Source organism: Amycolatopsis sp. La24 (assembly GCF_029087445.1).
Classification (GTDB): domain Bacteria; phylum Actinomycetota; class Actinomycetes; order Mycobacteriales; family Pseudonocardiaceae; genus Amycolatopsis; species Amycolatopsis nivea.
The window spans coordinates 57,534-115,204 of the sequence record NZ_JARACH010000010.1; the positions used below are offsets into that span (position 1 = coordinate 57,534).

41 protein-coding genes and 1 tRNA gene (1 of these 42 only partly in view) are annotated in these 57,671 nt (G+C 68.9%); 17 read left to right on the forward strand and 25 right to left on the reverse strand.

The window, feature by feature from the left end:
* The first annotated feature begins 802 nt into the window (after positions 1-802).
* Complete coding sequence (locus PUT80_RS13205) at positions 803-1,336, forward strand: hypothetical protein (protein WP_275292112.1); 534 nt, start codon at positions 803-805, stop codon at positions 1,334-1,336.
* A 176-nt stretch (positions 1,337-1,512) separates the two neighbouring features.
* Positions 1,513-2,679, forward strand: coding sequence for a macrolide family glycosyltransferase (locus PUT80_RS13210; RefSeq protein WP_275292113.1), 1,167 nt, complete (start codon positions 1,513-1,515; stop codon positions 2,677-2,679).
* On the opposite strand, the gene PUT80_RS13215 is transcribed toward PUT80_RS13210, so the two are convergent.
* Genes PUT80_RS13215 through PUT80_RS13235 form a run of 5 tightly spaced genes read right to left on the reverse strand, consistent with a single transcriptional unit; the run spans position 2,639 to position 7,834 of the window.
* Positions 2,639-3,529 carry an aminoglycoside phosphotransferase family protein gene (locus PUT80_RS13215; protein WP_275292114.1) on the reverse strand — a complete coding sequence of 297 codons (891 nt, stop codon included), beginning with the start codon at positions 3,527-3,529 and terminating at the stop codon, positions 2,639-2,641. The genes PUT80_RS13210 and PUT80_RS13215 overlap by 41 nt on opposite strands.
* Positions 3,526-5,250: an aminotransferase class V-fold PLP-dependent enzyme gene (locus tag PUT80_RS13220; protein ID WP_275292115.1), complete on the reverse strand. Its 1,725-nt coding sequence runs from the start codon at positions 5,248-5,250 to the stop codon at positions 3,526-3,528. Before PUT80_RS13220 ends, PUT80_RS13215 begins: the two co-directional genes overlap by 4 nt.
* Positions 5,247-6,014, reverse strand: a complete 768-nt coding sequence (locus PUT80_RS13225) for an amino acid ABC transporter ATP-binding protein (protein ID WP_037812163.1) — start codon at positions 6,012-6,014, stop codon at positions 5,247-5,249. The genes PUT80_RS13220 and PUT80_RS13225 overlap by 4 nt, the downstream gene beginning before the upstream one ends.
* Complete coding sequence (locus PUT80_RS13230; RefSeq protein WP_275292116.1) at positions 6,007-6,900, reverse strand: amino acid ABC transporter permease; 894 nt, start codon at positions 6,898-6,900, stop codon at positions 6,007-6,009. The genes PUT80_RS13225 and PUT80_RS13230 overlap by 8 nt, the downstream gene beginning before the upstream one ends.
* Positions 6,887-7,834 carry an ABC transporter substrate-binding protein gene (locus PUT80_RS13235; protein ID WP_275292117.1) on the reverse strand — a complete coding sequence of 316 codons (948 nt, stop codon included), beginning with the start codon at positions 7,832-7,834 and terminating at the stop codon, positions 6,887-6,889. Before PUT80_RS13235 ends, PUT80_RS13230 begins: the two co-directional genes overlap by 14 nt.
* Before the next feature lie 99 nt (positions 7,835-7,933).
* Here PUT80_RS13235 and PUT80_RS13240 point away from each other — a divergent pair, with 99 nt between their 5' ends.
* Entirely contained in the window at positions 7,934-8,320 is a 387-nt protein-coding gene (locus tag PUT80_RS13240) for a pyridoxamine 5'-phosphate oxidase family protein (RefSeq protein ID WP_275292118.1), read from the forward strand.
* Between the two features lie 460 nt (positions 8,321-8,780).
* On the opposite strand, the gene PUT80_RS13245 is transcribed toward PUT80_RS13240, so the two are convergent.
* From PUT80_RS13245 to PUT80_RS13255, 3 genes are all read right to left on the reverse strand, one after another.
* Positions 8,781-9,980 carry a GTPase gene (locus tag PUT80_RS13245; protein WP_275292119.1) on the reverse strand — a complete coding sequence of 400 codons (1,200 nt, stop codon included), beginning with the start codon at positions 9,978-9,980 and terminating at the stop codon, positions 8,781-8,783.
* Positions 9,981-10,693: 713 nt separating this feature from the next.
* Positions 10,694-12,466, reverse strand: coding sequence for a dynamin family protein (locus PUT80_RS13250; protein ID WP_275292120.1), 1,773 nt, complete (start codon positions 12,464-12,466; stop codon positions 10,694-10,696).
* 97 nt (positions 12,467-12,563) lie between these two features.
* A complete protein-coding gene (locus tag PUT80_RS13255) occupies positions 12,564-13,937 on the reverse strand; it encodes an IniB N-terminal domain-containing protein (RefSeq protein ID WP_275292121.1) in 1,374 nt (457 codons plus the stop codon).
* Positions 13,938-14,239: 302 nt separating this feature from the next.
* On the opposite strand from PUT80_RS13255, the gene PUT80_RS13260 reads away from it, so the two are divergent.
* Both PUT80_RS13260 and PUT80_RS13265 read left to right on the forward strand, forming a co-directional pair.
* Positions 14,240-15,382, forward strand: coding sequence for a molecular chaperone DnaK (locus PUT80_RS13260; protein WP_275292122.1), 1,143 nt, complete (start codon positions 14,240-14,242; stop codon positions 15,380-15,382).
* The gene (locus PUT80_RS13265) at positions 15,379-18,033 is read left to right on the forward strand and encodes a helix-turn-helix transcriptional regulator (protein ID WP_205669933.1); all 2,655 of its coding nucleotides are present in this window, start codon (positions 15,379-15,381) and stop codon (positions 18,031-18,033) included. Before PUT80_RS13260 ends, PUT80_RS13265 begins: the two co-directional genes overlap by 4 nt.
* Positions 18,034-18,046: 13 nt before the next feature.
* Here PUT80_RS13265 and PUT80_RS13270 read toward each other — a convergent pair whose 3' ends face one another.
* From PUT80_RS13270 to PUT80_RS13280, 3 genes are read right to left on the reverse strand one after another with little or no spacing between them, the layout of a single operon-like run.
* Complete coding sequence (locus PUT80_RS13270; protein WP_275292123.1) at positions 18,047-18,790, reverse strand: ferredoxin reductase; 744 nt, start codon at positions 18,788-18,790, stop codon at positions 18,047-18,049.
* Positions 18,760-19,359, reverse strand: a complete 600-nt coding sequence (locus PUT80_RS13275) for a sulfite oxidase-like oxidoreductase (protein ID WP_037811997.1) — start codon at positions 19,357-19,359, stop codon at positions 18,760-18,762. The genes PUT80_RS13270 and PUT80_RS13275 overlap by 31 nt, the downstream gene beginning before the upstream one ends.
* Before the next feature lie 47 nt (positions 19,360-19,406).
* On the reverse strand, positions 19,407-20,030 hold the full coding sequence (locus PUT80_RS13280; protein ID WP_037811999.1) for a pentapeptide repeat-containing protein: 624 nt from the start codon (positions 20,028-20,030) through the stop codon (positions 19,407-19,409).
* 705 nt (positions 20,031-20,735) lie between these two features.
* Between PUT80_RS13280 and PUT80_RS13285 the strand changes: the two genes are divergently transcribed.
* Both PUT80_RS13285 and PUT80_RS13290 read left to right on the forward strand, forming a co-directional pair.
* Positions 20,736-21,068 carry a hypothetical protein gene (locus tag PUT80_RS13285; protein ID WP_037812001.1) on the forward strand — a complete coding sequence of 111 codons (333 nt, stop codon included), beginning with the start codon at positions 20,736-20,738 and terminating at the stop codon, positions 21,066-21,068.
* Complete coding sequence (locus PUT80_RS13290) at positions 21,065-21,568, forward strand: DUF2993 domain-containing protein (RefSeq protein ID WP_275292124.1); 504 nt, start codon at positions 21,065-21,067, stop codon at positions 21,566-21,568. The genes PUT80_RS13285 and PUT80_RS13290 overlap by 4 nt, the downstream gene beginning before the upstream one ends.
* Positions 21,569-21,868: 300 nt before the next feature.
* Here the strand turns inward: PUT80_RS13290 and PUT80_RS13295 are convergent, their stop codons facing one another.
* The 3 genes from PUT80_RS13295 to PUT80_RS13305 all read right to left on the reverse strand — a co-directional run bounded on the left by PUT80_RS13295 (position 21,869) and on the right by PUT80_RS13305 (position 26,661).
* Positions 21,869-23,296: an ATP-binding protein gene (locus PUT80_RS13295; RefSeq protein WP_037812003.1), complete on the reverse strand. Its 1,428-nt coding sequence runs from the start codon at positions 23,294-23,296 to the stop codon at positions 21,869-21,871.
* The gene (locus PUT80_RS13300; protein WP_275292125.1) at positions 23,293-24,945 is read right to left on the reverse strand and encodes an FAD-dependent oxidoreductase; all 1,653 of its coding nucleotides are present in this window, start codon (positions 24,943-24,945) and stop codon (positions 23,293-23,295) included. Before PUT80_RS13300 ends, PUT80_RS13295 begins: the two co-directional genes overlap by 4 nt.
* 108 nt (positions 24,946-25,053) lie before the next feature.
* Positions 25,054-26,661, reverse strand: a complete 1,608-nt coding sequence (locus PUT80_RS13305; RefSeq protein ID WP_275292165.1) for a coagulation factor 5/8 type domain-containing protein — start codon at positions 26,659-26,661, stop codon at positions 25,054-25,056.
* A gap of 910 nt (positions 26,662-27,571) precedes the next feature.
* On the opposite strand from PUT80_RS13305, the gene PUT80_RS13310 reads away from it, so the two are divergent.
* From PUT80_RS13310 to PUT80_RS13355, 10 genes are all read left to right on the forward strand, one after another.
* Positions 27,572-27,644: transfer RNA gene (locus PUT80_RS13310), tRNA-Ala, on the forward strand.
* Positions 27,645-29,261: 1,617 nt separating this feature from the next.
* A complete protein-coding gene (locus PUT80_RS13315; RefSeq protein ID WP_078870423.1) occupies positions 29,262-30,014 on the forward strand; it encodes an AfsR/SARP family transcriptional regulator in 753 nt (250 codons plus the stop codon).
* Positions 30,015-30,185: 171 nt separating this feature from the next.
* Positions 30,186-30,437: an acyl carrier protein gene (locus PUT80_RS13320; protein WP_037812007.1), complete on the forward strand. Its 252-nt coding sequence runs from the start codon at positions 30,186-30,188 to the stop codon at positions 30,435-30,437.
* Positions 30,438-30,442: 5 nt separating this feature from the next.
* Positions 30,443-31,696 carry a beta-ketoacyl-[acyl-carrier-protein] synthase family protein gene (locus PUT80_RS13325; protein ID WP_037812008.1) on the forward strand — a complete coding sequence of 418 codons (1,254 nt, stop codon included), beginning with the start codon at positions 30,443-30,445 and terminating at the stop codon, positions 31,694-31,696.
* Positions 31,693-32,769, forward strand: coding sequence for a beta-ketoacyl synthase N-terminal-like domain-containing protein (locus PUT80_RS13330; RefSeq protein ID WP_275292126.1), 1,077 nt, complete (start codon positions 31,693-31,695; stop codon positions 32,767-32,769). The genes PUT80_RS13325 and PUT80_RS13330 overlap by 4 nt, the downstream gene beginning before the upstream one ends.
* Complete coding sequence (fabG, locus tag PUT80_RS13335; protein WP_134663250.1) at positions 32,766-33,500, forward strand: 3-oxoacyl-[acyl-carrier-protein] reductase; 735 nt, start codon at positions 32,766-32,768, stop codon at positions 33,498-33,500. Before PUT80_RS13330 ends, fabG begins: the two co-directional genes overlap by 4 nt.
* Positions 33,501-33,569: 69 nt before the next feature.
* Entirely contained in the window at positions 33,570-34,940 is a 1,371-nt protein-coding gene (locus PUT80_RS13340) for an ATP-grasp domain-containing protein (RefSeq protein ID WP_238608016.1), read from the forward strand.
* A gap of 106 nt (positions 34,941-35,046) precedes the next feature.
* Entirely contained in the window at positions 35,047-36,084 is a 1,038-nt protein-coding gene (gene sbnB, locus PUT80_RS13345; RefSeq protein WP_037812013.1) for a 2,3-diaminopropionate biosynthesis protein SbnB, read from the forward strand.
* On the forward strand, positions 36,084-37,061 hold the full coding sequence (sbnA, locus tag PUT80_RS13350; protein ID WP_275292127.1) for a 2,3-diaminopropionate biosynthesis protein SbnA: 978 nt from the start codon (positions 36,084-36,086) through the stop codon (positions 37,059-37,061). The genes sbnB and sbnA (PUT80_RS13350) overlap by 1 nt, the downstream gene beginning before the upstream one ends.
* Positions 37,062-37,180: 119 nt before the next feature.
* Positions 37,181-38,467 carry an MMPL family transporter gene (locus PUT80_RS13355; RefSeq protein ID WP_275292128.1) on the forward strand — a complete coding sequence of 429 codons (1,287 nt, stop codon included), beginning with the start codon at positions 37,181-37,183 and terminating at the stop codon, positions 38,465-38,467.
* 9 nt (positions 38,468-38,476) lie between these two features.
* Here PUT80_RS13355 and PUT80_RS13360 read toward each other — a convergent pair whose 3' ends face one another.
* The 11 genes from PUT80_RS13360 to PUT80_RS13410 all read right to left on the reverse strand — a co-directional run.
* On the reverse strand, positions 38,477-39,433 hold the full coding sequence (locus tag PUT80_RS13360) for a daunorubicin resistance protein DrrA family ABC transporter ATP-binding protein (protein ID WP_037812017.1): 957 nt from the start codon (positions 39,431-39,433) through the stop codon (positions 38,477-38,479).
* A gap of 1 nt (position 39,434) precedes the next feature.
* Positions 39,435-39,638 carry an MbtH family protein gene (locus PUT80_RS13365; protein ID WP_037812019.1) on the reverse strand — a complete coding sequence of 68 codons (204 nt, stop codon included), beginning with the start codon at positions 39,636-39,638 and terminating at the stop codon, positions 39,435-39,437.
* A gap of 17 nt (positions 39,639-39,655) precedes the next feature.
* Positions 39,656-40,459 (reverse strand): ABC transporter permease, encoded by an 804-nt coding sequence (locus tag PUT80_RS13370; protein ID WP_043839323.1) that lies wholly within the window; start codon positions 40,457-40,459, stop codon positions 39,656-39,658.
* Positions 40,460-40,464: 5 nt separating this feature from the next.
* Positions 40,465-50,145 carry a non-ribosomal peptide synthetase gene (locus PUT80_RS13375; RefSeq protein WP_275292129.1) on the reverse strand — a complete coding sequence of 3,227 codons (9,681 nt, stop codon included), beginning with the start codon at positions 50,143-50,145 and terminating at the stop codon, positions 40,465-40,467.
* Positions 50,142-51,122, reverse strand: coding sequence for a 2,3-diaminopropionate biosynthesis protein SbnA (gene sbnA, locus PUT80_RS13380; RefSeq protein WP_051728886.1), 981 nt, complete (start codon positions 51,120-51,122; stop codon positions 50,142-50,144). The genes PUT80_RS13375 and sbnA (PUT80_RS13380) overlap by 4 nt, the downstream gene beginning before the upstream one ends.
* Positions 51,113-52,321: an acyl-CoA dehydrogenase family protein gene (locus tag PUT80_RS13385; RefSeq protein WP_275292130.1), complete on the reverse strand. Its 1,209-nt coding sequence runs from the start codon at positions 52,319-52,321 to the stop codon at positions 51,113-51,115. Before PUT80_RS13385 ends, sbnA (PUT80_RS13380) begins: the two co-directional genes overlap by 10 nt.
* Complete coding sequence (locus tag PUT80_RS13390; protein ID WP_275292131.1) at positions 52,318-52,887, reverse strand: DUF2786 domain-containing protein; 570 nt, start codon at positions 52,885-52,887, stop codon at positions 52,318-52,320. The genes PUT80_RS13385 and PUT80_RS13390 overlap by 4 nt, the downstream gene beginning before the upstream one ends.
* The gene (locus PUT80_RS13395; protein ID WP_134663258.1) at positions 52,880-53,158 is read right to left on the reverse strand and encodes a phosphopantetheine-binding protein; all 279 of its coding nucleotides are present in this window, start codon (positions 53,156-53,158) and stop codon (positions 52,880-52,882) included. The genes PUT80_RS13390 and PUT80_RS13395 overlap by 8 nt, the downstream gene beginning before the upstream one ends.
* Before the next feature lie 25 nt (positions 53,159-53,183).
* Positions 53,184-54,860 carry an NAD(P)/FAD-dependent oxidoreductase gene (locus PUT80_RS13400; RefSeq protein WP_275292132.1) on the reverse strand — a complete coding sequence of 559 codons (1,677 nt, stop codon included), beginning with the start codon at positions 54,858-54,860 and terminating at the stop codon, positions 53,184-53,186.
* A gap of 91 nt (positions 54,861-54,951) precedes the next feature.
* Positions 54,952-57,525, reverse strand: a complete 2,574-nt coding sequence (locus tag PUT80_RS13405; protein ID WP_275292133.1) for an ABC transporter permease — start codon at positions 57,523-57,525, stop codon at positions 54,952-54,954.
* On the reverse strand, positions 57,525-57,671 hold the 3' portion of the coding sequence (locus PUT80_RS13410; protein WP_037812034.1) for an ABC transporter ATP-binding protein. The gene runs 651 nt beyond the window's last position; 147 of the gene's 798 nt are visible here — the last part of the coding sequence; the start codon falls outside the window, past its right edge; the stop codon is at positions 57,525-57,527. The genes PUT80_RS13405 and PUT80_RS13410 overlap by 1 nt, the downstream gene beginning before the upstream one ends.

Below are 57,671 nucleotides of genomic sequence, written 5' to 3' on the forward strand. Positions count from 1 at the left end.
ACACAAAGTCGACTGTGTTGAAAAGTGGTGGGCAACACCGAGTCGTTCACGACGGCAAGCACACACCTCGCCCGAGCAACCCTCCCGCTCAGCCAGTCGCGGGCCACGGACGGGCGAACGAGGGCCTCTCCAGTGCGGACGCAACGCCCGACCGCACTCACTCACATGAACTACGGGATCACTGAAATGCAGGAGCATTCCGGCTTGCGTTCCATTTCGCAGCACCGTGTGCAATTCGCCGAACCAGCGGTAGGGAAATTTCCCATCATCCCGGAACAATCGAGGATTACCGCGAATCCGAGGGGGATCGGTGAAACACTGGGCTAGCTGCGAGCGCGCGGGAAGCCAGCGCTGTGCATGCAAGGCGTGTGCGGGTGCCAAACACGGTTGGACCGGCGCTGTCTCGCTGGCACGGGACAAAACCCCAAGCAGACGCGACGACTTGCGCGACAGTGCCGACGAGAGATGGCGGGCCGCTTGGGTCGGACACCGGCCGAAGAACCGTCGGATCAGCTACCCCAAGAAAAGCGCCGCCATAAGCTCCACAGTCGCTGATATCGTCGACTGGCTTGCCGCCGACTACGAAAATCACCGGCACTCGGCTGATTCTCGAAGTACATCAGGAAGGAAGGCCGTCGAGTGCGTCGAAACCGCGGTACCCGACTCCTCAGCAGGTCAGCCAGAACCGAGTGGTCAGTCTCCGTCGCAAGCTTCGGAACCGGGCGACGCAGCGGACCGACCGCCAGCAGCCGCGGAGAGCGGCGATGTCGCAGCAGGCCCGGATGAGCCGCCGGTACTCAGCATGGTCGACCAGGTCGAGCGACTCGGCGACGCACTCACCACTGTGGTCCTCCGTGACATCGAACGAGCTCACCGCGGTCCGATCCCGGATACGACGAGAGTTGCCCTGGCCGACCACTTCTGGTGCGACTTGCTCGCGCAACTGGCGCATGTGCTCTCCGAGGGCCTCACCACGGTCGAGAAACTGACCGGCAAAGTTCCGGAGCTCGTGACTCGGCTCGTCCTGGAGTCCAGGGGGGAGAGCGATCGGCTTCCGCTCGAGGAATTCGTGGTGCGGACTGCGGTGAACAGCATCTGGAAGCACCTGAAGGTGCTGATGCCGTTCGGCTGGCTGGTGCTGGTCAAGCGGATGGTGCCGATCATCCGGGTTCTGGCGGTGCTGATGTGCAAGTCTCCGGAACGGCACGAGGCGGTGGTGCGCTACTGCGTGGACCCGCTCACCGGGCAGCTCCGCGATGAGACCAAACGGCGTCTGCGCAAGGTCCTCGACGACTGGCTGCCGGGCTTGGAAGCGCCCGACGACGAGGCAGCCTGAAACCGGTTAATCCGGTTGCTCCCCGCGATCACCCGCACTACCGTCCGGATTCATGACGATCTTCGCCCGCTGCCGCCTGTCCTGATCCCGGCACGACTTTCCGGGCCGCCCGCCACCGGGCGGCCCCCGCTCTGCGTGCCGGACCGCATCTCGTCCGGAAAGGACACTTTCGCCTTATGGGCAAGCACATCGTCATGGTCGGCTGCTCCGCGCCGAGCCACGTCTACCCGTCGCTAGGGATCATTCGCGAGCTGGTGCGGCGCGGGCACCGGGTCAGCTACGTCGTCGGCGAACCGCTCGCCGAACTCGTCGAAGCGACCGGCGCGGACGTCGTCGCGCATCCCACGATCTTCCCGCTCGGCCCGGACGCGGAATGGCCGGAAGACCCGGCCGAAGCGATGCGCGTCTTCCTCGACGAGGCCGTCGCGATCCATCCGCAACTGATCGAAACCTTCGACCACGACCGCCCGGACCTGCTGCTCTACGACATCGGCGGACTCGGCGCACCGCTGCTCGGCCTCCGCTACGACGTGCCCGCGGTACAGCTCTCCCCCACCTACGTCGCCTGGGACGGCTACGAGGAAGAACTCGCCGACGTCCTCAAACCGATCCGCACCTCACCGTCCGGAGTGGACTACCACCGGGCCTTTACCGAGTGGCTGACGGAAAACGGAGTAACCGAAGACGCCTGGACGTGGGTCGCCCGACCGGTGCCGATCCTGTCGCTGATCCCGCGCGCGATGCAGCCGAACGCCGACCGCGTGCCGGAAGACCGGGTCCAGTTCGTCGGCCCGTGCCTCGACCCAGCGCGCGCCTCGGAGCACTGGACGCCACCGTCCGACGGCAAACCCGTGCTGCTCGTGTCTTTCGGCACCGCATACAACGACCAACTGGACGTCTACCGGCACTGCATCACCGAGTTCGAAGACTGGCACGTCGTGCTCTCCATCGGCAAGCACGTCTCAAAGGAGGATCTAGGCCCGCTGCCGGAGTCGGCCGAGGTGCACGAAACAGTGCCACAGCTGGCAATTCTCGACGTCGCGTCCGCCTTCATCACGCACGCCGGCATGGGCGGCTGCACGGAATCCCTCTGGTACGGCGTCCCGACGGTCGCCATCCCGCAAGCCGTCGACCAGTTCGGCAACGCCGCGCAGCTGGAAGCGTTGGGAGTCGGCAAGCATCTGCCCGCGGATCAGGTGACCGCCAAGTCCCTGCGCGAAGCGGTCGATGAGGTCAGCAGTTCGCCGGACGTCGCCGCGCGGTTGGCTGAGCTGCGCGCGGAAATCCGTGCCAACGGCGGGATTACCGCGGCCACGGACGCGGTGGAGAGGTTCCTGAAATAAGCGCGAGGAGCACGTCGCGGTCGAACCATTCACCGCCGACGTGCTCCTGGTGCAGATAAGCAGTGACCGCCCGGGCCTGGCAACATCGCTCCGCCAGGCCTGGATCCACTTGTGCAGCATTGGAAAACCGCGTGATCAACCTTGCCAGGTCGCGCGTCGGCGTTGTTTTCGCAACCACGGTGAACGCGTCGAAAGCCGCTGTCCCACGCCACCCGATCAGATCGATCGCCAGCCACGGCTCCCGTTCCGCCCGCAGCACATTCCCGAAATGCAGATCGGCGTGCAGCATCGTGGCAGTCCGGTCGTCGGCGAGCTGGGCGATCAGTTCGCGTGCCCGGTCCACCTCGCGCGTCGGCAACAACCCTGGTGCTGCCAGTTGTTCCAGCTGCGCGAGCCACGGCCCAGCCGTCGAGGCGAGAGACCGCGTTCCGGCCGGCGCGGGCACCGCGAGCCGGCGGGCCAGCTCGCCAGCGATCTCGGTCGCCTCCTCCGCGCGCACCGTTTCCAGCGTCGCGGGGCCGACGCGTTCGAGCAAAAGGGCGGCACGATCCTCGGAAACCGCCAGCAGCCGCACGACTCCGGCACCGTCGAAGTGCTCCAACGCCGCCGCTTCCTCAGCACAACGCGGATGGGGAAACGAAACCTTGAGCGCGGCGGCCTGCCCGCCGCGTTCGACGGGCAGCACCAGCGCGGTCTCCCCATGCAGCGGAGCCCCCGCGATCCGACACCCCCACCGCGCGCAAGCCGCCGCGGCCAGCTCGGGCAGCTCCCGCAGCCAAGCCTCGCCCGCGCTGCCCTCCCGCCGCCGCACCGCCACAGCCAATCCGGGCGGCACGGCGAACCTCGTCATCCCCGGATCTCGTTGAGGTAGTTGTAGATCGTGTACCGCGTCACCTCGAGCTGCCCGGCCAGGTGGTCCACCGCGTCCTTGATCAGGAAATACCCAGCCTCGTCCAGCTCCCGGACCACCGCCGACTTGTGCCGCTTCTTCATCAGCTCGACCGGGATCCCGGACTTCCCGATCGCGCGTCCGACGAGGAACCGCTGCAGGCTGTCGACGTCCGGCAGGAACGTCTCGTCCCGCCGTTCCTCCGACGTCTGCGCCGCTGCGGGCAGTTCGCTGTTCACGCACAGGCACCCGATCGCCGTCCCGTCGGCGTCGCGCAGAAACAACGTGGACGAACGGATCTCGCGCCCGTCCGGGCTGTGCGTGCGGTAGTTGGTCAGGTCCTGCGTCGTGCCGCGCCGGACGAGTCCGAGCAGCAGATCCGTCATCGGCCCGCCGACCGAGCGGCCGGTGAGCTTCCCCGCGATCGCGACGATCGAATCCGGCAGCCGCGACAGGTCGTGCAGCAGCACCTCGTTGCCCGGCCCGAGCATCGCCGCCAGCCCGTCCACCGCCGGGATCAGCGCGGTGAGCAGCTCATGCGTCGCCGTGCCCGCAGCCGACGCGACCGGCACGACCCGGCGCGGGCGCAGCAGTGTTTCCAGCGCATCCCGTACCAGCTCGGCAGCCGCGGCGGGGGTCGACGCGTGCGGCGACAATCGGACATGTTCCGGACGCACCGTTGCCGCGATCCCCGCTGCCGTCAACGCCGCCCCGACCTGCTCCGCCGGCTTGTCCGGCAACGAAAACGCGAGAATCCCGGCGCGCCGTTCAGTCGCCGAGACGATCTCCGCGCCGAGTGAGCGCAGCACGTCCTCAAGCTCGCCGACGCGTTCGCCGATCCGGCCCGCGATCGCCGCGACGCCGGTTTCCTCGACCAGTTCGAGCGCCGCCGCGAACGCGCCGGACGTGACCGGACTGAGGTTCGAGATCGACCAGCTCGCCGCGGTCGGGTCGGCCGGGTGGATCTCGTTGTCGAACAAACCAGGGTCGCGCGCGCCGGTCCAGCCGGACAGGATCGGGTCCATCCGCGCCAGCGCCCGGTCGGACAGCACCGCGAACCCGGTGCCCCAGCCCGCCCGCAGCCACTTCTGCCCGCCGACCACGAGCACGTCGGCGACCTCCCACGGCGCGTCGACGACCCCGAAGCCCTGGATCCCGTCGACCACCAGCAGCCGATCGCCCACCACCTCGCGCAACGCGGCGAGATCAGCCCGGTAACCAGTGCGGAAATCGACCGCGCTCACCGAAACGACAGTGGTTTCCGGCGTAAGAGCTTCCGCGAGCCGATCGGGAGTGACGTAACCGCCTTCCAGCCGCCGCATCCGCACCCGTCCGGCCTGCTCGGCGCGTGCCCACGGGTACGTGTTGGCCGGGAACTCCGCGGCCGAAACGAGCACTTCGCCGTGGCTGTTGAACGCCGCCTGGAACAGGCCGAGGCTGGTGTGCGGAAGCAGGACGGTGTGGTCGGTGTCGCTGCCGCAGAGCCGCGCGGCCGCTGCCTTCGCGCGGATCTCCTGCCGCATCACTTCGTCCACAGTGGACGGACCGGCCTTGGTCGTGGCCTCCAGCAGCCGCGCGGTGGTGTCGAGCACGGCGTGCGACGGCGGCCCGAACCGCGCGAAGTCCAGGTAGCCCGCGGGCTCGTCGAACTGGAGCAGGTACCGGGGCGGGATCCGGGTCACGACAGGACCCGCGCGAGGAACTGCCGCGTCCGCTCGTGTTCCGGGGACTTCAGCACGCGCTCCGGCGGCCCGGTTTCGACCACCGTGCCGTCGGCGAGGAACACCACCTCGTCGGCGGCCTCCGCGGCGAAAGCCATTTCGTGCGTCACGACCACCATCGTCATCCCCTCCCGAGCCAACGTACCCATCACCGCGAGCACCTCCCCGACCAGCTCCGGGTCCAGCGCGGACGTCGGCTCGTCGAACAGCATGAGCTTCGGCTTCATCGCCAGCGACCGGGCGATCGCGACGCGCTGCTGCTGCCCGCCGGACAGTTGCCCTGGGTAAGCGCCCGCTCGGTCCGCGAGCCCGACCCGGTCGAGCAGGTCCAGCGCCTCTTTCCGGGCCTTCGCCGGGTCGACGCCGAGCACCCGCACCGGTCCCTCGACCACGTTCTCCAGCGCTGTGCGGTGCCCGAACAGGTTGAACCGCTGGAAGACCATGCCGATGTCCCGGCGCTGCCGGGCGACGTCCTTCTCCCGCAGCTCGTACAGCTTGCCGCCGCGCAGTTTGAACCCGATCGGCTCGCCGTCCACCCAGACCTGGCCGCCGTCGATCGTCTCGAGATGGTTGAGGCAGCGGAGAAACGTGCTCTTCCCCGCTCCCGACGGCCCGAGCAGGCACACCACCTGTCCTTTGCGGACCTCCAGGTCGATGCCCTTGAGCACCTCGGTGTGCCCGTAGTTCTTGCGGACCCCGACAGCTTTCAGCAGCGGTTCAGACACGCGCACCCCTCACCAGCGGCATCCCCTTGAACGCCTTCCCGACCCGCACGACGGGACTCCGGTCAGCCGCCCCGAACGACCGTTCGAGGTAATGCTGGCCGACCCCGGCGACGGTCACCACGACCATGTACCAGATCGCCGCCGCGATCAGCGTCTCCATCACCAGCAGGTTGTTGGACGAGATGTTGTTGGCCGCGTGGATCAGCTCGGTCACGCCGATCACCGACGCCATCGACGTGCCCTTGAGCATGTTGATGAAGTCGTTGCCGGTCGGCGGGATGATCACGCGCATCGCCTGCGGCAGCACGACCCGGCGCAGCGTCGCGCCAGGCGTCATGCCGATGGATTTCGCGGCCTCGGTCTGCCCGGCGTCGACGCTCGTCAGCCCGGCGCGGACGATCTCCGCCATGTACGCGCTCTCGTTCAGCGCCAGCCCGAGCAGCGCCGCGGTGAACGCGCTGATCAGCACGTTCGTCGGCTCGTGCACGAGGTAGCCGCCGAAGGGCAGCGGGATCGAGACGGTCGGGAAGATCAGCGCCAGGTTGTACCAAATCAGGATCTGCAACAACACCGGAAGCCCGCGGAACAGCCAGATGTAGGCCGCCGCGAACCACTTCGCGACCGGGTTGGCGCTGAGCCGCAGCAACGCGATCAGGATGCCGAGCACGATCGCGACCGCCTGCGCGATCACCGCCAGCACAACGGTGTTGAGCAGGCCGAGCGCCATCACTCGGTAGAACACGAAGTCGGGTACCGAACCCCAGTCGATTTGCGCCTGCGCGAGCGCGAAACCCAGCAGTACCAAGAGCGCGACGATCACCACCGCGCTGACCCAGCGACCCCAATGCCGCAGCCGGACGATCGGCAGCGGTTCAGCTTCCGCCATTGACGGCCGCCTCCTTGATCGCGCCCTGCTCGACGCCCCAGGACTGCAGGATCTTGCCGTACGTGCCGTCGGCGACGAGCGACTGCAACGCCTGCTTGACGGCGTCGCGCAGCTTCGAGTTGTTCTTCGCGAAGCCCATCCCGTACGGCCCGCCTTCGATCGGCTGGCCAGGCACGACCTCGAAGAACTTGCCGTCCCCCGCGGTGCGCGAGATGTAGACCGCGCTCGGCAGGTCGTTCAGGATCGCCGCGACGCGACCGGTGCGCAGCTGATTCTGGTTCTGGTTGTCGCTGTCAGTCGCGGTGACCGTGATGGCAGGCTTGCCCGCCTGAGTGCATTTCGCGCTCTGCGCCGTGGCGAACTTCTGGTGACTGGTGCCCTGCACGACTGCCACGTTCTTGCCGCACAACGTGTCCGGCCCGGTGATGCCGTCCGGGTTGCCCTTGCGGATCATGATCGTGATGCCGGACGAGAAGTAGTCGACGAAGTCGATCTGCTGCTGGCGTTCCTTGGTGTCGTTCATCGCCGCCATGGTCAGATCGACGCGCCCGGACTGCAGGCTCGTGATCAGCGAACCGAACGCCAGGTCCTGGTACGCGACGGTCACCCCGAGCTTCGCCCCCACCGCCTTGGCCAGGTCGACCTCGTAGCCGATCGGCGTCTTGCCGTCCGCGGCGTAGAAGTTGTTCGGCGCCGACTGGATATTGGACGCCAGCCGCAACGTCTTGGCCTGCACAACAGCCGGCGGCAACCCCGCGGCGAGCTGCGGGTCGGCCTTGATCGCCCCGAGCAACGCGGTGTTGTCCGGAACAGCGCTCGGCTTCTGCTGCTGCCCGCCGCCGGCCCCGTCAGGACCTCCTCCGCAGGCGGTGGCGAACACGAGCAGACCGCCCAGCAAAGCGGCTTGCCAGGCACGGGAACGAAGCGACGACATGCGGATCCTCCAGGACGTCGTTGGTTCCGCGGAACGCTACAACTGGTTGTTAAAGAGGTCAACAAGCAGTTGAATTTCTGTCTCGTCTAGCGTGCGGACATGCCCCTCGACGAGAGCTTCCGCCAGTTCTGGACCGAACGACGGCTCGCGTCGCTCACGACGGTCCGCCCCAACGGAACGCCACACGTCGTAGCGGTCGGCGTGACGGTCGACTTCGACCAAGGCATCGCCCGCGTGATCGCCTCCGGGACCTCATACAAGGCCCGCCTCATCCGCGCCGCCGGCGACACCGGATTGGCCGCCGCGGTATGCCAGTTCGAAGGCCGGACCTGGTCCACGTTGGAGGGCCGAATCCGCCTTCTCGACGACGCCGCTTCCGTCCACGACGCCGAAGAGCGCTACGCCGAGCGGTACCGGAAGCCGCGGGAAAACCCGCAGCGAGTAGTCCTGGAACTCACCATCGGACGGGTGCTGGGCAACGCCTGAGGTTCCGAGATCCGGCCGACCGCCCCGGTCAGTCGCCCCGGTCAGTCGCCCTGGTCAGTCGCCCCGGTCAGTTGTCCCGGTCAGTTGTCCCGGTCGGTCACCCTGGTCGGCTGCCCCGGTCGGCCATCCTGGTCGGTCGTCCCGGCCGGTCACCCTGACCGGTTGCCCTGTTCGATCGCCCTGGCCAGCCACACCATCGGCCGCATCAGCCCGTTGCTTCAGCCGGTCGGTCGTCCCGGGCGATCGCCCTGATCGACCGCCCAGTCAAGTCGCGTAGGTCGGTCGCCTTGACCAAACGTCCTAGGCGTCCACCCCGGTCAGTCGCCCCGGGCGACCGTCCCAGTCGTCCGCCTGGGTCAGTCATCCCGGGCGACCGCCCTAGCCGCCCACTCCGACCAGTCGCCTCGGCCAATCGTCCAGGCCAACTGTCCTGGGCGATCGTCCAGGACGACTGACCCGGTCAAACGAACTGCGCCAACAACCCTTCCGCACTGCGCACCACAACCTGCGCCGCCGCGCGCTCCGCCAACGCCCGGTCCGGCCGCTCCGCCTCATGCCGCCACCGCATCACCGCGTCAAGACCGGCCTCATACATCTCGCGCGGATCCGTACCCGCCGCAAGTCCCAGCCGTTCCTCCGACGCCGTCCCCTCTGCGCCCAGCAACCGCACAGCCTCTTCCGCCGACTCCCCCGCCAAGGCCGTACGCCCGCCACGAATGTCCGCGATCAGCCGCAACTCGCGGAAGTCATGCGCACCAGCCGAAAACCGCTCAACCCGCGCCGCAAGCCGATCACTGTGCGGTCGGGGCTCCGCGTTCAACACCGTCTCCAACCGAATCAACGCAGTCCGCGCGCGCAACGCGTCCGCACGCGCAGCGAAACAACCCGCGATAGTGTCGCGAAGCTCGCCAAGACCGCTGCGCCGCACCAGTTCCGTCGACAGCTTCACCCGGTCATCACAGCCCGTACGGATCAGCGTCAGCGCAAGCTTCACCCCGCACAGCCCGAAACGAACCACCAACGACCGTCGCGTCTCGACGGACACCGGCCCCGGAAACGCCGGATCAGTAAATGAATCCACCGAGAGCAGATACCGCTCCAACTCCTCACGAGGCACAGCCGCGAAGGCCGCGAGAAGCTCGAACTCGTCATCAGTGAACGCGCGCGCCCCGTACGCAAGCTGCGCCGCCACCGCGATCACGCCTTGGAACCCGCTGCACAGTGGATCTTCGCGCCACGCGCGCCGCGCAATCTGCTTCGCGGTAAGCAGTGCGTCAATCCGCCCCGCGCCAGTCTCGTCCGCGCGCGCAAGCACGAGGATCGTGTCAACGGCCGTCTGCCGCGCGAACGCTGAAGGCGTTGTCGGACGCAACGTCGCCAACTGGTCGGGCTCAAGGTGGCGAAGCAGCCGTACGGAGGCATCAGTGAGCGTCGACGGCGGCGGCGCATCGAGAAACTCGAGATCGCGCAACGCCCGCGTCGGCCAATCGCCCAACGCCGCAGCCAACGTGGACTTCCCCGTCCCCGCGGGCCCACCGATGCTCACCCGAAGCGGCTCGTCGAGATGGTCAAGCGCTTCGCCCAGCAACGCCGAAGCCCTCGGACTGTCGCGGTAGTACGCACAAGCATCCGCCAGAAGAGCCCGAACGTCCTCACCCACGCGCGACACCACTCCTCACTCGACTCATCCGGCACAGCCCCGAACATCCTCGACTACCCGGCAACGCCCCGCTCACCGAATCCCAAAGCCCGCCACCATCAACCCCGCAGATGTCTCCCGAAACACCCTCAACCGCCCAAGAAGGGCGCTTCCGAATCTTCCACCACGCGGCCACGTCTCCCGGCTCCGCTCCCGCGATGCGACGCCGCCGAAGCATGCCGTCACTAACCGATCCCGCCCACCAAACCGCCTTCACCGCAGCAAAACGCCTCAACGCACCAAAGACCAACTCACTCTCACAATGCGGAACCCCGCTCACGACCACGGCCGCCAGCGCTCAGAAACCGCGACTCCTCCGGCCAGCACCAAACGCCGCAGCCACCCGAAGTCGCAACCATCTCCATAACGACCGATTGGCCAGCTTCCCCTCAGCTGTCCCACCCGAAGAACTCAGCCCACCCAGAGAGCCGCCGCGCGCGACGCCCGGCTCCCCATCCGACGTCACGCAGACAACAACTAACCGCCGCACCCTCGCGTACGAGACGACCGGCCAGCATCACCAGCCCACCAAAAAGCCGCCAGCACCGCCAAAAGCACACCGCACCCAGCCCGTCGTCGAAGCCACGCAGGCAACTCCACCGCCTCTGATCGGCCCAGCATCACCGATCCGTCCAGCCGCGAACGCCGCCACAACCCACGCCGCCAGGCCAAGGTCACGCAGGCAACTCCTTGGGCACCCGATTAGCCAGCATCCCCAGCTCCCCAGCCCGCTTATGCAACCCCGCCAGCCGGTCGATCTCCCGCCGCAGCGCCGCGCTGCGCCGTTCCCGCTCGGCCGACCCGGCGATGATCATCTCGCGTTCCCGTGTCAGCTCGTCGGCGAGACTGTCCGCGAGCTCGGTGAAGTGGTCCCGCAACCGTCGCTGCACGTGGCGGATCGCGTCGCGGCATTCCTTGCTGAACCGCAGGAACACGTCGTCGACGTGCCGTTGCGCGGTCATCTTGGCCACCGCCTGCCGGCGTTGCAGCCGCATGCCGCCCTCGTCACTGATCGTCTTCGCGGCGAACGCGACGCCAGCGCCGATCGACACCGGGTTGATCAGCGGCAGCCCCGCCAGCCCGGTCACCAGACCGAACATCAGCACGCCGCCGTACGAACCGCGCAAACCGGTGAACGCCTTCTGCCCGATCTTGAACCGCTCGATCCGCGGCTTCCGCACCTCGGCGATCCGGTCCGCGCCGGAGTCGGTCAAAGCCAATTCCGGCAGGTCGTACTGCGCACCGAAGCTCACCGCGACCGCCTGCGCGATCCACTCCGCGCGTTGGGCCGCGAACGTGTAAGTCGTTTCGACGGCTTCCGCGAGCGTGCTGTCCAGCCACGGCCCGAACTCGTCCCACACCTTCACCGGGTCCCCGCGGTCGAAGGTCTCGTCGATGGTCTCGACGATCTTCCGGGTGCGTTCACGCAGGTCGTATTCCGCGTCGGACTGCAGGTCGGCGATCTCGTCCGCCAGCAGGTTCTGCCAGCGACTGTTGCGTCGGCGCAGCTCATCGGCGCGACGTTGCGAACGCTGCAGCAACGTCGTCTGGTCGACACCTGCTTCCTGCCCGGCCGCCTCGGCGCGTGCCCGCAAAGTCTCGACCAGTTCGGCCGCCGCCGCGCGCACACTCACGGCTGCGAGCAACGCGGCCGTACTCTCGGCCGGTCGCGAAACCTGCGTCGCGATCCAGGAAAGCAACTCCGGGAAGCCGGACCGCGCGTTGAGGTCTTGGTCACCGCCCTTGGCCGCGGCGAACCGAACCGTCGCCGATACCGGCAGCACCGGCGAGTCGATCCCGGCCGAGGAGAGCGCGGTCCGGTTCTGTTCGGCGACCGTGCGCCATCCGGCGCTGACATCGATCTTGGTCAGCGCGATGACCACATGCGGACACCAAGTCCGGATGTGATGCGCCAGCGCCAGCTCGGCCTGATCCAGCGGAGCAGCTGCGTCGGAAACAAGAATGACCGCGTCGGCGTCCGCGAGAACGTCGAGAGCGGCAGCTGTGCGCGGGGACCTCGGGTCGCCGATCGCGGGGGTGTCGATGAGCACCAGGCCCGCGGACAGCAGATCGCGCGGGACGCCGACCTCGACTCGCCGCAGCGACCCGGCAGGCCGGGCACCGACCTCGCCGGTCAGCTTCTCGATCTCGACCGGGATGCGTTCATCGGCGCGTCCGACGAGCGTGGCACCGGGTTCGGCCGCGTACCCGACTTCGATCGGCACCGCGGGAGTCGCCGCGTCGCCGACCGGGCAGACCGGCGCGTTGAGCACCGCGTTGACCAGGTAGCCCTTGCCTTGCTTGGGAAAGCCGAGCACAGCGACCCGCGTGCCTCCCGGCGGCCGGTCCTGACGCCGGCGAAGGCGTTGCGCCAGGTCTTCGCGGCCGTGCGTCCGGCAGGCATCCGAGGTCTCGGCGAGCACTTCGAGCCAAGCTGGAGCCGTCACGGCGAACCAGTGTCCCCCGTGTACGGGGAGTATCCGAACCGGGTGGTGGCTCCGCGGTCGCACCCAGACCGCGGAGCCACCCCCGAATTACCCTTGCTCAGAGGGAAATGTGCAGCTCACCGCCGCCGTGCGAGGTCTCCGCACCGGCGTGCAGGTCAAGGCCGAGGCCCTGGTGCCCGAGGTCGGAGACCGTCGAGACGGTGTCGTGCACCATGCCGACGCCGGCGTCGGTCCCGGTGTGCGTCTCGGTCGCGGCGTCGGAACGCTCGGACTCGCCGTGCGAGATGAGCGAGTGCGCCTGCTGGGTCACGCCGTTCACCGCGTGGTTCAGCCCGTTGGCGCTGAGCGTGTTGCTCAGGCTGCCGACGTTCTCGGTGACGGTCCCGACCGCGTCGCTGACGTGTCCGGCAATCCCGCCGCCGGCTTCGGTCGCGTGGTCGGCGACCTGCGACGCGGAGTTCGCGACCGGCAGGTCGCTGACGTTCACCGGGGAAGCCGCCGCGAGCTCGCCGCCGACGTGCTGCACCTGCGAGATGGCGCCGTCTGCCGCGGTGGCCGCCTGCCCGCTCGCCTGCGCGACCGCGCTGGAGTCCAGGCCGCTGGCCAGGTCGTTGCCCAGGGCGAGTGCACTGGTCGGGTTCTGCACCAGCGCGGTGACGGACGCGGCAGCGTTCTGCACGTCGCCGAGACCCGGCGCCGAGGGCAGCCCCGGAACGGCCGGGACACCCGGCACAGCCGGAACCGACGGCAGCTCGCCGGCCGTCGGCAGCGCCGGAACCGCGCTGGCGACGTCGCCGACACCAGGCAGCGCACCGACGCCCGGAAGAGCACCGGCACCCGGCAGTTCACCGAGGCCGGGCAGCTGGCCGTCACCCGGCAGCTCACCGAGACCCGGCACTGCCGGAAGCTCGCCAAGGCCCGGCAGCTCACCGGCGGCGGGCAGCGCCGAAGCACCAGCCACGTCGCTCACGGCGGGCAGTTCGCCGAGACCCGGAAGGTCTCCGGCGGGCACCGCACCCGCCAGGTCACCGAGACCCGGAACGTCGCCGACAGCAGGCAGCGCGCCCGCACCCGGCAGTTCGCCAAGACCGGGCAGCTCGCCCACGCCCGGCACCGCCGGAAGCTCGCCAAGGCCCGGCAGCCCAGGCGTAGCCGCAGACGCTTCCGCGCCACCAGCCGAGACGCCGAGCGAAGCGGTCAGTGCCTGCAGCTGCTCGATCGCGCCCTGCGGGCCGTCGCCGAGCGCAGTGGTCAGGTCGCCCGCCTGGGGCAGTTGGCCGAGCGAGGCCAGGTGGTCCACCGGCACGTAGTCGAGCACCAGCGGCGCGACCTCGTTCACGTCGGCGGCGCTGATGTCGCCCAGCCCAGCAGCGGCCAGCGCGGCCTGCGGGTCCTGGCCGAAAGCGGCGAGCGCGGACGGGTCTTGGAGCAAGGTGAGCGTGAAGTCGTGCAGAGTCTGCACCGAATCCATGGGGGGATCTCCACTTGTAGTGATTACGGGGAATGCCCGGCCCTCCCCGGCCGGGCGTGGCGCCCAAGGTAGGGACGGGGCACCCCCGCTCACATCGGGGTTTACACCCAGTCGCGCCTCGCTCAGCCGTTAGGGGGTCGATATGAGATCGTTAGGGAGTTAGGGGATCGGACACGCGGAACCCGGTTGGGTTAAATCCCACCCCACTCTTGCCCGTCTGACCCGAACGGGTGAGGATGCGTATCCGTCAGTGAGTTACGCCCCTTGGCCGAACCTGACTGCGACGAAGGGAGGAAGCGGCGGTGCCCTACGTGTTCGGCATCGACCTCGGCGCTGCCCGGACCCACGCCGCGCTCCGTCGCAGGCAAGGTGACCGGTGGGACGATCCCGAGCCGTTGTGGCTGGGCGAGACGTCCCCGGCGACCGCGACCGCACTCTTCCTCGACGACGAGGGATACCTGCTCACCGGCGACGCGGCAACTCAAGCCGGTGCCGCCGTGCCCTCCCGCCTGATCACCGGTTTCCATCGCCGCATCGGCGACGACGTGCCGGTCTTCATCGGCAGCGAACCGTTCACCCCGGAGTCCCTGACCACCGTCTTCATCGAAGGCATCGCCGACGTCGCAGCCAGCCAGACCGGCGAACCGCCGCGCCAGCTCGTCGTCACCCACCCCGGTGACTGGGGCGGTTACCGACGTGAACTCCTGCGCCAGTCGCTGGCGGAGTCAGGTTTCTCCGCGGTCACGCTCGTTCCCAGCGCGGTCGCCGCGCTCTACGCCCATCTCCCGGAACCCGGCGCAGGCGACCGAACAGCCGCAGTTTGCGAGTTCGGCCCGGACGGCGTCACCGTCACCTTGGCGACCGCTTCGGGAGCCAGCGGCTGGATCGCCCGGAACAGCACGGAAGGTGTCGCGCCGGGTTCCGCGGTCAAGACCGCGTTCGGCCTCGCGCAGGCGGCCAACGTCGCCCCCGAGTCACTGGCCGGCATCGTGTTCTGCGGCGAACCCGGCCCGGGCACTCGCCCTGGACGTCTGCCCTGCCCGTTCTTCACCGGCGCTCAACCCGCCGATACGGCGGCCATCGGGGCCGGGATCCTCGCCAGCCAACGGACGAGGCCTCTCGCGCGAAGGGAAGCCCCCGCCCCCGAAACCACGTTGCTGCCGCGAGTCGACCGCGAACCCGAACTTCCGGAAAGACCCGAGCGGCCGCCGGTGGAGATCACTCCATTCACGCTGCCGGAGCCCGAGGGCGCTGCCAAACTGTTGCGTCGATGGCGACCGCTCGCCGCCGCGGCGGCAGTACTGGCGATCAGCTCCTCGATCCTGATCGCGGTCCTCACGTCACACGAAGCGACCGCCGACAAGGAACCCGTTTCTCCCCGTCCCCCTGTCCTGAGCTCGTGCGCCCACCCAGCCACAGCTCCCTCCGGTGAAGGTCACTGTTGAACGCACTGCTGGCGAAAACCGGCAACGACGCCGTCCACCCCGCAGCCCGCCGCCTCCTTGAACAACTCGCCGACACCCCCGCGGCCCCAGTCCGGCTCGTGGTCGTCGCGCCGGGCGGCTACGGCAAGACTGCCTTGTTGGGTGCCCTCGATCGCAGCTACCGCGAAGCAGGTGTCGAGGCCACGGTCGTCGACGACGCAGACCAGCTCGACGACGAAGACCTGACCAGGCTCACCATGCTCGCGGCCGCCAAAGAGGGACCGCTAGTGGTGGCACACCGTCCGAACCCTCGCGCACAAGCGTTGCGGTCCCTCGGCGAAACACTGCTGCTGCCACCGCTGACCGTCGACGAAGTCGGCAAGCTCGCAAAACAACTCACCGGCCGCACTGCGGACGCCCCCGCCCTCCACGCGAGCACCGGCGGTGTCCCTCGTCTCGTCGAACGTGTCGTCACCGGCCGTCTCGCCGACTTCCGCGCCGAACTAGCAGCACTCGACGACGACGTCCTCCGCTACCTCATCGCCGCCGAAGCCGGCGCAGCCCGCAACCTCGACCTGCTGTGTTCATTGCTGGAGCGCACACCAGACGAACTGCCCGAAGTCGTCGACGGTGCCCGCGCGACGGGCCTCCTTGATGCTGAAGACATTCTCCTGCCTGCCGCCGCCGAAGCAGTACGCGCTTACGGACCACCCGCTCGACGCCTAGCTGTGTTGCAGCAACTCGTGGAAGTACAACTGACTCGGGGCCTGCCCGTACTTGACCTCGCGACGTCTCTGCTCGACGCCGGCAGCTCCGGTGCCTCCGCAGCAACCGCATTCGCAACCGCCGCGAGCGAAGCACTCCCCACCGACCCCAAACATGCCGCGCGACTCTTCGAAGCCGCCGCCGAAGCTGGTGCCCGCGACGCCGCGACCACGATGGGTTGGGCCCGCGCCGCCGCACTGTCCGGAGACTTGGACACCGCCCTCCGCCTGGGCGACGGCATGCTGTCCGGCGAAGATCCGGAAGCACGAGCCGCCGGAGCCGAGATCGCCGCGACAGTCCTGGCTCACCGCGGCGAACTGGCCCGAACTGCAGAGCTGTACCGCTGGGCCGCAGCCACGGACAACTGGTCCCGTCAGCATGCGGCCACTCCGTCATCCAACTCCGGCGGCCATGACTCCAGCAACGAAGGTCCCGCTACGGCGGCAACGAACCACCAAGCGGCAACCCAATGGACACTAGCCAGCTCGACAGACTCTCAAGCCTCCGCACTCCCCCACCGCGCGGACGCTGCTGGAGCCCCGACCGATCCCGCTCCCGCTCCCAACGGCAATCCCGCGTTCTCCGGACAGCCCCAACCGAATGGCGAAAGCTATCGCTGGGTGGGCCCTGGCGCGGTGGACGCGTTCGCCACGATTGCCCTCGTCGGAACCGGCCAGACCACCGACGGTCAAACTGTCGCCAACGTCCCGATGCCTGGAGCCGCGCCGACATTGTTCACCGGTGCCGCTGCGCGAACAGCAAACGGGATCGTGGAATCGGTGGTCGGTTGCGGAACAGAGGCGCTCCCGACACTCGTAGGCGCCGCAGCAATGCTCGAACCAGCAGTCGGCGGCGCACCCCTTCCGGACAGTCCGGCCGCACTCGCTGCACTCGCGGGCCTGCACGCAGGCGAACTGGCGCTCGCAGAGTCGGTGCTGGAACGAGCATTAGCCAGCAGCGTCGGCGGCGACCTGCTTGCCACCCGACACCGGCTGATTCTCGGCTGGGTCGCGATGACCGGCGGCCATCTTGCCGCCGCGACGGAACACCGCGACGCCGTCGCTGGCACCAAGCTTGAGGCCCGTGACGAACTGTTCTTCGCGACACTGGAACTCGGCCTCGCCCGGCGAGCGAGCGACCTGGTCGGGCTGCAACAGTCGTGGGAACGGGCGTATCAGGCGTCCATGCGTCAGCAAGTGGACCTGTTTACGCTGCTCCCGTTGGGAGAACTGGCAATCGCAGCCGCTCGGACCGGTGCGCACGCCAAGCTGTCCCGCCGACTAGAACGCGCGCACGCAATGCTTGACCGACTGGGAAACCCTCCTTTGTGGACGGTCTCGCTGTGCTGGCACGAGTTGCACGCCGCGATCACCACAGAAGACCGCGCCACTGCCGAACAGCAACTGGCAGCGCTGAACCACTTCGCCGACTGCGGCCGCTATCCGGCCGCGCTCGCCCGCGCCGCTGGATGCTGGCTTGCGGTTCTCAGCGGCACGTTCGATCCAGGCGAAATCTCCGCAGCAGCCGCGGAACTTCATGAACTGGACCTGTGCTGGGACGCGGCCCGGCTGGCGGGCCAAGCCGCGATTCGCACCTCCGATCGCAAGGCGATGGTCCAACTCCTCGAAGCAGCTCGGCAGTTCCAAGGCACGACCGGACGTCTTGAGTCCGCCGCCCCGGCACCGGGCGCGGCGACCGGCTTGAGCGCACTCAGCGAACGCGAGCTTGAGGTCGCCCGCCTGGTCGTCGACGGCCTGACTTACAAACAAGCCGGCAGCAAACTCTTCATTTCCGGCAAGACTGTCGAACACCACATGGCCCGCATCCGCGGCAAACTCGGTGCGGCAGATCGTCGCGAGCTGCTAGCGACCTTGCGCGAACTCCTCTCCAAACCGACCGTGCACTGATTCGTTGCCGGCCTCAGTCCCGGCTGGGGCCGAAACGCTCAGTCCGAATCGACTGCGGCGAATGTCCCAGCGCGAGCAGGATGTCCGCTGCGGTCTCCACGAACCCGGTCGGCCCGCAAATGTACGTGGTGGCACCGAAGTCAACCGGCCACGCAACGATGTTCAATGTGGCGACGTCGATGCGCCGCGGGATGCCGGATCGCCCTTCCGGGAGCTCCCGCGTGTAGACGTAAGTGATGTCCAAGCCTGCGTAGGGCCGGCGGAGCTCCTCGGCGTAGTACAGCTCTGCCGGGGTACGCAGCGAATAGACCAGCCGGAACAGTGCCTTGCTGCCAGCTTCGCGACGAGCCCGAATCATCGACATCAGAGGGACGATGCCTGCGCCACCCGCGACGAGCAACACCGGAGCCGACTCGGCGGGACGCCACACGAACCAACCGCCGATCGGGCCGCGGATTTCGACCGGGTCACCGACCGCGTAGGGGCCGGTGAGGTGTTCGGACACTTCGCCGTCGGCTACCCGTTGAACGGTCAGTTCGATTCGGTCTCCGTTCACCGGTGCAGCAAGCGAGTAGCTGCGTTGTGCCGTGTAGCCGTCAGCTGCGGTGAGACGAACGTCGACGTGCTGTCCCGCGAGATGGCCCGGCCACCCTGGGATGTCGAAGACCAGGGTGCGCGCGGTCGGTGTCTCCTGCCGGATCTCGGCGAGCCGGGCGACGCGCCACGCTAGTCGCCCTGATACCGCTGTTCCCGCCATGGATCTCCGTAGTCGTGGTAGCCGGCTGCTTCCCAGAAGCCGGGATCGTCCTTTGTGGCGAGCCGCAGTTCGCGCACCCACTTCGCGGACTTCCAGAGGTAGAGGTGCGGCACCAACAGCCGAGCAGGGCCGCCGTGTTCCGGAGTGAGTGGCTTACCGCCGTACTCGTAGGCGATCCAGGCTTGTCCGCCCAGGAGATCCGCGAGCGGAAGGTTTGTGGTGTAGCCGCCGTAGGAATGCGCCATCACGTAATCAGCGGCCGTATCGAGATCCCCGACGAGCGCGTCCACTGGGACGCCGCGCCAACGAGTGTCCAGTTTGGACCATTGGGTGACGCAGTGGATGTCAACAGTGATCTTCTCGCTCGGCAGCGCCATGAGTTCCGGCCACGACCATGAGCGACGTTCGCCGCTCTCGGTCACTACCGCGAACTCCCACCGCTCTGTGCTCACTCGAGGAGTCGGCCCGGCCGAGAGAACCGGGAAGTCTTCGGCGAGATACTGCCCTGGTGGCAGCCGCGGATTGGCACCGCGGGCGCGTCCGGTGAAGCCTGGTGTGACGACTCCCATCGTGCTCCCTCCGGACATACCCGACGGCTCGGTTCCCAGAAGCGAGACTACCCGCGGACCTGCAGTCCGAGCGACGTGACGAGCACCGCCGCCTGCTCCGGGGACACGATCGCGCCGGTCAGCGACGCACGAGTCAGATCGAGTGACGACAGGTCGCTGCCCCGGAGTTCGGCGCGCGTGAGGTCGATGTCCTGCAGCTCCGCGCCGGACAGATCCACGTCGGTGAGCACTGCTCCCGAACACTTCGCCTTGGCTAGGTCCGCTTCGCGCATCCGCACCTGTTGGAACGTGACTCCACGCAGGTCGGCACCATTCAAGCCGACGAAAGACCAGTCTCCGCCGGTCACGCGCAACGGACGCAGGTCGCAGTCCTGGAATCGGCTGCCGACCAGCTTGCAGCCGGTGAACTCGGCATCGAACAGGTTGCATCCTTTGAACACGCAGCCCGTGAACGCAGAGTCGGTGTGGCGGGAGGCGTTGAACTGGACGTTTCCGAACACACAGTCCAGGAAAGAGACACCGCGGGTGACTGCCTCGGTCAGGTCGACCTGATGGAACTCACAGCGCAGGAACCGACGCGCGGTGAACTCCTCCGCGTACCAGTCTTCTCGCCGGTAAACGCGGTCTTCGACTGTCTCGATGTCGGACGGCTCGTGGTCGGGTTCGGACATTCGGCAAGCCTAGTTCGCCGCCCTACCGATCGGGTGCCAGACGCGACGTCAAGCGGCTCGCTGCGACGGAATTCCGGCTGGTGGCGGCCAGGATCACCGAGGCCGGAGCAACTGCCGGGCTGCTGGCTGCTCCGATGGCTTGAGTGATCGGCCCCTTGCCGTCCGTTACGCGGCTCATGCCACAGCGAGGAGCGGTCTCCTCGGGACAGCCATACGATGGCCGAATGAGCGAAGGCCGATGGTTCGATGCCTGGGTGCCCTGGCCCGAACTGTCGGGCCTGGCAGCCGCGGGCCGGGCACTGCTGCCCGCAGTGCCCGCGACCCCGGCCGCGCTCGCCCGAACCGTCACCGAGCAACTGGTGGGTCGTCGCCTTACGACCACAGTGCAAGGCCACGAGGTGGGCCTGACTCTCACCGAACTCGACTATCCAGCGGACTCGCTTCGTCTGGCCACCGGTCGGGTGGGAGACGTCCGCATCGTCGCGGAAGATGTCGACTGGCCCGTTCCGAACAGCTCGGCGGCCCCCGTTGCGCACGGCGCTGGCAGCCTTGCCGGCACTGCCCGCTCGTCTCGAACTGCAGCGGCCTCAGCAGCGTCGAACGCGCGTGGCGAAACGAAGGACCCGACCACCGCGGACGCGTCCGGCATGCCTGCTGCGACGGACACCCCCGTCGGCGAAACGCGCAAGACGGACGGCCCGCCGGATGCGGCTGGGCTTGCGCCTGGTCACCTCGCGCGGCCCGCCGACGGCCGAACTGACGCACGCCCATCCGGTCCACGAGAGAACACGGCATCGTCGGATTCTGTTCAGGCGCAAGGCGATCGCCGAATCGCGGAAGCCACACCAGGTGCCGCAGCATGGAAACCCATCTCGGGACCTGACGCAGCAAACGCGGGACCGCACGAATCCGAGCGACCGACTTCTCGACGCAGCTCCGGACGGGCGTCCGCCGCTCGCGAAGCTGGTCCTGAAACGCGGTCAACTGTCGGACCGCCTGCGCAGCCAGACGTCGAACGCATTCCGTTGCGGCGCGTGACCGTGCTCGCCAAGGACGTACGGCTTCGAGGATTGCCTTCGCCAGCGGCGATTCCCGGATCTGTCGAACTCGAGATAGAAGTGAGCGGAACCGTGGTGCGGGATCGGGTCGCCGCGGCACGTCCGGACCTGATCGCGACACCGCATCCGGAAGGGTTCCGAGTGCGCTGGCGGAAACGTCCGCGCTGGGGATATTTGACTCTCGTCGCAGACATCGAAGACGAAGCAATAGTGCTGACCCCGACCTCGCTCTGCCTCGGACGGTGGACGAGGCGCCCGCCGAAGCGGATCCAGCCGATCGTGCTTCCCCTCCCGGATCTGCCGAAAGGCTTGCGCCTGACCGGAATCCGGCCTGGCGAAGACGAGCTCGCGCTGACGATCGCAGCCGACGAATGGCCTGGACGGCTCGCCCGGATTCCGTTGCCGGACTTGCTGACCTGGCTGACGACAGCGGCAATGACACTGACACTTCCCGGATTCGGATCACGGTCCCTCCCCTGAACCGGCGGCGGCGCCCACCGGACCCCCTGCGGGTCCGAGCAATGGGCGCGGCGCTGCCGTGTTCCAGAGTGCTCGAACATGCGTTCCCAAGCATCACCCGATCAGGGAAAGATCGAAAACCGTTGGCGCACAAGGGAAACTCGAAAACAGCCCGAAATCCTGTCGGTGCGGTCGGCTAACCTCGGAATCGAGCCGTCAGTTCGCTCCGAGGGGATACCGCCGATGACAGCCACCGCAGAACTGCTCCGAAGAACCCGAAGATCCCAGCCTCGTGCCGGGTATCCGCGGGCAACCGCGCGTTCAGAGCGACGCTTGCTCCTCCACGGGAAGGCAGACCTCGAACCGCGTGTCGCCCGGTTCCGACGTCACTTTGATGTCGCCCGAGTGCCGCTCCACGACGATCCGCCACGAGATGTCCAGCCCGAGACCGGTGCCTTCGCCCACGCCTTTGGTCGTGAAGAACGGCTCGAAGATGCGCTGGCGCACCTCTTCCGGGATCCCCGGGCCGGTGTCGCCGATCTCGACGCGCACCTGCTTGCCGACCTGCCACGTGCGCAGGGTCAGCGTTCCCTCGCCGCCCATGGCGCCGACGGCATTGTCGATGATGTTGGTCCACACCTGGTTCAGTTCGGCGGCGTAGGCAGGAACCCGGTCGATCGAGCAGTCGTATTCCTTGACCACGCGGATACCCTCGCCGAGCTTGCCCGACATCATCACCAGCGTGGAGTTGAGTCCTTCGTGGACATCAATGAACTGGTGCGGGGCGCGATCCATTTGCGAGTACTGCTTCGCCGCGCCCACGAGCGTGGACACCCGGCTGGTCGAGTCCTCGATCTCGCCCATCAGCATCTCGGTTTCGAGCGCGTACGCGAGCCAGCGGATCGCGCCGTCGAGCAGTCCTTCGCCTACCGACTCCAGCACGTGGTCGAGGTTCGTCGGCGTGAGTCCGGCAGCGACGAAGATGCTGGCGAGGTCCCAGCCCTGGTCGATGCCGTGGTCGTCGAACCAGTCGCCGATCTCGTCCTCGCGGTCGGCTTGCTGCATCGCGGAGAGCTTGGGTGCGTCGCCGACCTGCTTCACCAAGCGTTCCTGCACATCGAGGAGCAACTCAAGCAGGTTCGGGTCGATGTCTTTCTTCGCCAGGATCGCGAGTTTGTGCCGCATGCCGGCGACTCGCTCGCGCAGCGCGGCCGTGGCCCGTACCGCGGCTGCGGCCGGGTTGTTGAGTTCGTGCATGAGCCCCGCGGACAACTCGCCGAGGGCGACGAGCCTGCGGCGCGACGACACCAGCGCGTCGGTGTTGCGCCAGCCGAGGTACATGCCCTCGAGCAAGTGCGCCGCCATCGGGAACCATTGCCGGAATTCGACGGCGAACTCCGCGGCGGGAAGCGTGAGGAAGGTCAGGTCGCTGACGGCGTAGATCGTCGCGCCGTAGGTGGCTTCGCTGTCCTGGTAGGCCAGGAATTGCGTTGCGCCGCAGTAGGAACCGCGCTGATCGGACCGCTTCATCTCGACCTCGGCGCCGGCCACCACGCGGGTCATCCGCAGCGCGCCGTTGAGCAGGACGTAGAAGCACGTCGCCGGGTCGCCCTCGCGGATCACCACGGAGTCGGCCTTGAACTCCTCGCGCACCGCGTTCTGCTCGATCCAGTCGAGCTGCGCGTCGGAGAGATGTTCGAACAAGAACAGTCCGCGCAGTTCCTCGCGCGACAAGGCGGGCTGAGTCACTGTTCCTCCAAGTAACGGTGGACCAGGGTCACGGCCATGGCGCCCTCGCCGACGGCGGACGCCACGCGTTTCACCGACTGCGAGCGCACGTCTCCGGCCACGAACACGCCGGGCACTGACGACTCCAGGTAATGCGGATCGCGGTCCAGGCTCCATCCCGGCGGCCTGCGTCCGTCCTCCACGAGGTCTGGGCCGGTCCGGACGAATCCGTGGGCGTCCCGGAGGACGCTCTTTCCCAGCCACTCCGTGCGTGGAGCGGCTCCGATGAAGATGAAGAGGTGTTCCGTGTCCAGTTTCTCGGTCACGCCGTCTTTGCAGACCGTGATGGACTCGAGGTGATCGTCCCCATGCGCTTTGACCACCGTGGTGTGCGTGCGGACGTGGACGTTCTCGATGGCAGCGATCTGCTCGATGAGGTAGTGCGACATCGACGACTCCAGCGACGCGCCGCGCACCAGCAGCGTCACGTCGGCGGCGTGCTGGGCGAAGAACACCGCCGCCTGACCGGCGGAGTTCGCGCCGCCGACGATGTACACGTGATCGTTCGAGCACTCAGGTGCTTCCGTCGCGGCAGAGCCGTAGTAGACGCCCCGGCCGGTCAGCTCCGCGATGCCCTCAGCTTCCAGCGCTCGGTAGTTGACGCCGCTGGAAAGGATCACGGAGTGCGCGGCGATCTCGGATCCGTCGCCGAAGGTCACGACCCGGCTCGAGCCGCGCGCCTCCAGACCCACGACATCGCGAGCCGTAAGCACTTCGGCGCCGAACTTCTGCGCCTGGCGGCGGGCTCGGTCCGTGAGCTGCGCGCCCGACACTCCGTCAGGGAAGCCAAGGTAGTTCTCGATCCTGGAGCTGGTTCCGGCCTGGCCGCCGGTGGCCTTGCGCTCGACCAGCACGGTCCGCAGTCCTTCGGAAGCGCCGTAAACGGCGGCACCGAGTCCGGCCGGACCGCCGCCGATCACCACCAGGTCGTAGAAGTCCTGCGCGGGCTGCGTAGAAAGGCCCACCGCATCGGCGATCTCGCTTCCCGATGGCTGTTTCAGCACCGTGCCGTCCGGCGTCACCACGACCGGGATGTCGGTCTCGCACGCGCCGGCGGCTTGGAGGATGCGGCCGGCTTCTTCGTCGTCGACCGAGTACCAGCGGTACGGGACGGCGTTGCGAGCCAGGAAGTCGCGCATCCGGAACGACGGCGCCGAGTACCGGTGCCCGATCAGCTTCGTCTCTTCCACCGGACGATCGCCGACCGCGAGCCAGGTCTCGACGAGCGAGTCGATGACCGGGTACAGCTTCTCCTCGGGCGGGTCCCAGGGCTTGAGCAGGTAGTGGTCGACGTCGACCACGTTGATCGCCTGGATCGCGGCGTCGGTGTCGGCGTAGGCCGTCAGCAGTGCGCGCCGGGCGTTCGGGAAGAGGTCCATCGCCTTCTCCAGGAAGACGATGCCGTCCATGTGCGGCATGCGGTAGTCGGCGAGGATCGCCGCGACGGCGTCGCCGCGCAGCTTGATCTCGCGAAGTGCGTCGAGGGCGTCGGCGCCCGAGTCGGCACGGATGACGCGGTAGTCCTTGCCGTAGCGGCGACGCAGGTCGCGCGCCACCGACCGCGAAACGGCGGGGTCGTCGTCGACGGTCATCAGGATCGGCTGGCTCACACGGCACAGCCTACGGTGTCCCGTCGACTGTCGTGGCAAACGACAGAACCAGGGACCGGTGCCCGTCGCGGCCGCCACCGCGGCGGGCACCGGTTGTTCAGGTGGCGGCTATGGATAGCGCACCAGGTTCACCGGCTTCGTCCCCGACGGGGTGCTCGCGCCGAGGTCGTTGATCACGTGGGTGATCGTTCCCTGGTGGTTGAGCGAAACCGTCACCATGCCGTGGAACTGCACGTCAGGCGCGACCGGAGCGGCGAAGGCGTGCGAGCAGGACACCGACGGGTTCGTGTTGAAGAAGCAGTAGCTGCCGAGACCCCAGGCTTCGTGGCTGGTCACACCCGGAGCGACCTGGTACGCGGCGTAGCCCGCGCTCCCGCCGTTCATCCAGGCTGCCTGGTCGGGGACGTCGTAGGGCATCTCGTTTTGGAAGAAGTAGGTGCGCCCGCCGTTTCCGTTCCAGGTCACCTGCGTCTTCTGGAAGTGCTCGACGAACAGCCCGTAGACGGTCACGTCGTCGCCGTTCACCACCAGGCCGGTGTCGGCGGTGTTGGAGTTCCAGCCGACGTGACTGTCGTCGGCGCCGTGGTCGGCTCGCCAAAGCCACAGGTGGTCGCCGATCACGTCGTTGCTGTTGATTACGAGGCTGGTGTGCGCTTTGCCCGCGGCAGCGCCGCCGACGCGGAAGAACACATCGTGCAGCGAGGTCGGGTTCGCCGAGTGGTCCGCATTCGACTCGGGATCGCCGACCTGCATGAGCGTGGCCGACGAGGTCGTTCCGGCGTCGATCAGCAGGCCGGCGATCTTCACTCCGTCCACGTCGTCGACGTTGATCGCAGTGATCCCGCCGTCCGGGATCAAGGTCGCGATGCCAAGGCCGAGGACGACGGTGTCCGGACGAGTCACGTGAAGAGGCTGATCAAGGTGGTACACGCCTGGGGTGATCAGCAGGTTCTTGCCCGCCGTCAGAGCCTCGTTCATCTCGGACGCGGTAGCGCCCGGTTTCGTAATGAAGAACTGGTCGATCGGCAGCGAAATACCTGGTGCGCTGTCGTGTTCCCAGGTGACGCCGGAGGTGTTGCTTCGCAGGGCGGGCACGAACACCCGGTAGTGACCGGACTCGTCGGCCTGGAGGCACGGCTTCTCACGGACGATCGGGGCCTGGTCGATCGTCGTGTACGGCGGGTCCGGGAAGGTGCCGGCGGGAGCGCCGTACACGCCGACGAACACCATGTTCCAAGTGGACCCGGTCCAGCCGCCGAAGTGCGAATCGCGCGAGATCCATTGCTGCTGCGACCCGGAACGGACCCGGCCGTCGATCTTCGTGTCCGAGATCCAGCCCCCGCTCGACCAGCCGCCGCCGTCGTCGAGGCGGAGGTCGCCGCGGACGTGCATGCGCCGGTACGGGCTCGCCTGCGATACGGCCCATTGGTCCGCGCCCCCGACGGGGTTCACGGACAGGTTTTCCGCGCCGCGCCAGAAGTTCTGGGTCGCGTTGTTCGGGGGAAACCAGTCCGCGTCCACGTGCACCGCACCGTTGATCGTCACGGCGTCGGGCGTGCTGCCTAGTCCGAGGATTTGCGTGTAGAAGCCGACGTTCACGTCGTTGGAGTACGTGCCAGGTTTGAACAGCACGGCGTAGCGCTGACTGCCGAACTGGTTCTTCTCCTGCTCCGCGAAGATCGCGTCGAGCTTGCGCTGGATGCTCGCGCTCGGCATCAACGGATCGAAAACGACGACGTTCGGCCCCAGGTCCACTTGTCCCGGCGGCGGAGAAGTAGTGCCACCCACGGAGATCAGTGTGAACGACCGGTTGGCGGCGTCATGACGGCCGTGCTGCCGCGACTTCTCGTGACCAGCAGCCAGTCCGGCCGGATGCGGGTCGCGGTCTCGGCCGGAGGCAAGATCGACAACTGCAGCAGTCGGATGCGCTGGCCATTGCGGGTCGGGCTCGGTGGACGGCAGTCGCGGCGGGGCTGCGGTGTGGTGGGTTCCCGAGGTGTTCTCGTGTTCCGACGCGGGCCGCGAGGAGGGGCGGGTGGCTGTCTCTGCATCGCCCTTGCGGGTGAGGTGGAAGTGCCAATCGTGCGCGTTTGTTCCGGTGCCGGTGTACGGGCGGGCCAGCGGGACGGGCGGACGAGCAGCGGTTCGCCGGGCGTTCGCCGCCCCCGTTTGGGCGGGCCACGCATCAGCGTTGGTATCGAGGGGCTGACGGGACGGCGTTCCGCTGTTCCGGCCGCAGAGGTAGTCCGCCGGACTCGGAGGGGTCGGCGCTAGCGCGGCCACTCTCCGTGATTCGGGGTTCATCGTCACCTCCCTTGCCGAGACGGGGTCGCGGTGCGACCTCGGCCCGAGGTGGGGTTCGCCTCGTGGCGAGGGTCGGCTCGACGTCGCGACTGCGGAGGAATGTAATCGCGGGCACACTGACCTTCAACGCAAACCTGAAGAAAAGTCAGATAGGGCAGTCGACCTGCACTAATGCGCTCGGAACAGGTCGCAGAGAGGCGGGTTGGGCCAGCTTGGCACGCCATTCCGGCGCGGCCGCGGCGCGTAACCGACCCCCTGACGAAGGGGCCGGAGGCGGGGTGTACTGTATGTCCATACGAGATGCGGAGTTCACCTCTGCTTCGGGGCTATGGCGCAGCTGGTAGCGCACCTCACTGGCAGTGAGGGGGTCAGGGGTTCGAGTCCCCTTAGCTCCACAAGTTGCACAGGAACCCTTCGGCCACGCAGTTCAGGTTGGCCGGAGGGTTTTTTGCATGCCCGGGGCATGATTCGATGCGGCCGGCCTGGTCGATGGCTATGGGTTAGCGCTACCGGTCTGCGGCTTGGCGTCGGAAGCTCGGCGGTCGAGCTGGGAAGGTTCGCTGGCAGCTGTTGCGGCTGGGCGGGCGCGGGCGAGTGACCGGTGTCGGAGCGGTTCATGCGGTGACGCAGCGATCTCGTCCAACCGCATTGTTCTGGGGCAGGTGGCCGCGGTGCACGGGGATGGCCTTCTAGCGGCAGCTGCGGGCGGGCAGCTCGCGCTGATTGCTGCGGCGGCTAGCGGGCTCGCTGCGGCTTGGACGCGTGCTGCCGCGTCTCGGGCAGGTGTCCGGTTCTTCTGGCAGGGCGGAGGCTCGATCGAGAACCCCAAGCGTGACTGGCGCATTCCGGCGGGAGCCGGTTGCGGCCGCGGCGGAAGACGTCAGCTCGCATGGCGCAGCGGGAGTGCCGGGCGGGAGTACGGGACTCGCGGGGGCCCGAGGGGATCGTCTTGGGCTAGGTGGTGGCACGCGGGCGGCGTTGGGTTCTTGGGTTCGACCGCGGTCGTCGAGGAAGCCGGGGTGAGGGAACGCATGCTCGGGGCTCCGATTTGTGCCGCTTGGGGTCTAATGCCGAGAGTTGGCTGGCAGCACTGGGGCGCGGTGTGGAGCATCGCCGGGTGGGCGTCATCCGGTTGCGGCGGCGTGAGGGTGGTCGGCGGAGTCCGTTGCGGGGTCGCGTTTTCGCGTGGAGAGGTCGTCTCCGGTAGGCGGCGGTAGGCCGCGTGGAAGTCAGTACTGAGGGCGACGGGGCGAGGAAACGGTGATCGTCTTGGGAGCCCGGTTTGGCTCGCACGGGCTGGGTCGCTCCAACGGCGCGGGGAGCGAGGAGATCGGGGCGGTGGTTCGCGAGCTCGTCGGAGCCAGGGCCCGGTTAGCGGCGAGGCCGGGAGCGCGGACAAGGACGGTGAGGGTGGCCGCGCGCTGAGGCGTGCGGGAAGCCGTCGAAAGTGTGGAAGTTCGCAAAATTCTCTGTTGCGAACCAGACCAGTCGATGGCGTCGATTGCACACTCGCGCAAATTGTCCCAGCAGTCGAGAGGCGAGCCGCGGCGTTCATGATGTCGAATGCCTTGGTGCGACCCTGGGGAACAACAGAAACACTCTGCGTCGCCGGCCCGCTAATAAATAACCATTCGCCGTCGCTGCGGCAACGGGCAGAAATGTTGCCCGGAACTGCAAATAGAACTCACCCCATGTCGGAAAATGCGGCTCCATCCCGGCCGCGATAATTGATTCAACACCGTACCGGCGAGTACGACAAGGTATTCGCCGGAGAAGGGGCTCCTGGTGGAGGTAACACCACTGTCATACCTGGTGCCAGCACCACCATCGGGAGGTCGGGGGCGACAAATGGGAACGGGGTTCGTATTACCGACGGGAAACTGTCGTGCATGACGCCAACTCATTACCCCAATCGGAGGTAGACCGACTTTTCAATGTCTGACATGCTCGGCTCGGCCGACAGCTCGGTGCGTGGGGTCACTTGAGGCGGGCTATTTTTCTCAGGGGTAGATATGGAAATTGAGCTATTGGGATCGGTCACGCTCAGGCAAGCCGGCCGCAGACACGGAGTCGCGTCGCGAAAGGTGCGGACTGTGCTGGCGTTGCTGGCCTTGTCGCCGGGGGTTCCGTTGTCCCTGGACACGCTCGCGGACGAACTGTGGGCCGACAAACCGGTCTCCAACGTGCGCAATGCGTTGCAGGCCAACATCGCGCGGTTGCGGAAGCTCGTGTTCACCGTGACCGGCGAGCGGGAGGTGGTCCGGACGGTCAGCAGCGGGTACCTGATGACCGTGCCTGCCGAGGCCGTCGACGCGCATCGGTTTTCTGCCTTGGCACAGCGTGGGGCCGCGTTGCTCGGGCAGGATCCGCGGGGAGCCATCACGGTCTTCGAACAAGCGCTGCGGCTCTGGCGGGGGCCGGCGTTGCTCGACGTGGCCGATTGCACTCGCTGCCGGTTGGCTGCCGAGCAGCTGAACGAGCGGCGGCTCACCGTGCAGGAGGACCTGATCTCCGCGCGGCTTCAGGTCGGCGAGCATCATGGGCTTTCCCACGACCTGAAACAACTCGTCGCGGAGAACCCGGCGCGCGAGCGGCTCAGCGAGTACCTGATGATCTCGCTTTACCGCGACGGCAGGCAGGGCGAGGCGGTCTCGGTCTTCCACAGCACCCGGAAGTGGCTGGGCGCTGAACTCGGACTGGAGCCCGGGCCGGGGCTGCGCCGGCTGTACCAGTCCATCCTGATGCAGGACCAGGTTCTCGACTGAACCGTCGTTTTCGCTTCCACCGGGTCAGCATGGCAGTCCCCGATGACCGCCTGCTGACACCGCGCCTACGGGGGCGTCGCGTCAGGGCGCTGTCAGAAGGGTGTCACCGCTCGCCGCTAGTTTTCGGGCCGAATCCCTTGTAACGGTCCCTGACGATCGGGAGTGACCCCCATGACGACAGCCGTCTCCGAACGCATGCAGCAGATCCGCGAGATCGTCTGCACGCATCTCGAGCTCGACGACGCGGAGCTCACCGAAACCAGCGATTTCGCCGACGACCACGAGGCGGATTCGCTGTCGCTGATGGACGTGCTGGCCGCGCTGGAGAAGAAGTTCGGCGTCACGATCGACCAGGCGCAGTTCGCCCGGATGACCAACCTGCGCGCGGTGTACGAGGTCGTCTCGGAATCCGCGAGCTGGTAGCCGACATGTCGCAGCCGACCAGTATCGGACGCCGGGTGGTCATCACCGGATGCGGTGTCGTGTCGAGCATCGGGATCGGGGTCCGGGAGTTCACCTCCGCCCTGCGCGCCGGGCGCAGCAACGTCCGGCCGATCTCGGTGTTCGACACCACCGGGTTCGCCCACGACAACGGCTGCGAGGTCGCCGACTTCGAGCCTGCCCGGTGGATCCGCACGCTCGACCCCGCCGATCTCGGCCGGGCGAGCCGGTTTTCCACCGCGGCCGCCCGCCTCGCCGTCGAGGATTCGGGGCTGCCGCTGGAAACCCTGCGCGCCGCGCGCACGCTCGTCTCGGTGGGCAGCACCGACGGCGAGGCGCACGAACTCGACGGCCTGGTGGCGCAGGAACTCTCCGCCGGGCTGGCCGGGCTTGACCCGAAGCTGGTGCGCCGGACTTCCGCGGGTCGGCTGGCCACGTCGATCGCGCGTGAACTGGAACTGACCGACGTCGAGACCGGGACCATCGCGACGGCGTGTTCGGCGGGGAACTACGCCATCGGCAACTCGCTCGACGCGATCCGGTGCGGGGACGCCGAGTTCGCTCTCTGTGGCGGCGCGGATGCGCTGTGCCGCAAGACGTTCACCTCGTTCTACCGGTTGCGCAGCATCGCGCCGGACTGCTGCCGTCCGTTCGACCGCAACCGGATGGGCATCCTCACCGGCGAGGGCGCGGGCATTCTTCTGCTGGAGAGCCTCGACTCCGCGCTCGCCCGCGGGGCGCGGATCTACGCGGAAGTGCTGGGGTACGGCATGTCCTGCGACGCGCACCATCCGGTGGCGCCGCATCAGGCCGGGATCGCCCGCTGCATGGAACTCGCGCTGGCCGACGCCGGGGTCAAACCCGCCGAGATCGACCTGATCTCCGCGCACGGGACCGGGACCAAAGCCAACGACATGACCGAATCCGCGGCGATCCGCGACCTGTTCGGGCCGAAGCCGCCGCGCACCGTGTCGATGAAATCGATGCTGGGGCACTCGATGGGCGCGGCGAGCGCGCTGGCCGCGATCGGCTGTTCGATCGCGCTCACCGAGCAGTTCATCCCGCCGACCATCAACCACCGCGACACCGACCCGGACTGCCCGGTGGACTGTGTGCCCAACGAATCCGTCGACGCCGACCTCGACATCGTGCAGAACAACGGCTGGGCCTTCGGCGGCAACAACGCCGTGGTCCTGCTCGGCCGGTACGAGCGGCAACCCCGAGAGGAGGCCGTACGGTGACCGCACCGGCTCGGCGCCGTCCGGTCATCTCGGCCTGGACCGCCATTTCCCCCTTCGGCTACGGCCGGGAAGCGTTCGCCGACGGCGTTCGCTCCCGGCGCGAGCCCGCCCTCGAAGCCGACGGGCCGGGTGATCCCGCGGCCGTCGTGCCCAGCTTCGACGTGCGCGAGATGTTCGGGCGCAAGAAGACCCGGGCCATGAACCGGGTCAGCGGGTTGACCGTCGCGGCCGCGCAGCAGCTGCTCGCCGACATGGAACTGGCCCCGGACGACGATCGCGAGCACATCGGTTTCGTGCTCGGCACCACGACCGGCAGTGCGCAGAGCATGATGGACCTGACCCGCGCGTCGATCACCGGCGAGCAGCCGGACCACGTCGAACCCGCCGCGGTTCCCGGCACCGTGATGAACTGCGCGGCCGGGCAGGCCGCGATCTGGCACGGGCTCAAGGGACCCAACGCGACGATCGCCGCCGGGCGCACCACCGGATTGCAGGCGCTGAACTACGCTCGCCGGCTGCTGATGACCGAACGTGCGGCTCAGGTGTTGTGCGGTGCGGCCGAGGAGCATTCCGACGCGCGGTCCTGGCTCGAGCACCACCGGCGCGGCGGGGCGGCGACGCTCGGCGAAGGCTGTGCGATGTTCCTGCTTGAACCGGCGGACTCGGCCGATCCGCGCACCGTGCTGGCGACGCTGACCGGCATCGACTCGCGGATCTGCCTCGACGGTGACCTCGCCGGAACCTTGCACGCCACCGTGACCTCGCTGTTGAACCGGTCTGGTGTCAACGCGGACCGCGTGTGGGCGGCAGTCGGCAGCGGCTTCCCCGCTGGGGCGGACCGTCCCGAGGACGTGACGCTGCGGCAGTTGTTCGGCGACGAAGTGACCGACCGGGTGCCGCCGGTGGATCTCATCGGCGACACCTCCGCGGCGACCGCGTTGTTCGGCTTGGCGTCGGTGCTCAGCATCGCCGACGGAGCAGACCACGGCGAACAGGACCACATCGTCGTCACCGCTTGCGATGACGACGGTTCGGTGGCCTGCGCGCTGCTGCAGCTCGGCGGTGCGCGATGAGCAGAACCGCACTCGTGACCGGCGGTTCCCGCGGGATCGGCCGGGCGGTCGTGCTCCGCCTGGCGCAGGACGGGTTCGACGTCGCGTTCTGCTATCACAGCAACCAAACCGCAGCCGACGTTCTCGTCAAGGAAGTCCTCGACCTGGGCGTGCGCGTCGAAGCGAGCCAGGTCGACGTCGCTGACGGCGAGGCGGTCACGGCGTGGGTGGAGCGGACGGCCGACGAGTTCGGCGCGCCGGACGCGCTGGTCACCTCGGCCGGGATCACCCGCGACGGTTCGCTCGCACTGATGTCCGAACCGGACTGGTCGAGTGTCCTGCGCACGAACCTCGACGGCGTTTTCCACGCGTGCCGTCCCGCCGTGTTCCGGATGATCAAACGCCGCGCCGGGAGCGTCGTGACGCTGTCCTCGGTGTCCGGCGTGCACGGCAACCCGACGCAGACCAACTACTCCGCGGCCAAGAGCGGCGTGCTCGGCTTCACCAAGGCGCTGGCCAAGGAAGTCGGCCGGTACGGGGTGCGGGTCAACTCCGTCGCGCCGGGCCTGATCGAGACCGACATGCTCGGCAAACTCAGCGAAGCGACCCGCGAGAAGATGCTGCGGGCTGTCCCGCTGCGCCGGTTCGGCACGCCCGAAGAAGTCGCGGACCTGGTGTCGTTCCTGGTTTCCGACCGCGCTTCCTACATCACCGGCAGCGTCTTCGAGGTCGACGGCGGCTTCGTCGTCTAGCTGTTCTCTCCCCGCGGCAGCGCTGGCAGCGCGTGCCGCGTCCTATCCGTGCGCTGGCGAAAGGACGTCATGAGCGCCGACAACGGTTTCATCCCGCGGCTCAAGACCGCGGTTCTGGGCACGGCCGACCGCCCGCTGGTGTTCGTCGGCAACTTCGAGGTCGAAGAGCAGTGGGCGGTCGACGAGCAGGGGCTGCCCCGGGTGTCCGCCCCGGGCGGCATGGCGGTCGTCAACAGCATGGACGAGTTCGCGTTGCTGCTGGGCGGGAAGCGGGATCACGTGGTGCTCAAGCACGCGCCGGACCCCGGTTACCACAGCTACCTGGAAGGCCTCGGTCTCGACCTGCCGCAGATCCACGTGATCGCGGACCCGGATCCGGCGCGCACGGTCAGCCAGGACGCGCTGCACGATCCGTGGCTGATCGCCGCGCTTTCCGCGTTGCGCACCGACGAAGCGCATCTGCTCGCGCACGGTGTCTCCGCGGTGGAGGAAGAACTGTCCACTGCGACGGGGTTGCCGCTGGCCGCTCCGGACGCGGCTCGGTGCAAGGCGGTGAACAGCAAGATCTACAGCCGCCGGATCGCGACGAAGCTCGGATTGCGGCAGCCGAACGGCTGGGCCTGCGACACGCTCGAGCTGCTCGACGAGGCCGTCACCGCGGCGGGGGCCGTGCTCGTCACCGGACGGAAGGTCGTCGTCAAGGAGGCGTTCGGGGTTTCCGGCAAGGGAATCTCGGTGGTCTCCGACGAACGCCGGCTCGACCGGTTGCGCCGGATGATTTCCGCGACCGCTCGCCGCAACGGCCGGGACCGGATCGCGTTCGTCATCGAGGAGTGGGTCGACAAGCGCGCCGACCTCAACTACCAGTTCACCGTGAGCCGCGATGGGTCGGTGCACTTCGACTTCGTCAAGGAGCTGATCACCGAGAACGGCGTCCACAAAGGACACCGGATCCCGCCGCGGCTGGACGAGGCGCAGCTGGAGACCATCCGGTCCGCGGCGCAGGCGCTCGGCGGGCAGCTCGCCGCCGACGGCTACTACGGCGTCGTGGGAGTGGACGCGATCGTCGAACCCGACGGCGGCATCTTCCCGGTGCTGGAAATCAACGCCCGCAACAACATGTCCACCTACCAGGTGCCGATCCAGGAACGCTTCGTCACCGCGGGCGAGACCGCGATGGCCCGGCACTACTCGCTGCGGCTCGGCGCCAGCGTCGGCTTCGACCGGGTCCGCGACGTGCTCGGCGAGCTGCTTTTCGACGGTGCGGGCAGCGGCCTGCTGGTGAACAACTTCGCCACCGTCAACGCCGGCGCGCAGACCGCCGGCGGGGCGCCGTTCGCCGGCCGCCTCTACGGCGTGCTCATCGGGGATTCGGTCGCCGAGGTCGACCGGATCGACGCGCGGGTCGAACGCGCGCTGGCCGTCCTGCAGCAGGACTGATCCCCATGCCGGGAACCCGGGGCGTGGCCGCAGGTCCGCGCGGGGAACCCCGGCGACTGCCCGGACCAGCCCCAGTTTCCGCCCAGCCGAAGAATAAGGAAGTTCTGTGACCGAAACCGCTACCGTTCCGGAGTTCGCCGTCGTGTCCGGAGCACAGGTGCACCAGGTGCTCGACGGCGCCGAGAAGCAGCTGGCCGAACTGATCGAGGCGGCCTACCGGCTGCACGGGCAGCAGGCGACCGTCAACCCGCCCTCCTACTTCCTCCGGTTCCCGGACCGGCCGTCCGCGCGCATCATCGCGCTGCCCGCCTCGGTCGGCGGGGAGGTCGCGGTGGACGGGGTCAAGTGGATCTCCAGCTTCCCGGAGAACGTCCGCACCGGGCTGCCGCGCGCCTCGGCCGTGCTGATCCTCAACGACCAAGCGACCGGGTACCCGCTGGCCTGCATGGAAAGCTCGATCATCAGCGCGAGCCGGACCGCGGCGTCGGCGGCGCTGGCGGCCGACTGGCTCAGCCGCCGGGGCGAACGGCCGCGGCGGCTCGGGTTCGTCGGCACCGGGCTCATCGCGCGTTACGTGCACCGGTTCCTGCTCGGCACCGGCTGGGACTTCGACGAGACCGCGGTGTTCGACCTCTCCGCCGAGCACGCCGCCGGCTTCCGGGGCTACTTGGAGGGCACCGGCGCGAGCGGGATCTCGGTGCGCGAGAGCGCCGAGGAGCTGATCCGCGGCAGCGACCTGATCGTGTTCGCCACCGTGGCCGCGGAACCGCACGTGCACGATCCGGCCTGGTTCGGCCACAACCCGCTCGTGCTGAACGTTTCCCTGCGCGACCTGTCCACCGAGGTCGTCCTGGCTTCGGCCAACGTGGTCGACGACGTCGAGCACTGCCTCAAGGCCAACACCTCGGTGCACCTGGCCGAACAGGCCACCGGCGGCCGCGACTTCCTCGACGGCACCCTGTTCGACGTGATGACCGGGGCACTCGCCCTGGACGCCGACCGGCCGCTGGTGTTCTCGCCGTTCGGTCTCGGCGTGCTGGACCTCGCGGTCGGCAAGCACGTCCTGGACGAACTGCGCCGCCGCGGCGAACTGCACGAGGTCGGCGACTTCTTCTTCGAACTCGACCGCTACGGCCGGCGCTGATGCCGATCATCACCAGTCCGCACGAGTTCAACGTCGACGACCTGTTCGTCGACCTGAGCGGGTGTACAGGGCGATCGCTCTACCTCAAGTGCGAGGGCTTCAACTTCGCTGGTTCGATCAAGATCAAAGCAGCGAAAGAGATGATCGACGCGGCCGAACTGGACGGCACGCTGAGGCCCGGCGCGACCCTCGTGGAGAGTTCGTCGGGCAACCTCGGGGTGGCGCTGAGCCTCGTCGCGACCAGCCGGGGTTACCGGTTCGTCTGCGTCACCGATTCCCGCTGCACCCTCGGCGCCCGGCAGCTGATGCAAACGCTTGGCGCCGAGGTGCACGTGATCACCGAACCGCATCCGAAAGACGGGCTGCTCGGCGCGCGGATCGCGCACGTGCGGCGGCTGTGTGCCGAGGGCGACGACCGGGTGTGGCTCAACCAGTATGCGAACGCGGGAAACTGGCAGGCGCACTACCGCACCACCGGACCGCAGATCGCGAACTCGTTCCCCGGTGCCGACGTGGCGTTCATCGGAGCGGGCACGACCGGCACGCTGATGGGGTGCGCGCGCTACCTGCGCGAACACTGTCCCGGAATGCGCGTGGTGGCCATCGACACCGTGGGTTCGGTGACCTTCGGAACCCCGGCCGCCCCGCGGATGATCCCCGGTCTCGGCACCGGCGTCCGGCCCGCGCTGCTCGACGAGTCCTATGTGGACGATGTGGTGCACGTGCCGGAACTCGCCACCGTGCGGATGTGCCGCAGGCTCGTCCGGGCCGGGTTCCTGTTCGGCGGCTCGACCGGCACCGTCGTCGCCGGGGCGCTGCACTGGCTCGACCGGCACGAGCACGGCGAAAGCCTCACCGCGGTGGCGGTCTCCCCCGATCTCGGCGACCGCTACCTGGACACGGTCTACCACGACCAGTGGGTGGCCGACCTCTACGGAGACGCGGCGCTCGCCCCGCCCGCCGCGCTCGGGAGCTAGTACCACTCGAAATCGAGGTGCCACGCCCAGTGTGCGCACGATCACGAGGAGCCATCCTTAGACCGTCCGGCTTGCCGCCTGCGCGGCGGGAGGCCTGAAGCGGCCCAAGGAGTTCGGCATTGCGAACGCTACCTCTGCTCCGTCTCGCGCGCTGGTGTGCCGGACATCCCGGCCCGGTGCTGTGCGCGTGGCTGCTGTTCCTGGTCGGGGCGGCGAGCGAAGACCTCGCCGCCCCGGCAGGCAGCTCCGCGGCGCCCACCGGTTCCGTCCTCGGGGTCGGCTGTCTGCTCACCGCGCTGCTGCTGGTGCTGGTGCTGGGTTCGCCGCGGCTGGCCGCGATCGCGTTCGGCTATCTCGCGACCGTCGGGGCAGGCGCGCTCGGCGTGCTGACGGTGGTCGCCGAAGGAACGGGTTCGTTCGGCAGCTGGAACCTCGTTCTCCTGCCCGGCATCACGAGCGCCGCCAACCATCTGCTGTTCGCGGTCCGCAGGCAGCAGGAGATGCCGCCCGGCAAACACGACGCGTCCGACACCGCGCAGATCGTCGCCTCGACCGCCGGACGGACCGCGCTCGTCACCGGGCTCGCGATGCTTTCCGCGATGACCGGGCTGTATCTGACCGGCGAGCCGCAAGTCATGCGGTTGGCGGCAGCCGTGGTCCTGGTCATCCTGGTGGAAGCCGCCGCGGCGCTGACCTTGCTTCCGGTGCTGCTGACCCGGATCGCGCTTCCGGTGAAGAGGTCGTTCCAGTGGCATTGGCTGCCCCGGTTCGTCGCCCGCCTGCCCGCGAGCTGGCGTTACCGCACCGCAGCGGGACTCATCGGCGCGCTGGCCTGCACTGCCGCGGCGCTCGGTTACGTCGTCTACCGCTACCTCGAATCGCCGACGTTGCCGCCGTTGCCGTTGGCGTTGTTGATCGGGCTGACGTCGTTGGCGGTGATCACGGCTTTCCGGCCGTTCGTGGTCGCGCTGACGACCGCGGTGCTTTCAGTACTCTCCGCGCTTTTCGCGCTGACCATGCTCACCTGCATGAACCCGCCGACCCCGACCTGGCTGCCGGTGGCGCTGGTAGCGGTGCTCGCCGCGCCCACGACCGACATGCATGTCTGTCTGCTGCACCACTTCCGCGTCGAGGCGCTGACCGGGATGTCGCCGCAGCACGTGCTCGCGGAGGGGCTGCGCCGCGGCACCGTGGCGATCTCCAGCGCCAGCGTGGTGTCGATCGGGGTCTTCAGCGCGCTCGGGATCGCCGGCAGCGGCGAGCTGAGCGAGTTCGGCTGGGCGGCCGCGGCGGCGCTGGCGATCGACGTGCTGGTGATCCGGCTGGTACTGCTGCCCTTGCTGCTCTCGCTAGCCGGCCCGGTCCGCTGGTGGCGGCGGACCGGGCCGGGGGCTGCGCGAAAGTGAACCGGGGAATCACCCCGTGGTCGGGTGTCCGGTGAGGTCGAGGAAAGCTTCGTCGAGAGTCGGTCTGCGGAGCGCGAAGTCCGCCAGCGCGACGCCGCGTTCGTGCAACGCGTTCGCCGCCGCCGCGATCCCGCCGCTCTCGTCAAGCAGTTCTAGCGAGATGCTGCACCGGCGTTCGTCCACGACCGGGACGCCCACCGCGACCGGTGTCAGCGCCGCGACCGCGTCCGCGAGACCTTCTGGGTGGGCGACAGCGACTTCCAGCCGTTCCCGGCCGACCTTGCGCTTGAGCTCGTCCGCGGTTCCTTCCGCGACGCTCCGGCCCTTGTCGATGACCACGATCCGGTCGGCGAGGTAGTCGGCTTCCTCGAGGTACTGCGTGGTGAGCAGGACCGTGACGCCTTCGCTGACCAGCTCGCGGACCATCGTCCACAAGCCCATCCGGCTCGCCGGGTCGAGTCCCGTGGTCGGTTCGTCCAGGAAGAGCACCGACGGACGCGCCACGAGACAGGTCGCGAGGTCCAGGCGGCGGCGCATCCCGCCGGAGTACGTCCCGACCGCGCGGTCGGCCGCCTCGGCGAGGTTGAACCGCTCCAGCAGTTCTCCCGCGCGGGCGCGTGCTCCGCGGCGGCCGAGGTGCAGAAGACGGCCCAGCAGCACCAGGTTCTGCCGGCCGGTCAACAGTTCGTCCACGGCCGCGTACTGGCCCGCGAGCGCGATGTGCCGCTGGACCTGTTTGCGTTCCCGCACGATGTCGTGCCCGGCGACCAGCGCGCGGCCGCCGTCCGGCGGAAGCAGGGTCGCGAGCATCCGGACCGTGGTGGTTTTGCCCGCGCCGTTGGGACCGAGCAAGCCCAGCACCGTGCCGGGCGGGACGGCGAGGTCGACGCCGGCGAGCGCTTCGTGGTCGCCGTAGCGTTTGCGGAGCCCTTCGGCTTCGATCGCGAGTTCTCCGTGCGGTGTCATGTCAGCCTGCTTCCCGGATGTTCTCGGGCGACAGATCGGTCCAGTGGCCCGAAATGTGCGCGAGGGCTTCTTCGCGGCTGCTCTCCCCGAGCGAAACCCGCCAGCCGGGCGGGACTTCCGCGAAGGAGGGCCAGAGACTGTACTGCCGGGCGTCGTTGACCAGGACGAGGAAAGCGCCGTTCTGGTCGTCGAACGGGTTTGTCATTGCGTACTCCGGATCGGTTAGGCGAGGCGGTAACGGCGGAAGCTCAGCAGGGTCGCCGCGGCGAAGAGGACGACCAGCGTCACCGCGACGACGACGCCGGGATGCTGGGCGGGGAACGAACTGTCCGCGGGCACCGGCACGCCCCACAGCTGGCGGCACAGCGTGGTGACGGAGCTGACCGGATTCCACTCGGCGATCGGCCGGACCCACGACGGCAGCTGGCTGACGGCCATGAACGCGTTGGAGAGGAAGGAAAGCCCGAGCGTCAGCACCGCGCCGACGCCGTCGATGGATTCGGGATTGCCCATGGTCAGCCCGAGCAGCACGCCGACCCAGATCATCACGTAGAGGAAGAGCGCGAGCACGGCCAATCCGGCGAGCAGCGCGGGGAAGCCGGCGTGCACGCGGCCGCCGACCGCCAGTCCGATCCCGGCGACGATCGCCAGCGCGACGAAGCCGACCAGCGCGTCGCCGATGGTGTGGCCGAACAGCACGGCGGGACGGGAGATCGGCAGCGAGCGGAACCGGTCGGTCAGGCCGCCTTTGAGGTCCATCGCCACCGCGATCGCGGTCGGTGCGACGCCGGCTAGGCCCACCTGCATGAGCGCGGCCGGGAACAGGAACTCCGGATAGCTGCCGCCGCCTTCGACGCTCACCGCACCTTTGAAGACGTAGCCGATGGCCAGCATGGTGATCAGCGAATTCAGCGTGATCGCGAGGAGCCTGCCCGGCACCTTGCGCAGGTGGGTCAACCGGCGACCCGCCAGTGCGAATGTCTCGACGAGCGCCGCTGCCCGCGGAGTGTTCGCCGGGGTGGTCATTGTGGTCACTGCGACTCCTCGTTGCTCGCCAGCGTTCCGGCCGTCGCGGCGCCGATCTCCGCCTGCGGCCCGGGATCCATCAGGTATTCGTGCCCGCATTCGATCCGGTGCGCCCGTACTGGACCGGACACGTGCGGCACCCAGCGGCCCGCTCGTTCGGCTACCTCGGCGTCGGTCAGGCCGTCGGCGGCGACGAACAGTTCCACTGCGCCGGTGAAGCGCGTCGGGCGGTACCGGTGGGCTAGCGCCGCGTTGTTGTCCATCACGGCTAGGACGCGTGTCATGCGGTCCTCGCCGATGTCGGCCAGTCGGCTGTCTCCCTGCCGCAGCACAGCGATGACGTCGGCCGGGGTCAGCTCGGTACCGGCTTCGGTGTCGTGGAAGCCGACGTGCTCCAGGAAATCGACGAGCAGTTCGTGCCGGGACAGTGCGGCTTCGGTCCCGTCCTGCGGGTAACTGTCCAAGATGGACAGTGAGCCGACCGTTTCACCTTCGGCTTCCAGGCGTACCGCGATCTCGAAGGCCAGCAGACCGCCGTAGGACCAACCGAGCAGGTGGTACGGGCCGTGCGGCTGGAGGCGGCGGATGTGCTTCAGGTAGTCCTCGGCGACCTGCTCGACCGAGTCCGGGAACTGTTCGGCGCCGCTGATTCCCGGCGATTGCAGGCCGTAGATCGGCCGGTCCGGCAGGTGCGCGGCCAGCCCGAGGTACGGCAGGCTCAGGCCGAGTCCGGCGTGCAGGCAGAACAGCGGCGGCTTCGTCCCGGTCGGCCGGATCGGCAGCACCGGCGCGAACGGGTTCGGCAGGTCCGCCAGATCCGGTTCGGCTCGTTCGGCGAGCGCGGCCAGGCGTTCGATGCTGCCGTGGGTCAGGACGTCGGCGACCGTCAACCGGAGTCCGGCTCGTCGGGCCAGTGCGACCAGGCGGACGGATTGCAGGCTGTTGCCGCCCAACTCGAAGAACCCGGTCTGGATGTCGACGTCCGCGATACCGAGGGTTTCCGCGAAAGCGGTGCGCAGCAGTTCGACGGTTTCGCTGGTGTCCTGACTGGTTTGCGCGGCGGGAGCGGGCAAGGCGGAGCGGTCCAGCGAGCCGTCCGGCGCGACTGGGAGGGTGTCCAGTTCCGCGAAGGCGGTCGGGATCAGGTAGTCGGGGAGTTCGGCGGCCAGCGCTTCCCGCAGGGCTAGCGGGTCGACGCCGCGTTCCCACTGCGGGACGACGTAGGCGATCAGCGCGTCGTTCTCGGCGATGACGACGGCTGCGGCGACCGAGGGCTGGCCATGCAGGGCCGCTTCGATCTGCCCGAGCGGGACCGCGAAGCCGCGGACCTGGGCCTCGCGAATCACTTCGACGGTTCCGTCCAAGCGGATGCGGGCGGGGAGACCGGTGGGTGCGTCAGCCAAGTACAGCTCTCCTCGGCCACCGCGAGGCACTGGCCGCTTGCTCTGGTCGAGGACGTTGGCTTGACGGTGCGCGAACGGGCGTCCGTTGACTAGAGACAGCCAGCCGGAGGCCGCAGTGCCTTCGCAGTTGAGTGCTCCGTCGAGGAAGCTCTCGCCGAAGTTCACCACCCGGGTACCCGGTCGCAGTGCCAGCATTTTCGCGATGCTCGGGGTCAGGACCACGACGCTCGGGTCCACCGACGAGGCGAGTTCCGCGATCTCCGCGGCGGGAGCGACGGTCACCACCGCGCCGACGTGCAACGCGGCGAGCACGACCGGCAGCGCGAACTCGGTGTCCGGTGCCAGGAGACGGTCGCCGGCGGTGAGCGGCAATTCCTTCAACAGAGCGGCGACGGTCGCGGCCAGCGCATCTCGGCTGAAGACCGCGTCTCCGCGATACGCCAGCTCCGCTCCGGACAGCGATACCTCCAGGTCGGTGTCGGCGAATCCGGACACGTCCGCAGGGACCGTGTAACGAGACGGCCCGCTCGGTGTCCAGGCCGCGCCGATGGCGAGGACACCGAAGATCGCTGCCCAGCGGTCGCGGCCTGGCGGCAGGTCAACGGTCACCGTCTCCCCCGGACCCGCGCCCTGCGCCTGCAAAGCCCGGGCCAGCCGGTTGGCTTGCTCGCGCAGACCGATGTCTCCCGGCACCAGCAAGTCGTCGGGCACCTTGAGAGCCGGTGCCGCTGGGGTGACTCGCTCGGCTGGAGTGCGCAGGTCGATCCGGCTCAGCGGCTGCCCGGGGTCTTCGGCGGCGGCCGTCAGGAGAAGCGTCAGCCGGTCGACGAGCAGCTGTGCGGTTTCCGCGGTGAACGCGTCGGCGTTGTATTCGAGCGTGCCCTCCAGACCGCGCTCGCCCTTGTGCTGGCCCAGCTGGAAGGTCAGGTCGAACTTGAACTTCTTGTGCGTCGGGGCGAGCATTTCCGGTCGCGCGGTCAGGCTGCCGAGGCTGACTTCGGACGGCGGTACGTCGTAGAAGGACAGCAGCACTCCGAACAACGGCTGTCGCGACATCGACCTTGCCGGTTGCGTCGCCTCCAGCAACCGTTCGAATGGCAGATCCTGGTGGGCGTAGGCGGCGAGGTCGGCGTCGCGGACTCGCGCGACCAACTCGGTGAAGCACGGGTCGCCGCTGGTGTCGGTACGCAGGACGAGTGTGTTGACGAAGAAGCCGACGAGGTCGTGCACGGCTTCGTCCGGACGTCCGGCGACCAGGCTGCCGAGCGGGATGTCGGTTCCCGCGCCCAGACGGGTGAGCAGCGTGGCCAATGCGGCCTGGACGACCATGAACAGGCTCGCCCCTTGATCGTGCGCGAGCCGCGCGAGGTTGCGGTGCACGGCCGAGGAGAGCTCGAACTCGATGGTTCCGCCGTGGTAGCCGGCGGAGGCGCGGCGCGGCAGGTCGACCGGCAACGCCAGTTCGCCCGGGATTCCAGCGAGTGCTTCCCGCCAGTGTTTCAGCAGGCGGGCGGATTCGCCATCCTTGGTGTCGTCCAGCAGGGAGTGCTGCCAGACCGAGTAGTCCGCGTACTGGGCGGGCAGTTCGGTCCACTGTGGACTGGAGCCGGACAGCCGTGCTTCGTAAGCGGTCGCGAGGTCGCGGGCGAGCACGTCGACGGACCAGGCGTCTCCGGCGATGTGGTGCAGCACCAGCAGGAGGACGTGGTCGCCGTTCTGGCCGGGACCGAACAGTTTGCTGCGCAACGGAAGGTCGACGGCCAGGTCGAAGCCGCGGGCAACCTCCTCGGCCAACGCGGCGGCGAGGTCCTCAGGCATCGGTGCGGTGCGCAGCGACTCCCCCGCGTCGAGGACGCGCTGGAACGGGACGCCGTCGGTGTCGGGGAAGACGGTGCGCAGGATTTCGTGGCGGGCGGTGAGATCGTCGACGGCTGCGGCGAGCGCCGAGCGGTCCAGCTCGCCGGAAAGCCGGACAGCGAGGGGGATGGTGTATCCGCCGTGGTCGCCTTCGAGCCGGTTCAGGAACCACATGCGCTGTTGTGCGTACGACAACGGCAGCGGATCGGGGCGGTCCAGCTTGCGGAATGCCGCGCGTGCCTGGCCTGCCGACGCGAGCCGTCCGGCCAGCGCGGCGACGGTACGTGCTTCGAACAGGTCACGCAGCGGCAGTTCCACGTTCAGTTCCGACCGGATCCGGCTGACCAGCGCGGTGGCGAGGAGGGAATGGCCGCCGAGTTCGAAGAAGTCGTCATCGATACCGGCCTCGGGCAACCCGAGCACCTCGGCGTACAGCCGGGTCAGCTGCTCCTCGACCGGGGTGCGCGGGCCGCGTTTCTCTTGGCCGGTGAGGTTTTCCGGGGCGGGCAGCGCTTTGCGGTCGACCTTGCCGTGCGCGGTGAGCGGGAGCCGGTCGAGTACGACGATCGCGCTGGGCACCATGTACGCGGGCAGCAGCTCAGCCAGCTGAGCTTGCAGGTCCTCGGGACGGGCGGTTCCCGCGACGTAGCCGACCAGGTGCCGGTTGGCCGCGTCGGAGCCCTGCACGACGACTACCGCGTCGGTGACGGATTCTTGCGCCAGCAGACCGGCTTCGATCTCGCCCAGTTCGATGCGGTGTCCGCGGATCTTGACCTGGAAGTCGCGGCGTTCCACGAACTCCAGCGCGCCATCGGCCCGGCAGACCACGCGGTCGCCGGTCCGGTACATCCGGGTGCCGGGTTCGCCGAAGGGGTCGGCGACGAACACGGAGCCCGTCTTGACCGGATCGCCCACGTAACCGCGGCCGACGACCAGGCCGCCGACGTACAGCTCGCCTGCGGCGCCGGGCGGGACCGGACGCAGCTCGTCGCCCAGCACGTACAGCCGGGTGTTCCGCACCGGAAGACCGATCGGCACCCGCAGGCCCTGCGCATCGTCCACACTGGACAGAACTGCGTGCGTGACGTCGTCCGAGCACTCGGTCGGGCCGTAGGCGTTCACCATCGGGATATTCGGGAAGTACCCGAACCACCGCACGCACAGATCCGGCGGCAACGCTTCACCGGTCACGACCAGCCACCGCAGACCGGTCAGGTCCGGCGGGCTGCCCGCGTCCCAGAAGTCCAACGCGGCTCGCAACAGCGACGGCACGACTTCCAGCACCGACATGCCCAAGCCGAACAATGCGTCCGGATCCGCCGCGGTCTCGCGGCTGACGGCTCGGACTTGAGCGCCGACCATCAGCGGGGCGAGCATCTGCCACACCGAGACGTCGAACGTCAGCGGCGCGTTCTGCACCAGCACGTCCGAGGGCTTCAACGCCAGGTCTTCGACCTTGGCCAGCAGGTGGTTGACCATTCCGCGGCGAGACACCATCGCGCCCTTGGGGCGGCCGGTGGAGCCGGAGGTGAAGATTAGGTACGCGACGTCGTCGTCCGCACCGACGACCGGGGTCGGCTCGGTGTCGATGACGCCGTCCAGCTCGATGACCTCCACCGGCAGGTTCGCTGCGAGCTCCCGGAATTCCGGGGCTGCGATCACGCACGCCGCGCCGCTGTCCTCCACCAGGCCTTGCAGCCGGGCGAGCGGCACGGTCGGATCCAGCGGCACGTAAGCACCGCCCGCGCCCAGGACGCCGAGAACCGCCGAGATGAAGCCGATCCCGGGACCGGCGAGCACGCCCGCTACCCGTCCCGGCGGCACCCGGCGAGAAAGAGCCGACGCCAGGCCGACCAGGTCCGCGTAGGTCACCGAACCGGAGTCGTCGACCACCGCGACCGCGTCTGGCTTCTGCGCACGCACCCGTTCGACCACGCCCGCACCGACCGGGCCGGTCGCGCCGAGCAGGAAGGTCTGCGCCGGTTCGGCCACCACGTCGATCCGGCCGAGCAGGCGGTCGGGATCGCCGAGCACCGTGTCGAGCAGCGCCCGGAACTGCTGCGCCAAATCGCGGACGCGGTCGTCGCCGAAGGCCTCGCGGAGGTAGTCGAAGCGGAAGACGAGCGAGGCGTGCGGTTCCACGACGAGGCTGAGCGGGTAGTGCCGGGAGTCGAGCGTGACCGCGTCGACTACGCGGACGTCCTCGCCGAGCATCACCAGCGGGCCGCCGTCGCCGGCGGGGACGTTCTCGAACACCACTGCGGTGTCGAAGAGTTCGCCGCTGTCCGGGATGGCTCCGCTCAACTGCGCTTGCCCGATGTGCTGGTAGGACACCATGGCGGCTTGTTGCCGGCCCAGTTCGGCGAGCAGGTCGCGGACCGGGCGGGCCGGGTCGAGACGGGCCCGGACCGGCACGGTGTTCACGAACATGCCGACCATCGTTTCGACGCCCGGCAGTTCCGCGGGACGTCCGGAGGCCACCGCGCCGAAGACCACGTCCTGCTGCCCGGCCAAGCGGCCGACCAGAATCGCCCAGCAGGCTTGCACGATCGTGCTGACGGTCAGCTCATGCTCCCGTGCCCAGGCGTAAAGGTGTGCAGTGTCGCTTTCGGACAGTGCTAACTCGACAGTCGCGGGCAGGTTCGCGGCGGCGGGCAGGTCTGGTGCGACGCGGGTCGGTCCGGGCAGGCCGTCGAGCAGGTCCTGCCAGGCTTTCCGCCCGGCCTCCTCGTCCTGGCGGGACAGCCAGGCGAGGTAGTCGCGCATCTGCGGCACCTCGGGCAGCGCGGTCGTCGCGCCGCCCGCGTAGAGCTGAGCCAGTTCGTCGATGAGGATGGGGACCGACCAGCCGTCGGTGGCGATGTGGTGTGCGCTCCACAGGAACCGGTAGCGCTCGGCGGCGACCCGGATCAGCGTGAAGCGGACCAGCGGCGGGTGCGCCAGATCGAAGCGCTGCAATCGGTCCTGGTCGACGAGTCGCTGCAGTTCCGCCTCGCGATCCTGCTCCGGCAGCACGGTCAGGTCGATTTCGGTCCACGGCAGCTCGACCAATTCGGCGACCAGCTGCACCGGTTCCCCGTTGCGGCGTCGCCGGAAATATCCGCGCAGGGCGGTGTGGCGGGTCAGCAGCGTGGCGCAGGCGTCTCGGACGGCGGCGGTGTCCAGGGGGCCTTCGAGGTCCGCGATTGCCTGCACGGCATAGAAATCGACGCCCTCGGCATCGAGTTCGGTGTGGAAGAGCATGCCCTGCTGCAACGGCGCGAGCGGAAGCACTTCCTCGACCGGCCCGGCCCGCAGCTCGTCAAGTTCTCCCGGTTCGAGTTCGACCAGTGCGGCGGCGGGTTCCGGAGCGACGTCGTCCCCGATCGGGACCGCGTTTTCCGCGATCGCCGCCGGTGTCCGGGCTTCCAGCAGGTCGCGCGGGGTGATGACCAGCCCGGCCTTGCGCGCGCGGCTGACCACCTGGATCGAGCTGACGCTGTCGCCGCCGAGCGCGAAGAAGTTGTCGTCGATGTAGACCTTCGGCACCGTCAGCACCTCGGCCAGCACGTCGCACAGGATGGCCTCGACGGCGTTGCGCGGGGCCCGGCCGACCGCTTCGGCGGCGAAATCCGGCTCGGGCAGCGCGTCCCGGTCGACCTTGCCGTGGACAGTCAGCGGCATCGCGTCGAGCACGACCATCGCGGGCGGCACCAGGTAGTCCGGCAGCCGCTGCTGCAGTTCGCTGCGCACGGACGGCACGTCGACCGGCTCCGTGCCGACCAGGTACGCGGCGAGCCGTTTGGTCCCGGCGTCGTCGCGCACCACTACGACCGCGTCCGCGATCTCGGGCAGCTCGCGCAGGGTCGCTTCGATCTCGCCGAGTTCGATGCGGTGACCGCGGATCTTGACCTGGAAGTCCCGGCGCTCGATGAACTCCAGTGCTCCGTCGGCGCGGCGCACTACGCGGTCGCCAGTCCGGTACATCCGCGTGCCCGGCTCGCCAAACGGATCGGCGACGAACACCGAACCTGTCTTGCCCGGATCGCCCACGTAACCGCGGCCGACCACCAAACCGCCGACGTACAGTTCGCCAGCCGCACCGGCCGGAACCGGACGCAGCTCGTCGCTCAGCACGTACAGCCGGGTGTTCCGCACTGGAAGACCGATCGGCGTCCGCAGCCCGCGTACATCGTCCACACTGGACAGAACCGCGTGCGTCACGTCGTCCGAGCACTCGGTCGGACCGTATGCGTTCACCAGCGGAATCTCCGGGAAGTACCCGAACCACCGCACGCACAGGTCCGGCGGCAACGCCTCGCCCGTCACCACCAGCCACCGCAAACCGGCCAGCTCCGGCGGACCACCGGCGTCCCAGAAGTCCAACGCCGCCCGCAGCAACGACGGCACGACTTCCAGCACCGACATGCCCAAACCGAACAACGTCTCCGGATCCGCCGCGATCTGCCGGTCCACCACGCGCACCTGACCGCCGACCACCAGCGGCGCGAGCATCTGCCACACCGACACGTCGAACGTCAGCGGCGCGTTCTGCACGACCACGTCCGACGCACCCAGCCCGAGGTCTTCGACCTTCGCCAGCAGGTGGTTCATCATCCCGAGCCGCGAAACCATCGCGCCCTTCGGACGACCGGTCGAACCCGACGTGAAGATCACGTACGCGACGTCGTCGTCCGCGCCGACCACCGGCGCCAACTCGGGATCGACCGTGCCGTCCAGCTCCACGACGTCCACCGGCAGCTCCGCAGCCACGTCCCGGAACTCCGGGGCCGCGAGCACGCAGGCCGCGCCGCTGTCCGCCACCAGATCGCGCAACCGCGCCAACGGAAGCGTCGGATCCAGCGGCACGTAAGCACCACCGGCACTGAGCACGCCAAGAACCGCCGAGATGAAGCCACTCCCCGGCCCAGCGAGCACGCCGACCACGCGTCCGGCTGGCAACCGCCGCGACAACGCCGAGGCCATCCCGACCAAATCCGCGTAACTCACCGCACCGGCAGCATCGACCACCGCCACCGCGTCCGGAGCCTGCGCGCGCACCCGCTCCACCACGCCCGCGCCCACCGGGCCGCTAGCGCCCAGCCCGGCGGCGAGCAGTTCCTCGCGCTCCCGCGCGTCGGCGACATCGATGCGGGCGAGCGGCGCGTCCGGATCGGCGCGCGCGAAGCGGTCGAGGAATCCGGCGAACCGGTGCAGGTGAGTGTCCACTCCGGACTCGTCGTAAAGGTCCGGGTTTCCGTTGAGGTGCAGTTCGATCCCGCCGCCGGGTTCGTCGAGGACGGTGATCGACAGATCGTTCGTGATCCCGGTCGACAGATTCCGCACGCGGGTCACGCAGTCGCCCAGCCGCAGGCCGGGGTCCGCGGGCAGCACGTTGACGAAAGGCCCGCCGAACGGCCGCCGCTCGTCGCTGCGCACGCCGATGTCGCGGCGGATCTGGTTGACGTGATACCGCTGATGCTTCAGCGTGCGGGCGAGCTCCCGCGAGGCTTGCTTCAGCAGCAGTTGCGGCGTCATCGCCGGCGTGACCTGCATTTTCAACGGCAGGTAGTTCGCCATCATCCCCGGGATCGTCCGCGTCCGGACCCCCGCGCGGGCAGCGACCGGGACGGTCAGCATCAGGTCCTGGATCCCGGAAAGACGCTCGGTGTAGGCGGCCATCGCGGCGAGCAGGAAGGTCGGCAGGGTCACCCCGGCCTGTGCCACCGCCTTGCGCGCCGCGGCGGCCGCGTCGGCGGGCAGGGCGAGGGTGCGGCGAAGGAATCCGCGAGCCGGCGCGGGTTCCTTGCCGGACAGGCTGATCAGGTCCGGGACCGTGCTGAAGTGGCTGCTCCAGAACTCGCGGTCACGGCCGAGGTGCGTCGAGTTCTGGTAGGCGAGTTCGGATTCCAGCAGGTCCCGGAACGGCGGCAGCGGACGGCCCTCGGGCTCCTTGCCGGTCAGCACCGCCGTGTACAGCTCGCCCATCCGGCGGTGGCAGATCGCGGCGCTGAACCCGTCGCCCACCAGGTGGTGGGTGGTGAGATACCAGAACCGCCGGCGCGGGCCGAGCGTGAGCAGCGCGGCGCGGAACAGCGGGAAATCGCTGACCGAGAACGGCCGGGCCAGGTCCTCGTGCATCCACGCGAGCGCGGCCGCCTCGGGGTCCGGTTCGCCGGACAGGTCCAGGAAGCTGACCGGCAACTCGGTCAGCGGCTCGACCACCTGGCGCGGTTCGCCGTCGACCTCGAAGAAGCGCGCGCGGAAGCATTCGGCCTCGTCGGTGAGCAGGCGGAACGCCTCGACGAACACCGGCACGTCCAGGTCGCCGGAGATGTCCAGGTAGTCGGCCATCGCGTAGGCGAGACCGCCTCCGGACAGCTGCTCGTCGAACCAGACGTCGGTCTGGGCCGTGGACAGGGGCAGGCTGGTCTCGACAGCGGTCATCGCGGCACCTCGGAAAGTCGGTCGGTGGTCTGCCCGGGCACGCGGCCGAGCGCGTCGGCGGCCCAGTGGTCCCGGTAGACCGTGTCCAGGTAGTGGTCGCCCAGATCCGGGGAAATGGCCACGGCGGTCAGGTCGCGGTCCTCGCGGGCGAGCCAGGACAGCGCTCCGGCGACGACGGTGCCGGTCGAGCCGCCGAACAGGAACCCGTGCCCCACCAGCGTCCGGCACATCTCCACGGTTTCGGTTTCCTCGACGTGCACCACGTCGTCCACCAAGGACTCGTCGAGCAGCGCCGGCCGGATCGCGGAGCCGAGCCCGGGAATCTGCCGCGGCCCGGGCGGGCCGCCGAAGCTCACCGAGCCGACGCTGTCCACCGCGACCACCCGGATCGACCGGCGCGCCTCGCGCAGGTACCGGGCGCAGCCCATCAGCGTCCCGGCCGTGCCGGTGCCGACGAACAACACGTCGAGGCCGGGGAACATGCGCAGGATCTCCGGTCCGGTGGTCCGGTAGTGCGCGGTCCAGTTGCCCGGGTTGGTGTGCTGGTCGAGCCAGACGTAGTCCTCGTGCTCCGCGCAGAGGCTCTCCACCAGCCGCTGCCGCGCGCCGACCAGCCCGTCGACCGGATGCGGTTCGGTCAGCACGCGGACCTCGGCGCCGTAGTTCTGCATCAGCTGCCGCGCGGACAGCGTGCAGTGGTCGTCGGTGACGCAGATGAACCGGTAGCCGCGGCTGGCCGCGACCATCGCGAGCGCGACGCCGATGTTCCCGGACGAGCTCTCGACGATCGTCTGCCCGGGACGCAGCCTGCCGTCGCGTTCGGCGCGCTCGACGATCTCCAGCGCGGCCTTGAGCTTGATCGACCCGGCGAAGTTGAACCCCTCGCACTTGACGAACAGGTCGCGGCCGACGAACCGGCGCAGGTCGACGTACAGATCCGGGACGGTGAACTCCTGAGGGGCGGATATCACCCGCACGGCAAACCTCCGCGGTTCAGCGCCGGGAACGACTCGCCCTGGCCGACTTTGCCGGCGAGCAGCCCGGTGAAGACGATGAGTTTCTGGATGTTCGCGGCGCCTTCCATGAATTCGACGCCGCGTGCGTCGCGAATCAGCTTGTCCAGCAAGGGATGCGTCCAGCGCGCGCCCGGCCCGAAGAACCGGCAGGCCGCCCTGGTCGCGTCCTCGGCGAGCCTGCTCGCTTCGGCTTTGGCGGACGAGGCGAGGTGCCCGCCGCGGCTGCCGCCCGCGTCCACCTCCATCGCCGCGAGGTGCACCAGGTTCCGGACGCTCTCGATCCGGTAGCCCAGCTGGTCCCATTCGGCCGCCGCGCCGCCGGTGAGCAGGCCGCCTTCGGCCCGGACGTGTTCGTGCGCCGCTCGCGCGATGCCGATCGCGATCGCCGCGACGCCGGGGCGGAGGCGGTTGAACGTCAGCGTGGCGGCCCACATCCCGCGCCTGGCAGGGGAAAGATGGCGGCCCAGCACCCGGTTCGCGGGGATCCGCACGTTGTCGAACTCGAGGGCGCAGAATCGTGCGCCGCGCAATCCGAGCATGCCCAGCGGTTCGGCGTGGAAGCCGGGGGAAGCGGTGTCCACGAGGACCGCCCGCACGCCGAGCGGGCCAGGCGCGGTGCGGGCGAAGACGACGCCCATGCCTGCGCGGGAAGCGTTGCCGACATACCGTTTCCGGCCGTTCAGCACGAAGTCGCCGTCCGGTCCCGGAGTCAGGCTCGTGGTCAGCGCGTTCGCGTCGGAACCGACGTCCGGTTCGGTGAGCGCGAAGAAAGTCCACGTTGGACGGTCGACGAGCCTGCCGTAGAACCAGGCTTTCTGCTCGTCGTCGCCGAGCACGTCAAGCAGCACGCCGGACATGGACGCGCCCGGTGCGGCGAGCGTCGCGCCCGCGTCGCCCCGGGCGAACTCCTCCAGCAGCACCGTCCGTTCCAGCGCGGTCATCCCGTGGAACCGGTGCCCGGAGACGTTGATGCCCTCCGAGCCGTACTCCCCCGGAACCAGCAGCTGCGCCATGCACCGCACCGCAGGCAGGTCAGCGAACTGGGCGACGGCCTCGGGATCGCGGTCGAGCAGCGCACCGGCGGCACGCAGGCCGCTCGCCCACTCGGCGGCGAGCTCCCGCAACGCCAGCAAGGGTTCGGTCAGCACAGTGCCCGTCACATCGTCCCCTCGGCCATTTCGTGGACGCTCGCGAGCAGCTCCGAGACGTCGGCGACCTCACCCGGTCCACCGGCCAGGAAACCCTTCGCCCCCAGCAAGCCGAGCAGTTTCCGGTCCACATCGGACAGCAAGTGGTGCAGATACCGCACCCGCGCGGGAGCCAGCGTGCCGTCCGCGGCCAGCAGATCCGCTTCGACCGCGAGCTGGCCGTTGAGCGCCGTGGCGAGGCAGTCCTGGATCATCTGCTTGCGCAGCAACGACTCTTCCCCCGAACGCCGCTCGCCCAAGTACCGGACGCACTCGTCGAGCAGGGCCTGGGACAGCCCCAGCCGCACCCACACCAGGTCCGGCCCCGCGGGCGCGCCCGGCAGCCCCCGGGCGAACGCGACCGCGCCGCCGGGCAGCTCGGCTTCCCGCAGGATCTCCGTCCCGGCGGGCAGTTCTCCCGCCGGGACGGCCGCGATCGCGGTGTTCCGGGGCCCCGTCCGCAGCAGCTTGAGCGCGGGCGCGACGCCCTGCTCCCGGGCGACGCGCCGGCACTCCTGCCACGACGCCTGGTCAGGCACGGATTTCCGCGATGACGAACGCGGCGAGCGAACGCACCGATTCGAAGTGCTGCATCTCCAGGTTCTCGGTGTCGAACTCGATGCCGAACGTGTCCTCGAGCTGCATCAGGAGCTCCAGCACGCCGGTCGAGTCGAGGCCGGCGTCGGACAGCCGGGTGTCCTCGGACAGGTCGGCGACGTCGCGTTCGAGCACCGCGCCCAGCGCGCCGGTGATGCCCTCGACGACCCGGTCCTCGGTCAAGGTCTGCGTGGTCTGGGTTGTCTCAGTCATGGCTCTCCTTCTCCTTACACGGGGTTCAGCGCGCCGTCGGAGCGAATCCGCGGGCGTCGCGGCGGGCCTGGCCGCGGGAAATCCGCAGCGGATCCCAGTCGTGGCCGCGTTCGGGCAACAGGGCGCGGTCGGCGAAGACCGCGCCGTCGTACGCTTCGGCCAGCACCGGCCGGCCGAGAATCGCTTCGGCGCATTGCGCACCGCCGACCGCGGCTCCGACGACTCCCCCGCCGTGGACGTCCTGTCCGGCGACGAACAGTCCTTCCACCGCGGTCCGCACGTCCGGCCGCCGTCCGTGCGGGCCCCAGGACTGCAGTCCGTACGCGGCTCCGCCGGTCGCGAGCGTGTAGCGCTCCTGCGTGAGCGGGGTGGCGGATTCGAGGTAGACGATGCGGTCCCGGAACGGGCCGAGCACCTCTTCGGCGCGGTCGAGCAGGCAGGCGGCGAGTTTCTCTTTGGCCGCGCGGTATTCGGCAACGCGTCGGTAGCGGAGCCCGGACGCCGGTCCATCGGTGACGCCCCACGGTGCGTAGCCGGGCGGGCACGCGGTCATGATCTGGAGGTTCGTGTGTCCGGGCGGGCAGACCGCGGTGTTGCCGGGATCCTTGTGCGACGCGGACGAGATGAAGACGAACGGCAGCTCGTCGAACTGGCCCGCTTCCGTTCGGGCGTAAGCACTTTCGACGTCACCGCTCGGCCAGTACCAGATGTTGGCCTCGGACGCTTCGGGCAGTTCCGCGGCCACCACCGCATAACTAGTGACCAGCGGCAGCCGCATGACCGCGTCTTCGGTGCGCCGGACGACGCCTTCGGGCAAGTTTTCCCGGCCGCCGCACAACTCCAGCACGGTGCGCCGATAGTCCGCATTGGACACGACGAGCGGCGCGCGCAGCACGTCTCCGTCGGTCAGCTCCACGCCGGCCGCGCGACCGTCCTCGATCAGGATCCGCGCGGCGCGGGCTTTGGTGCGCAGCTGGCCGCCGTGCGCTTCGAGCTGCTCCACCAGCGCGGCCGCCAGCATCTGCCCGCCGCCGACCGGGTAGTACGCGCCGCCGGTCAGGTAGTCGTCGAGCATGCGAATGTGCGCCGCGACAACGGTGTTCGCGGGCGAGGAGGCGTAGTTGCCGGACTGCGCGGCCAGCACGGTGCGGGCGGCCGCGGACAGTCCACAATGGTCGAACAGGCGGCTCAGGCTGCGCCGGCTCCAGCGCACCACCGCGGGCGAACCGCCCAAGACCGGCTGGGCGCTCGCCGAATACCGGGCCGACGCGGCGATCTCGCCGCAGATCGCCAGGTACTCCTGAAGCGCGGCGGCCTCCGCGGGAAAGGTCTCGAGCAGCCGGTCCCCGTACCGGGACCAGCCTTCCGGCACGTCGAACCGCACGCCCGGCAGCACGATCCGGTCGAAGCCGTCCGGGTCGAGCCTGCGGAACCGCACCCGGTCGCCGACGCCGAGCCCGGCCAGCAGCGACGGGAGCAGCCCGCCGGGCCCGCAGTCGCCGAGGTAGTGCACGCCGATGTCGAACTCGTAGGAGCGCCGCCGCCGGAACATGTGGCAGTTGCCGCCCGCGACGTCGTGCTGTTCGAGCACCAGGACCCGGCGGCCGAAGGCGGCGAGGTAGCCGGCGCAGACGAGGCCGCCGATCCCGGACCCGATCACGATCGCGTCCCAGGAAGGGCTTCCCGCCTCGTTCGGACTCATGCCGGTGACGCTACGGCGGGGCGGTGACCCCGGGCTGACCGCGCGCTGACAGCTGGGGGCAGTCAGCGGCGGGCGGCCGCCCAGGGGTCACCTATTCAGGAGAGAGCATGGCGATCGAGGTCTTGCCGCGCACCGCGAGCCACGTCGGGAAGAGCGTGGCGACCATGCTTACCACGACCGCGAGCACGACCACCACCCCATAAATCCACAATGGACCATACGGCAGCCAGCTGTCGGACACCGCCTGGCTGAACGGGACCAGCATCGCGAGCGAGACGACGGTGCCGAGAACCACGCCGATGATCGCGACGACGATCCCCTCCACGGCCATCACGCCGAGCACCTGGCCCCGGCTCGACCCGGCCAGCCGTTGCAGGCCGAACTCGCGCCGCCGGTGCGCGGTCGAGAGCACGAGCGTGTTCACCACCGAGATCGCCGCGTAGAGCAGGATCATGCCGACCACGAGGTAGTTGACCCAGGCGTTCGCTTCCTGTTCCTGCACGAACTTGGCGGTGAGCGTGTCCCGGTTCGCGACCTGCACGCCCGGCGAGGACTGCGCCAGCCCGTCGAGCGTGCTCATCAGCTGCGAGACGCTCGTGCCCGCCGCCGCGGTGACGAGCACCTGCGACGCGATCCCGTCGGTCGTGTGCGGAGCCAGCGTGCCCGCGGGCAGCAACGCCGTCGCGAACTCCGCCGCCGAGCGCAGCGTCGCCACCACGCGCAGCCGCACCTGCGTGCCGTCGCCGAGCCGCAGGCCGATCTCGTCGCCGACCTTGACGTGCAGCCGAGACGCGTTGTCGACCGGAAGCGCGATGGTGTTGCCCTGCAACGCGTCCAGCGAACCGGTCGCGACCTCGGACGCCCGGGTCTTCGCGACCGCGTCGCCGGTGACCCCGGTCAGCGCGAGCCCGTCCTCGTCCTGGCTCGAGTCCGACGGCTTCTCGTTGTAGCCCTTGCTGGTCACGTACGCCGAAGCGGTGCCGACCCCGGGCAGCGCCCGGACCTTGTCGAGCAACCCGGTGCCGACGTCGCCGGTCGACGAAGTGACGACCGCGTCCGCCGAAAGGTTCGACGCGTACTTCTGCTTCGCCGATTCCACCTGCGTGGTCTGGAAGTAGAGCATGAACACGGCCAGCGTCGTGGCGAGCATGACCGGCACGACCGCACCGGACATCGGCAGCCAGCGCACCCGGGCGTTGGCCATCGCGAGATAGCCGGACAGCCCGCTCACCGCCCGCACCGGAACCCGCAGCACCGCGACCATCACCCGGGTGATCCCCGGTGCGAAAAGCGCGACCGCCGCCGCGACGAGCGTGACCGCCGGGCCGGCCGTACTGGCGGCGAGCGGTCCGTCCATCACGGTGATCGTCAGGTACGCGAGCGCCACGCCGCCGATCAGGCTGCCGATGCCCCACCACAGCCGGAACGACGTCAGCCAGCGCTTCGGCGAGACCAGTTCCTGCATCGCCTCTACCGGACGCGTCCGCCCGGCGTACCGTGCCGCGACGAATCCCGCGCCCCACGCGGACAGCAGACCCACGAGAACGCCGGCGGCGGTCGGGATCCAGTCCTGGTGATACGCCAGCACCGGTTCGAAGACGCCGAACCCGGACAGCCGGTCGAACAGCCAGTTCCCGAGCAGTTCGCCGGGGAAAGCGGCCAGTACGGTCGCGAGGATCCCGATCACCATCGACTCCGCGGTGATCATGCGGCTCACCTGTTTGGGCGTCGCGCCGACCGCACGCAGCAACGCGACCTCGCGCCGCCGCTGCTGCACCGACAGACCCAGCGTGCTGGCCACCACGAACAACGCGACCTGCACGGCGAGCCCGCCGAACACCGCGGCCAGGATCACCAGGATTTCGCCGCCGTCGCTCGCCTGCGCGAACTCGGCCGTCCCGCGCGCCACTCCGGTCAGCGCAACCGCGTGCTGGTCGCGGACCACGTTCGCGATCTGGATGCTCAGCGCGGCCGGATCCGTGCCTGCGGCGGGAAGCACGCCGAACGCGTCGACCTGACCGGTCGCGGGTGTCAGCGCAAGGGCGTCTTCGTGGGAGAAGAACACCGCGTCGGACGCTATTTTCCCGCCCGCGACGGCGATTCCGACCACCTGGAAGGACCGGACCCCGCCGCGCACGGCGATCTGCACCGAACCGCCCGAGGCGACCCCGGTGGCCGCGGCCGTCGACTGGTCGAGCACGACTTCGCCGCTGCGCTGCGGAGCCCGCCCGTCGGTCAGCGAATACGGGGCCAGCTCGGCGGTCGCCCAGTCGTGGCCCAACGCGGTGCCGCGCACCAGTTTCACGTCGGGATCCGCGGGCAGCGTCGCCGGGATCGACACGTCGGGAACGACCTTCGCGACGCCCGGAACGGCCGCGATCTTCGCCCCGAGCGACGCGTCGAGCCGCACCCGTTCGGGCAGGGTCGCGGATTCGTGGTCCTCGTCCTCGGTGCCCGGGTTCGTCGGCGGCAGGTTGTAGTGCTGGTCGCCCGCGACGACCACCGGGGCCTCGGCGAGCCGCTGCGGCGGCACCCGCGGCGAGATCCCGGTCTGCATGAGGCCGCCGCACGCCATCACGATGGCGGTTCCGACGAGCAGCGCGACGAACGTCGCGGTGAATCCGGCCTTGCGGAACCGGAGCGTGCTCAGGGCAAGGCGCAGCATCAGCGCACCGTCCCGACGGTGTTCCGGCCGTCGCGGCCGAGCCGCGTCGTGCGTGCGCTCAACGCGGTCAGGCCGCGCGCGACCTCGTCCACGGTCGGTTCGTGCAACTCGCCGGCGAACTGCCCGTCGGCGAGGAACAGCACCCG

Coding starts and splice junctions, on each gene's coding strand:
- PUT80_RS13285 (WP_037812001.1), top strand. CDS start 20,736: ATGCGGCTGGGCTTGCGCCTGGTCACCTCGCGCGGCCCGCCGACGGCC.
- PUT80_RS13230 (WP_275292116.1), bottom strand. CDS start 6,900: ATGGCGGAAGCTGAACCGCTGCCGATCGTCCGGCTGCGGCATTGGGGT.
- PUT80_RS13375 (WP_275292129.1), bottom strand. CDS start 50,145: ATGACCGCTGTCGAGACCAGCCTGCCCCTGTCCACGGCCCAGACCGAC.
- PUT80_RS13340 (WP_238608016.1), top strand. CDS start 33,570: ATGAGCGCCGACAACGGTTTCATCCCGCGGCTCAAGACCGCGGTTCTG.
- PUT80_RS13215 (WP_275292114.1), bottom strand. CDS start 3,529: ATGACGAGGTTCGCCGTGCCGCCCGGATTGGCTGTGGCGGTGCGGCGG.
- PUT80_RS13405 (WP_275292133.1), bottom strand. CDS start 57,525: ATGCTGCGCCTTGCCCTGAGCACGCTCCGGTTCCGCAAGGCCGGATTC.
- PUT80_RS13275 (WP_037811997.1), bottom strand. CDS start 19,359: ATGGGAGTCGTCACACCAGGCTTCACCGGACGCGCCCGCGGTGCCAAT.
- PUT80_RS13240 (WP_275292118.1), top strand. CDS start 7,934: ATGCCCCTCGACGAGAGCTTCCGCCAGTTCTGGACCGAACGACGGCTC.
- PUT80_RS13325 (WP_037812008.1), top strand. CDS start 30,443: ATGTCGCAGCCGACCAGTATCGGACGCCGGGTGGTCATCACCGGATGC.
- PUT80_RS13210 (WP_275292113.1), top strand. CDS start 1,513: ATGGGCAAGCACATCGTCATGGTCGGCTGCTCCGCGCCGAGCCACGTC.
- fabG (WP_134663250.1), top strand. CDS start 32,766: ATGAGCAGAACCGCACTCGTGACCGGCGGTTCCCGCGGGATCGGCCGG.
- PUT80_RS13395 (WP_134663258.1), bottom strand. CDS start 53,158: ATGACTGAGACAACCCAGACCACGCAGACCTTGACCGAGGACCGGGTC.
- sbnA (WP_275292127.1), top strand. CDS start 36,084: ATGCCGATCATCACCAGTCCGCACGAGTTCAACGTCGACGACCTGTTC.
- PUT80_RS13365 (WP_037812019.1), bottom strand. CDS start 39,638: ATGACAAACCCGTTCGACGACCAGAACGGCGCTTTCCTCGTCCTGGTC.
- PUT80_RS13235 (WP_275292117.1), bottom strand. CDS start 7,834: ATGTCGTCGCTTCGTTCCCGTGCCTGGCAAGCCGCTTTGCTGGGCGGT.
- PUT80_RS13370 (WP_043839323.1), bottom strand. CDS start 40,459: ATGACCACCCCGGCGAACACTCCGCGGGCAGCGGCGCTCGTCGAGACA.
- PUT80_RS13400 (WP_275292132.1), bottom strand. CDS start 54,860: ATGAGTCCGAACGAGGCGGGAAGCCCTTCCTGGGACGCGATCGTGATC.
- PUT80_RS13305 (WP_275292165.1), bottom strand. CDS start 26,661: ATGCCGAGCGCGAGCATCCAGCGCAAGCTCGACGCGATCTTCGCGGAG.
- PUT80_RS13270 (WP_275292123.1), bottom strand. CDS start 18,790: ATGGCGGGAACAGCGGTATCAGGGCGACTAGCGTGGCGCGTCGCCCGG.
- PUT80_RS13360 (WP_037812017.1), bottom strand. CDS start 39,433: ATGACACCGCACGGAGAACTCGCGATCGAAGCCGAAGGGCTCCGCAAA.
- PUT80_RS13255 (WP_275292121.1), bottom strand. CDS start 13,937: ATGGATTCGGTGCAGACTCTGCACGACTTCACGCTCACCTTGCTCCAA.
- PUT80_RS13315 (WP_078870423.1), top strand. CDS start 29,262: ATGGAAATTGAGCTATTGGGATCGGTCACGCTCAGGCAAGCCGGCCGC.
- PUT80_RS13205 (WP_275292112.1), top strand. CDS start 803: ATGGTCGACCAGGTCGAGCGACTCGGCGACGCACTCACCACTGTGGTC.
- PUT80_RS13320 (WP_037812007.1), top strand. CDS start 30,186: ATGACGACAGCCGTCTCCGAACGCATGCAGCAGATCCGCGAGATCGTC.
- PUT80_RS13280 (WP_037811999.1), bottom strand. CDS start 20,030: ATGTCCGAACCCGACCACGAGCCGTCCGACATCGAGACAGTCGAAGAC.